Annotated in this window: 49 protein-coding genes and 3 tRNA genes (1 of these 52 running past the window's edge); 23 read left to right on the top strand and 29 right to left on the bottom strand. The window is 64.8% G+C overall.

Annotated features, from left to right (window positions below; translation table 11 throughout):
• The 5 genes in view from tssE to M8A51_RS09715 are tightly spaced (at most 59 nt apart) and all read right to left on the bottom strand, a layout consistent with a single transcriptional unit that may run on beyond the window.
• Positions 1-480, bottom strand: the 5' portion of a protein-coding gene (gene tssE / locus M8A51_RS09735) for a type VI secretion system baseplate subunit TssE (RefSeq protein ID WP_251778024.1). 9 nt of this gene lie to the left of the window's left edge; 480 of the gene's 489 nt are visible here — the first part of the coding sequence; its start codon is at positions 478-480; its stop codon lies off the left edge, out of view.
• A gap of 59 nt (positions 481-539) precedes the next feature.
• Positions 540-1,079, bottom strand: a complete 540-nt coding sequence (locus M8A51_RS09730) for an Hcp family type VI secretion system effector (protein ID WP_251778023.1) — start codon at positions 1,077-1,079, stop codon at positions 540-542.
• Between the two features lie 39 nt (positions 1,080-1,118).
• Positions 1,119-2,612, bottom strand: coding sequence for a type VI secretion system contractile sheath large subunit (gene tssC, locus M8A51_RS09725; protein WP_251778022.1), 1,494 nt, complete (start codon positions 2,610-2,612; stop codon positions 1,119-1,121).
• A 3-nt stretch (positions 2,613-2,615) separates the two neighbouring features.
• Positions 2,616-3,131 carry a type VI secretion system contractile sheath small subunit gene (tssB, locus tag M8A51_RS09720; RefSeq protein WP_251778021.1) on the bottom strand — a complete coding sequence of 172 codons (516 nt, stop codon included), beginning with the start codon at positions 3,129-3,131 and terminating at the stop codon, positions 2,616-2,618.
• Positions 3,132-3,152: 21 nt separating this feature from the next.
• Complete coding sequence (locus M8A51_RS09715; protein ID WP_251778020.1) at positions 3,153-3,809, bottom strand: outer membrane protein assembly factor BamD; 657 nt, start codon at positions 3,807-3,809, stop codon at positions 3,153-3,155.
• 333 nt (positions 3,810-4,142) lie between these two features.
• Here M8A51_RS09715 and tssJ point away from each other — a divergent pair, with 333 nt between their 5' ends.
• The 3 genes from tssJ to icmH are packed head-to-tail and all read left to right on the top strand — an operon-like array spanning position 4,143 to position 6,889.
• Positions 4,143-4,733: a type VI secretion system lipoprotein TssJ gene (tssJ, locus tag M8A51_RS09710; protein WP_251778019.1), complete on the top strand. Its 591-nt coding sequence runs from the start codon at positions 4,143-4,145 to the stop codon at positions 4,731-4,733.
• Between the two features lie 27 nt (positions 4,734-4,760).
• On the top strand, positions 4,761-6,110 hold the full coding sequence (gene tssK / locus M8A51_RS09705; protein ID WP_251778018.1) for a type VI secretion system baseplate subunit TssK: 1,350 nt from the start codon (positions 4,761-4,763) through the stop codon (positions 6,108-6,110).
• Entirely contained in the window at positions 6,107-6,889 is a 783-nt protein-coding gene (icmH, locus tag M8A51_RS09700) for a type IVB secretion system protein IcmH/DotU (RefSeq protein WP_251778017.1), read from the top strand. Before tssK ends, icmH begins: the two co-directional genes overlap by 4 nt.
• A gap of 85 nt (positions 6,890-6,974) precedes the next feature.
• Here the strand turns inward: icmH and M8A51_RS09695 are convergent, their stop codons facing one another.
• The gene (locus M8A51_RS09695) at positions 6,975-7,658 is read right to left on the bottom strand and encodes a hypothetical protein (protein WP_251778016.1); all 684 of its coding nucleotides are present in this window, start codon (positions 7,656-7,658) and stop codon (positions 6,975-6,977) included.
• Positions 7,659-7,958: 300 nt separating this feature from the next.
• Here M8A51_RS09695 and M8A51_RS09690 point away from each other — a divergent pair, with 300 nt between their 5' ends.
• From M8A51_RS09690 to M8A51_RS09665, 6 genes are read left to right on the top strand one after another with little or no spacing between them, the layout of a single operon-like run.
• The gene (locus tag M8A51_RS09690; RefSeq protein WP_251778433.1) at positions 7,959-8,816 is read left to right on the top strand and encodes a M15 family metallopeptidase; all 858 of its coding nucleotides are present in this window, start codon (positions 7,959-7,961) and stop codon (positions 8,814-8,816) included.
• A 58-nt stretch (positions 8,817-8,874) separates the two neighbouring features.
• Positions 8,875-9,144 (top strand): PAAR domain-containing protein, encoded by a 270-nt coding sequence (locus M8A51_RS09685; RefSeq protein WP_251778015.1) that lies wholly within the window; start codon positions 8,875-8,877, stop codon positions 9,142-9,144.
• Between the two features lie 23 nt (positions 9,145-9,167).
• Complete coding sequence (locus M8A51_RS09680) at positions 9,168-10,613, top strand: hypothetical protein (protein ID WP_251778014.1); 1,446 nt, start codon at positions 9,168-9,170, stop codon at positions 10,611-10,613.
• 37 nt (positions 10,614-10,650) lie between these two features.
• A complete protein-coding gene (gene tssM, locus M8A51_RS09675) occupies positions 10,651-14,472 on the top strand; it encodes a type VI secretion system membrane subunit TssM (protein WP_251778013.1) in 3,822 nt (1,273 codons plus the stop codon).
• On the top strand, positions 14,469-15,455 hold the full coding sequence (gene tagF / locus M8A51_RS09670; RefSeq protein ID WP_251778012.1) for a type VI secretion system-associated protein TagF: 987 nt from the start codon (positions 14,469-14,471) through the stop codon (positions 15,453-15,455). The genes tssM and tagF overlap by 4 nt, the downstream gene beginning before the upstream one ends.
• Before the next feature lie 7 nt (positions 15,456-15,462).
• Entirely contained in the window at positions 15,463-16,263 is an 801-nt protein-coding gene (locus M8A51_RS09665; protein WP_251778011.1) for an OmpA family protein, read from the top strand.
• A 52-nt stretch (positions 16,264-16,315) separates the two neighbouring features.
• On the opposite strand, the gene tssA is transcribed toward M8A51_RS09665, so the two are convergent.
• The 3 genes from tssA to M8A51_RS09650 form a co-directional block, all read right to left on the bottom strand.
• A complete protein-coding gene (gene tssA, locus M8A51_RS09660; protein ID WP_251778010.1) occupies positions 16,316-17,398 on the bottom strand; it encodes a type VI secretion system protein TssA in 1,083 nt (360 codons plus the stop codon).
• A gap of 157 nt (positions 17,399-17,555) precedes the next feature.
• A tRNA-Cys gene (locus tag M8A51_RS09655) sits at positions 17,556-17,629 on the bottom strand.
• 554 nt (positions 17,630-18,183) lie between these two features.
• Entirely contained in the window at positions 18,184-19,125 is a 942-nt protein-coding gene (locus M8A51_RS09650) for a LysR family transcriptional regulator (protein WP_251778009.1), read from the bottom strand.
• 138 nt (positions 19,126-19,263) lie between these two features.
• Between M8A51_RS09650 and M8A51_RS09645 the strand changes: the two genes are divergently transcribed.
• Positions 19,264-20,136 (top strand): MBL fold metallo-hydrolase, encoded by an 873-nt coding sequence (locus M8A51_RS09645; RefSeq protein WP_251778431.1) that lies wholly within the window; start codon positions 19,264-19,266, stop codon positions 20,134-20,136.
• A gap of 97 nt (positions 20,137-20,233) precedes the next feature.
• Complete coding sequence (locus M8A51_RS26505) at positions 20,234-20,635, top strand: DsbA family protein (protein ID WP_368408537.1); 402 nt, start codon at positions 20,234-20,236, stop codon at positions 20,633-20,635.
• Between the two features lie 723 nt (positions 20,636-21,358).
• Here M8A51_RS26505 and M8A51_RS09635 read toward each other — a convergent pair.
• The 8 genes from M8A51_RS09635 to M8A51_RS09600 all read right to left on the bottom strand — a co-directional run bounded on the left by M8A51_RS09635 (position 21,359) and on the right by M8A51_RS09600 (position 31,995).
• Positions 21,359-21,434 (bottom strand) — tRNA-Gly (locus M8A51_RS09635).
• 118 nt (positions 21,435-21,552) lie between these two features.
• Positions 21,553-23,979, bottom strand: a complete 2,427-nt coding sequence (gene lon, locus M8A51_RS09630; protein WP_251778008.1) for an endopeptidase La — start codon at positions 23,977-23,979, stop codon at positions 21,553-21,555.
• An 88-nt stretch (positions 23,980-24,067) separates the two neighbouring features.
• Entirely contained in the window at positions 24,068-25,342 is a 1,275-nt protein-coding gene (clpX, locus tag M8A51_RS09625; protein WP_251778007.1) for an ATP-dependent Clp protease ATP-binding subunit ClpX, read from the bottom strand.
• A 159-nt stretch (positions 25,343-25,501) separates the two neighbouring features.
• A complete protein-coding gene (gene clpP / locus M8A51_RS09620) occupies positions 25,502-26,110 on the bottom strand; it encodes an ATP-dependent Clp endopeptidase proteolytic subunit ClpP (protein ID WP_280926064.1) in 609 nt (202 codons plus the stop codon).
• Between the two features lie 124 nt (positions 26,111-26,234).
• A complete protein-coding gene (tig, locus tag M8A51_RS09615; protein WP_251778006.1) occupies positions 26,235-27,542 on the bottom strand; it encodes a trigger factor in 1,308 nt (435 codons plus the stop codon).
• 22 nt (positions 27,543-27,564) lie between these two features.
• Positions 27,565-27,651 (bottom strand) — tRNA-Leu (locus tag M8A51_RS09610).
• Positions 27,652-27,708: 57 nt separating this feature from the next.
• Positions 27,709-30,855: an efflux RND transporter permease subunit gene (locus M8A51_RS09605; RefSeq protein WP_368408536.1), complete on the bottom strand. Its 3,147-nt coding sequence runs from the start codon at positions 30,853-30,855 to the stop codon at positions 27,709-27,711.
• A 15-nt stretch (positions 30,856-30,870) separates the two neighbouring features.
• Complete coding sequence (locus tag M8A51_RS09600) at positions 30,871-31,995, bottom strand: efflux RND transporter periplasmic adaptor subunit (protein WP_251778005.1); 1,125 nt, start codon at positions 31,993-31,995, stop codon at positions 30,871-30,873.
• A gap of 161 nt (positions 31,996-32,156) precedes the next feature.
• Between M8A51_RS09600 and hpnC the strand changes: the two genes are divergently transcribed.
• Genes hpnC through hpnE form a run of 3 tightly spaced genes read left to right on the top strand, consistent with a single transcriptional unit; the run spans position 32,157 to position 35,120 of the window.
• On the top strand, positions 32,157-33,011 hold the full coding sequence (hpnC, locus tag M8A51_RS09595; RefSeq protein WP_251778004.1) for a squalene synthase HpnC: 855 nt from the start codon (positions 32,157-32,159) through the stop codon (positions 33,009-33,011).
• Positions 33,008-33,844, top strand: coding sequence for a presqualene diphosphate synthase HpnD (gene hpnD, locus M8A51_RS09590; protein WP_251778003.1), 837 nt, complete (start codon positions 33,008-33,010; stop codon positions 33,842-33,844). Before hpnC ends, hpnD begins: the two co-directional genes overlap by 4 nt.
• A gap of 4 nt (positions 33,845-33,848) precedes the next feature.
• Positions 33,849-35,120, top strand: a complete 1,272-nt coding sequence (hpnE, locus tag M8A51_RS09585; protein WP_251778002.1) for a hydroxysqualene dehydroxylase HpnE — start codon at positions 33,849-33,851, stop codon at positions 35,118-35,120.
• A 3-nt stretch (positions 35,121-35,123) separates the two neighbouring features.
• Here hpnE and M8A51_RS09580 read toward each other — a convergent pair whose 3' ends face one another.
• The 3 genes from M8A51_RS09580 to M8A51_RS09570 are packed head-to-tail and all read right to left on the bottom strand — an operon-like array spanning position 35,124 to position 38,388.
• Positions 35,124-36,218: a TIGR03790 family protein gene (locus tag M8A51_RS09580; protein ID WP_251778001.1), complete on the bottom strand. Its 1,095-nt coding sequence runs from the start codon at positions 36,216-36,218 to the stop codon at positions 35,124-35,126.
• Positions 36,219-36,246: 28 nt separating this feature from the next.
• A complete protein-coding gene (locus M8A51_RS09575; protein WP_251778000.1) occupies positions 36,247-37,662 on the bottom strand; it encodes a lactate utilization protein B in 1,416 nt (471 codons plus the stop codon).
• A gap of 3 nt (positions 37,663-37,665) precedes the next feature.
• Entirely contained in the window at positions 37,666-38,388 is a 723-nt protein-coding gene (locus tag M8A51_RS09570; protein WP_251777999.1) for a (Fe-S)-binding protein, read from the bottom strand.
• An 88-nt stretch (positions 38,389-38,476) separates the two neighbouring features.
• Here M8A51_RS09570 and M8A51_RS09565 point away from each other — a divergent pair, with 88 nt between their 5' ends.
• The gene (locus tag M8A51_RS09565; RefSeq protein ID WP_251777998.1) at positions 38,477-39,244 is read left to right on the top strand and encodes an IclR family transcriptional regulator; all 768 of its coding nucleotides are present in this window, start codon (positions 38,477-38,479) and stop codon (positions 39,242-39,244) included.
• A gap of 65 nt (positions 39,245-39,309) precedes the next feature.
• Here M8A51_RS09565 and pbpG read toward each other — a convergent pair whose 3' ends face one another.
• The 6 genes from pbpG to M8A51_RS09535 form a co-directional block, all read right to left on the bottom strand.
• Positions 39,310-40,365, bottom strand: a complete 1,056-nt coding sequence (gene pbpG / locus M8A51_RS09560) for a D-alanyl-D-alanine endopeptidase (RefSeq protein WP_251777997.1) — start codon at positions 40,363-40,365, stop codon at positions 39,310-39,312.
• 176 nt (positions 40,366-40,541) lie between these two features.
• A complete protein-coding gene (locus M8A51_RS09555; protein ID WP_251777996.1) occupies positions 40,542-42,083 on the bottom strand; it encodes a 2-isopropylmalate synthase in 1,542 nt (513 codons plus the stop codon).
• A gap of 224 nt (positions 42,084-42,307) precedes the next feature.
• Positions 42,308-43,132 carry a CDP-diacylglycerol--serine O-phosphatidyltransferase gene (pssA, locus tag M8A51_RS09550; protein WP_251777995.1) on the bottom strand — a complete coding sequence of 275 codons (825 nt, stop codon included), beginning with the start codon at positions 43,130-43,132 and terminating at the stop codon, positions 42,308-42,310.
• 254 nt (positions 43,133-43,386) lie between these two features.
• Positions 43,387-44,403, bottom strand: a complete 1,017-nt coding sequence (ilvC, locus tag M8A51_RS09545) for a ketol-acid reductoisomerase (RefSeq protein WP_251777994.1) — start codon at positions 44,401-44,403, stop codon at positions 43,387-43,389.
• A 125-nt stretch (positions 44,404-44,528) separates the two neighbouring features.
• Positions 44,529-45,020 (bottom strand): acetolactate synthase small subunit, encoded by a 492-nt coding sequence (gene ilvN / locus M8A51_RS09540; protein ID WP_251777993.1) that lies wholly within the window; start codon positions 45,018-45,020, stop codon positions 44,529-44,531.
• A gap of 157 nt (positions 45,021-45,177) precedes the next feature.
• Positions 45,178-46,971: an acetolactate synthase 3 catalytic subunit gene (locus M8A51_RS09535; RefSeq protein ID WP_251777992.1), complete on the bottom strand. Its 1,794-nt coding sequence runs from the start codon at positions 46,969-46,971 to the stop codon at positions 45,178-45,180.
• Between the two features lie 259 nt (positions 46,972-47,230).
• Here M8A51_RS09535 and M8A51_RS09530 point away from each other — a divergent pair, with 259 nt between their 5' ends.
• From M8A51_RS09530 to M8A51_RS09505, 6 genes are read left to right on the top strand one after another with little or no spacing between them, the layout of a single operon-like run.
• Positions 47,231-47,797 (top strand): RNA polymerase sigma factor, encoded by a 567-nt coding sequence (locus tag M8A51_RS09530; RefSeq protein ID WP_251777991.1) that lies wholly within the window; start codon positions 47,231-47,233, stop codon positions 47,795-47,797.
• Positions 47,794-48,231 (top strand): DUF3619 family protein, encoded by a 438-nt coding sequence (locus M8A51_RS09525; RefSeq protein WP_251777990.1) that lies wholly within the window; start codon positions 47,794-47,796, stop codon positions 48,229-48,231. Before M8A51_RS09530 ends, M8A51_RS09525 begins: the two co-directional genes overlap by 4 nt.
• Before the next feature lie 32 nt (positions 48,232-48,263).
• Complete coding sequence (locus M8A51_RS09520; protein WP_251777989.1) at positions 48,264-48,974, top strand: DUF3106 domain-containing protein; 711 nt, start codon at positions 48,264-48,266, stop codon at positions 48,972-48,974.
• A gap of 20 nt (positions 48,975-48,994) precedes the next feature.
• Positions 48,995-49,525, top strand: a complete 531-nt coding sequence (locus M8A51_RS09515; protein ID WP_251777988.1) for an RDD family protein — start codon at positions 48,995-48,997, stop codon at positions 49,523-49,525.
• 36 nt (positions 49,526-49,561) lie between these two features.
• Positions 49,562-49,942, top strand: coding sequence for a diacylglycerol kinase (locus M8A51_RS09510; protein WP_251777987.1), 381 nt, complete (start codon positions 49,562-49,564; stop codon positions 49,940-49,942).
• Positions 49,943-49,960: 18 nt separating this feature from the next.
• Positions 49,961-50,545 carry an LOG family protein gene (locus M8A51_RS09505; RefSeq protein WP_251777986.1) on the top strand — a complete coding sequence of 195 codons (585 nt, stop codon included), beginning with the start codon at positions 49,961-49,963 and terminating at the stop codon, positions 50,543-50,545.
• A 64-nt stretch (positions 50,546-50,609) separates the two neighbouring features.
• Here M8A51_RS09505 and M8A51_RS09500 read toward each other — a convergent pair whose 3' ends face one another.
• Both M8A51_RS09500 and M8A51_RS09495 read right to left on the bottom strand, forming a co-directional pair.
• Positions 50,610-50,948: a P-II family nitrogen regulator gene (locus M8A51_RS09500; RefSeq protein WP_251777985.1), complete on the bottom strand. Its 339-nt coding sequence runs from the start codon at positions 50,946-50,948 to the stop codon at positions 50,610-50,612.
• Positions 50,949-50,985: 37 nt separating this feature from the next.
• A complete protein-coding gene (locus M8A51_RS09495) occupies positions 50,986-52,683 on the bottom strand; it encodes an NAD+ synthase (RefSeq protein WP_251777984.1) in 1,698 nt (565 codons plus the stop codon).
• On the opposite strand from M8A51_RS09495, the gene M8A51_RS09490 reads away from it, so the two are divergent.
• Both M8A51_RS09490 and M8A51_RS09485 read left to right on the top strand, forming a co-directional pair.
• A complete protein-coding gene (locus M8A51_RS09490) occupies positions 52,677-53,897 on the top strand; it encodes a GNAT family N-acetyltransferase (RefSeq protein WP_251777983.1) in 1,221 nt (406 codons plus the stop codon). The two genes, M8A51_RS09495 and M8A51_RS09490, sit on opposite strands and share 7 nt — an antisense overlap.
• 2 nt (positions 53,898-53,899) lie before the next feature.
• Positions 53,900-54,712, top strand: coding sequence for a glycosyltransferase family A protein (locus tag M8A51_RS09485; RefSeq protein WP_251777982.1), 813 nt, complete (start codon positions 53,900-53,902; stop codon positions 54,710-54,712).
• On the opposite strand, the gene M8A51_RS09480 is transcribed toward M8A51_RS09485, so the two are convergent.
• On the bottom strand, positions 54,702-57,437 hold the full coding sequence (locus tag M8A51_RS09480) for a M16 family metallopeptidase (RefSeq protein WP_251777981.1): 2,736 nt from the start codon (positions 57,435-57,437) through the stop codon (positions 54,702-54,704). The genes M8A51_RS09485 and M8A51_RS09480 overlap by 11 nt on opposite strands.
• Positions 57,438-57,671: the final 234 nt, after the last annotated feature.

Raw genomic sequence — 57,671 nt, 5'->3', positions numbered from 1 at the left:
GGCGGCCGCACGTCGCGCGCGGTGCACCGAGTACTGCTGGGTGGTGGGCTGCAGCAGCGCGTCGAAGTTGACCGGCTCGCGCGCAAGGTCCGTGACCAGCAGCGCCTGGATCGAGAAGTGCAGCTTGTGTCCCCCCTCGTCCGGAAGTTCCAGGCTCACTTTCGGTTCTCGCAGCCGCGGCTCGTGCGCACGGATCGCGTCCTCGATCGAACGGCAGATGAGCGCTCGGTCCCGCGGACTCGCCAGCGTGAGTCCGGCAAAGTCGATCATGCCGAACGACAGGATCGAAGTGCGGCACTGCACGTAGTTCTGAAGCAGCCCGTCGGGCAAGCCACAACGGCTGTTGAGCAGCGCTTCAACGTCGCGCGCCACGCTGTCCTTCAGTTGCTCGAGCGACATCTGCACGATCGCGTACTCGGACGCAACATGCGGTTCATCGTCGAGCAGCTTTTCGAACAGGCTGGGGTTGTAGCGGGACATGGAACTGCAAGGCCAAAAAAAAGGCGGACGAATCCGCCTTTGTTGCCGTGAACGGGCGATCAGCTGAAGTTGGGAACGTTCTTGGCGAGGTCCCAGGCACCGGTGATGTTCACCTTGCCCGACTTGTCGCCGGAGATGTTCAACTCGTCGTACGTCCAGCGCACGGCCGAGTACTTCAGCGTGAAGGTCTCGGCGGGGATGCCTTCGCCGGAGACGGTCGGCGCCACGGAGGCGATGATCACGTTCTTCAGCTCGACCTTCAGGTACTGGTGACGGTTCTGCGAGTTCGAAGGGCTGCCGACGTTGTTCTTGCCGCCATGAGCGCGGTAGAAATAAATGATGACGTCGTTGACCACCGTGCCGGCCGAGCATGCCTGGAGCAGCTTGGGCGTGGAGCCGTCGATGTCCTTCGTGAAGACCATTTCGCCGTGCTCGCAACGCTCGGCGGTGTGCCCGCCGGAGGTGGACGAACTCGAGGACTTCGGCTGGCGAACCACGTGGCTCCACGAGTACACCTCGACCGTGTCCTTGTGCTTGGTGTCACGCGAGTCGCCCTTCAGGTCGCTGCCCTTGAACTCGACGTATATGTCCTTTGCCATACGAAAAAACCTCCGCTGTGATTACTTGGTGGTAGAGAGTTAACCCTTGCCGCCCTGAGGCAGTTCAGCCACAAGGCGCAAGGAGACCGAGAGTTCGTCCAACTGAAAATGCGGACGAACGAACGAGACCGCCCGGTACACGCCCGGACGACCAGGTACTTCAGACACTTGAACCGAGGCCTCGCGAAGCGGGAACTGCGCCTTGGTTTCCTGTGAGGCAGCGTCGTCCGAGGTCACGTATTGGGAGATCCAGCGGTTCAGGAACTCCTCGACGTTGGCTGCGGAAGCAAAGCTGCCGATCTTGTCGCGCATCATCGCCTTCATGTAGTGCGCGATGCGGCACACGGCGAACATGTACTGCAACTGGGCCGACAGCGACGCGTTGGCGTTGGCCGCATCGGAGTCGTACTTCTTCGGCTTCTGTGTCGACTGTGTGCCGAAGAAGGCCGCGTAATCGGTGTTCTTGCAATGCACCAGCGGGATGAAGCCGAGGTCGCTCAACTCTTTCTCACGCCGGTCGGTGATCGAGATCTCGGTGGGGCACTTCAACGCGATCTCGCCATCGTCGGTCTTGAAGGTGTGCGTCGGCAAATCCTCGACCAGGCCGCCGCCCTCGACGCCGCGGATCGCGGCACACCAGCCGTAACTCTCAAAGGCTGCCGTCAGACGTGCGCCGATCGCATAAGCGGTGTTCACCCACAGGTAGCGCTGGTGGTTGCTGCCGTCGACATCCTCGACGAAGTTGAAGCCTTCGACAGTGGTGCCATCCTTCGGGTTGTACGGCAACCGGCCCAGGAAGCGGGGCAACGTGAGCCCGACGTAGCGGGAATCCTCTGCCTCGCGGAAGGACTTCCACTTCGCGTACTCGACGGTGTCGAACACTTTCGACAAGTCACGCGGCTTGCCCAGTTCCGTGAACGACTCAAGACCAAACAGTTCCGGTGCCGCGGCCGCGATGAACGGCGCATGCGCCGCGGCCGCCACGTGGGACATTTGCTCCACGAAGTACATGTCCTCGGGCTGACGCGTGATGTCGAAGTCGCCGATCAGGGCCCCGAAGGGGGAGCCCCCGAAGGTGCCGAACTCTTCCTCGTAGACCTTCTTGAACAGCGAGCTCTGGTCGAAGTCGATCGCGGTGTTGAAGTCCTTGACGAGGTCCTTCTTGGTGGCGTTGAGCACCTTGATCTTCATCATCGAGCCGGTCGATGTGTGCTTGCTCAGATAGTGCAGGCCTCGCCACGAGCCCTCGAGCTTCTGAAATTCGGCGGCGTGCATCACCTCGCTGAGTTGCGCCGAGATCAATTCGTCGATCTCCGCGACACGGGCGTCGATGGTGGCAGAGAGATTCTCGGAAACGACCACGGTGCCCTGCAACACCTCACGGACGAGTTCCGCGATGATGTCCTTTGCGCGTGCATGCTCGGTGGCCGACTTGGCCACCTTGCTTTGACCGACGATCTGATCGAGCAGGCTGCTGTCTTGCTCGAGAACCTGGTGGCCCGCGTCCGACGCGGCGGCGACTTGCGCACTCATGGGTTACTCCTTGTCCTGCTGCGTTTCCTGGCCCAACTGTTGCAAGCGTTCGGTGTTCGACAACACCTCGCCCAGCAGGTCTTCCAGCTTCTCGTTGCCGGCCAGCTTGTTGCGCAGGTCGGCGAGCTTGGTGCGGGCTTCGAGCAGCTTGCGCAGCGGCTCGACCTGCTCGACCACGGCCTCGGGACGAAAGTCTTCAAGCTTGTTGAACTCGAGGTTGACCGCGAACTCACCGCCTTCGGGGCTCAGCTTGTTCTTCACGCGGTAGGAGGCGCGCGGCGCCATGCCGGCCATCACCTCGTCGAAGTTGTCGAGATCGACATTGACAAACTTGCGGTCCTTCAAGCGCGGCTGCGGCTTGTCCGCATCCGGCTGGCCGGTGAAGTCGCCCAGCACCCCCACCACGAACGGGATTTCCTTCTGCTCGATCGCGTCACCGATCTCGACGTCGTAGGTCAGTTGCACACGCGGCGGACGAACCTTCTCGAGCCGCTTCTGGACGCTGTCTTTCTTGGCCATGGTGTCCTTCAGATCAGAGAGTTATTGCAAGGCTTCGAAGGGATTGCGCCCCCCGGTGCTGACGGAAGACGGCTCTGCCGTCGCGGACGCGGGTCGCGTCGCGCGACGCGTCCTGGTGGAAGTGGGTGCAGCGGTGCCACTGGAAGCCGGCGCAGTCGCGCCGGCGGCCGACCGCTCGCCCGAAGCGGCGGCGGGTGCGCGAGAAGATGCGGTCGATGCAGCGGGCGGAGGAACGAGTATCGGCTCACCCAGCGCATCGCGGATCGTGCGCGCCAAGCCTTCGGCCTCACCGCGCGTCGAGCCCGAGACCGAATTGGCCTGCCTCAGATGAGCGAGTGCCGCAGCCGAGACGCGCAATCCGCTGACCGCGAGAATGCTGCGCGCGGTGATGTCGGACGTGTCCCGCTGCAGGACTTCCTGTGCGGCCATGATGGCCGCGCCATAGTTCATGGCATCGAAATGAACCTGTGCCGAGCGCAGCCACGGCTGCTTGCTACCGGGGTGGGCGCGGGCAGCCTCATCGAGCAGCGTGAGCGCTTGCGAGATGTCGCCGCGCTCTTGTGCAGCCGTCGCCTGTTCAAGCGCCTGCTGCAGGTCGACGACCCGGGCTTGATCAAGCTTGGGAGCGCTGGTGCACGCGGCCATGAATACCGTCGCCATGATCGCGACGACGGCCACACGTTGAATTGTTCGATCGCCTGTCAAGGAGACCCCTCACCTGTTGCTTCTACCCATGACCGCCAACGATGCGGGCAAGGTCATGTACTTCGAATGGCGCGGATTAGAACGCATATTTCCGAGGCAGCGCACCCCCCTCAATAGGTGTGTTACACGCGTTTACCGATGGGTACTTCGGGACACACTCGGCCATTCATTGGAGGGGGTCAGCACTGGGCCGCACGCCACTACACTACGGCGCCGTTGACGTCTGAGAACAAAGATTTGGCACAGGGAAGGGTCGCGCTTATGCAGGCAGAGAAGAGGCCACTCGATCACATGGTGATCCGAGCCGTGGCAGTCACATGTCTGCTCACGCTCGCGGGCTGCGAAACCGCGGGCAACGCGGTCGAAGCCGTCGGTGCGGTCAAGGACAAGGCGCTCGAAGTGGTCGGTCTCAAGAAGCCCGAGGTTCCCGAGCTGCCCGAAAGTGCGCTGCCTGCACGCAAGGTGACGCTGCGCATCCAGGCGAGCGAGTCGCTGAACGTCGACGCATCCGGTCGGTCGCTAGCACTGGTCACGCGCGTCTACAAGCTGAAGAGTGCCCAGGCCTTCCTCAACACGCCTTATGAAGCCTTCGGCAATGTCGCCCGCGAGAAGGATCACCTCGGCGAAGACATCGTCGAGGTACGAGACCTCCAACTCGTGCCCGGGCAGCGCTACGAAGTGCAGGACAAGGTGGCACGCGAAGCGGGCTTCATCGGCATCGTTGCCTTGTTCCGCGCGCCAGCACCGCAACGCTGGAAGTACGCGTTCGCCGCAGAGACCGCGCAGAAGACCGGTATCACGCTCGGCGCGCATGCCTGCAGCCTGAGCGTTTCGATGGGCGAGCCGGTCAATGCCTCGTCGCACGTCGCGTCCATGAGCCCGGGCCTGTGCCCCTGAAACGACGATACCGTAGCGAGAACAGCTTTGATCCATTCACCGAAACTTCTGTGGGGCGAAGGCCTCTTCCTTCGACCGCAGCACTTCCAGCGGCAGGACGCGTATCACGAATGGCGCCTGTCGCAGACCGCGCGCATGCTGCATCCGTATGCCTGGGGCGTGCGTCACCTGAAGCTCGACACCGATGCACTGCAGGCTGGTGTGCTGCGCGTGCTCGAGCTGCAGGCGGTGTTTCCTGACGGCGAGCTTTATAGCGCCCCGGGCGAAGACGACCTGCCGCCGCCGGTGTCGCTCGAATCGCTGCCCGGCGCCAGTACCGAGACGGTCTTCCACCTCGCGATTGCGCCGCTGCGCAGCGTCGGAAGCAACTTCGCGACCGAGCAGGAGAACACCGACTCCGGCGTGCGTTATTTCCAGCGCAACGAAAAGGCCCCCGACTGGTACACCGACGCGGTCGAGGCCGAGGTGGCGGTCTTGCGCAAATGCCCGCGGCTCGTCGCCGAGCACGAGCCCCGGGACCACCTCGTGAGCCTGCCGGCCCTGCGCCTGCGTCGCACGTCGACGGGCAGTTTCGAAGTGGACGGCCGCTTCATGCCGCCCTGCGTGACACTGCAGTCGTCACCTGCGCTGAACCTGATGCTGCGGCGACTGCTGGACGTACTGCAGGCGAAGGTCGACGCACTCTATGGTTTCCACCGCGAGCCGTCGAAGAACATCATCGAGTTCCGCTCGGGCGACGTGGCATCGTTCTGGTTGCTGCATACCGCGAGTTCCAGCTTTGCATCGCTGTCGCACTTGCTGCGGCATCCCGGGCTGCATCCCGAGCGGCTGTTCCAGAACCTGCTCGAACTCGCCGGCGCACTGATGACCTTCTCGAAAGGCTACACGCTCGCCGACCTGCCGACTTACGAGCACGGCAACCCGGGCCCGGCGTTCGCTCGTCTCGACCACATCATCCGGGAGCTGCTCGAGACCGTGATCTCGACGCGCTACTTCTCGATCGCGCTCAGCGAAACCAAGCCCTCCTTCCACCTTGGACGGCTGGACTCGGAGCAACTGACGCCATCGACCCACCTCTACCTCGGCGTGGGCGCTGCAATGCCCCCTGCAGAACTCGTCGAGTCGGTACCGATGCGCTTCAAGCTCGGCGCCCCCGACGACGTCGACAAGCTGGTGCTGTCGGCCATGCCTGGCGTGCGACTGGTGCACGCACCGCAAGTGCCGGCGGCGATCCCCGTGCGACCGGGCAGCTATTACTTCACGCTCGAGCCACGCGGCGCGCTGTATGAGCGCATGCTGCAGGCACAGGCCGTGTCGATCTACGTTCCGCAGGGTTGGTCCGAACTCAAGCTCGAGCTGATTGCGGTGAATTCATGAACCCGAACGCCACGATCCCTCCCTCACTCTTCGGCAACGCGACGTCACCTGCCGCGCGCGCCAGCGCGCCGGTGGAAGCACACAGCCTGCTCGACCTGATGTACGACGGCTTCTACATGCTGTTCCTGCTCAAGAACAAGCATGCGCCGGTCGACCCGGATGCCTTCCGCGAGCAGGTCAAGGAGTTCTTGCGCGAATTCGAGCGAGGTGCTGACCGGCTGCGCGCCCCGGCCGAAGACGTCTACCTTGCGAAGTACGCGTTCTGTGCGCTCGTCGACGAGGCGGTGCTGATGTCGCAATTCAAGATACGCGACGCCTGGGAACGCCAACCGTTGCAGTTGCAGTTCTTCGGCGAGCAGCTCGCCGGCGAAAACTTCTTCAAACGGCTTGAGGAGTTGCGTCGCCAGGGGGCCTCACGCGTCCAGGCCCTCGAGGTCTTCCATATGTGCCTGCTGCTGGGGTTCCAGGGCAAGTACCTGCTCGAAGGCACCGAGAAGCTCAACTACCTCACGGCACGCCTGGGCGACGAGATTGCCCACCTGAAGGGCCAGCGAGCATCGTTCGCACCGCATTGGGCGCCACCCGATCAGGTCGCACACACGCTGAAGAACGAAGTGCCGTTGTGGGTCATCGGCTCGGTGTTTGCGCTGTTGGGGCTGGTCGCTTTTCTAGGCCTGCGCTGGTCGCTCGACCGGTCGACGCACGCCGATTTGTCGGCCTACCAGCAACTGATCAAGCTGCCGCCACGGGCTGCGCACCTGACCATCACGCTGCCCTGACGAGTCACGCGATGCCGACTCTCGTCTTCTGCTCCGCACGCCGGACGACTTCGTCAGCACGGCACGCCCGGCTGCGTGCGTCGCGTCAGCGACGGAATTCGGCGCTCTGCTGCTGGGCAGAAGGACAGGCCGAGTCCTGGCCCCACTGGCCCGAGCAAATGCGTGCCCGGCACAGCTGCGACTCGAGCCAGCCCAATGTCATGCAGCGCCGCACCAACTCACTGGTCGGAAGGGCAGGCTGCTGCTGCAACACGACGTCGCGCGCGCCCGCTTTCGGCGTGCCGGCATCAGCGACCCTGACCCGAGCGGCGGCGGCGTCCTTGCCGGCGACGTGCGAGACCAACGCCTCGATCAGGTCGACGTCCGGGTCCTTCTGCGCGGAAGCGGCCTTCGCGAGCTTCGTATCGCCGCGCTTCGTCGGCGACACTGCCCGCTTCGAAGGTTTGGACGCACGATCGGGCTGGCGCGGCGATGCCTTGACCGGGGACGCAGGCTTCGATGCGATAGTTGCACCGGTCGCCGCAACGTCTGTCAATGCTGCTGCGGGTGCCGCCTCAGCGACCACCTCGATCACGGCGCTTTGCGGCTCGACGGCCTTCACCTTGGAGGCAGCGGCTGCACCCGCTTCGGCCACCGGGACGATCGGTGGTGGCGTCGGCGTCACGGCAACCGCGCGCGGCACCGCGGGCGCTATCGCCCACGAACCGAAATCTTGCTCGTCAATGTACGCAAGGCCGGCCACTGCCAGTGAAACCGCGGCGATGGCCACGGCTATCGTCGCCCATGGCCGGCGCGACTTTGAGGCTTCATGCCGCTTGCGCAAGCCGCGAGGTGGTGCATCGATGCTTGAAAGGATGCTGACGGGCCCGCAGTCGGGTTCACGTGATTCGTCTGCCCCGTTGCGCTCGCTCGAAAGCAGCGTGGGGCGGCGCTTGGCGCTCGTTGTGTCGTGGTTCAAGCCACTCTCTCCCTCGAAATCTTCCCGCCACGGCGACCCCCCGGCAGGTCCGGGCGATTCTATCGATGCCGGCCGTGGGCACGCAGACCCGAAAAGCTTCGTTACACCATGATGCTGCCGGTCGTCCTGTTTTCCTACTTCCTGCTGGCCTGCGCGGTGCTGAGCCTGGTGTTCCTGCCAGAGCCGCGTGCGTGGGTGCTGTCGCGCCTGGCGGGGCTCGTATGGGGATTGCGGCAATCGCTGGGTCAGACCCGCTCGCGCTGGTCGCGTCGGTATGGTGCTGCAGCGCGCGACATCACCGATGCGCGCACGGCGGGCTGGGCGTGGATCACCGAGCGGTGGCCGCTGTGGAGCGCCGCGCTCGCCCTCGTGCTGCTACCCCCGCTGGCCGTCTATCTGCTGCGGGACCTGCATGTACTCGATGGCTACGCCGAGACGCCCCTGGACACCGGCTCGCTGGTCGCGAAGCTGCTGCAAGGCGAACAACTCGTGCCGCCGCCTCCGCTGCCGCCTGAGGTGTTCACGACCGCCGAAGTGGAACTGCTGCGGCCGATGCTCGCCGACGCCGACCGCAAATGGGAACTGCTCGACCCCGAGTTTCGTCAGCGCCTGCTGCTGGTCTTCAAGATCATGAAGGAGCAGCACGGCTATGAACTGGCACTGCTCGAAGGTTATCGCAGCCCCGAGCGCCAGGCCATGCTGCAGACGATGGGGCCGCATGTGACCAATGCCGGCGCCTTCCAGAGCTATCACCAGTACGGGCTCGCAGCCGACACCGCCTTCTATCGCGAAGGCCGCATCGTCATCAGCGAGAAAGATCCTTGGGCCATGCGTGGCTACGAACTCTATGGCCAGGTGGCCGAATCGGTCGGTCTCACATGGGGCGGCCGATGGAGGATGCGCGATTTCGGCCACATCGAACTGCGGCGCGCCGGTGTCGCAACGCGACACCGGCAACAACCGGAATGATGATGAGATCGATAGACTTCGCGCATTCGAAGAATCATTGAACAGGGAGAAAACGGAGATGGGACGACCATTCATAGTCCTCGGTGATTCGACCAGCCATGGCGGCACGGTGATCGAGGCTTCTGGCATGACCGACACGCACGGCAAGCGCATCGCGCGCGTGGGCGACAAGGTCACTTGCCCCAAGAAGGGTCACGGCCGCATCACGGTGATCGCCACCGGCGACGCGACCATGCTGATCGACGGCCAGCCGGCGGCCCGCCATGGCGACAAGACGGCCTGCGGCGCGACGCTGATCGCGAGCCAGAGCGCCAGCACCGACGTCTGAAGCCACGGACCCGGCACCGTCGCATGGCGAAATTCCTGAAACTCACGGCCTTGCTGGCCGCGATCACGGCCCTCGTGTGGGGTGTGACCATCTGGCGCTGGCAGAGCACTCGCCATCTCATCGGCACGGACGACGTGGTGCTCTACCTCGTCGCGCTCCCCGTGCTCGCCTTTGTACTCGTGCTCTTCGTTGGGTGGGCCCTTGCCAGACGCAAGGCGGCCGCTCACGAAACAGCGGCCACCGCTCCGGCTGCGCCTGCCGCGCAAGCGCAGCCCCCGGAGCATGCTCTGGTGCTCGACACCCAGCTCGTGCTGTCGATCGGCCGCGACGCGCCGTCCGTGCTCTCCGTGCTCGCCGAAGGCACGACGCAGCCGGACCTCGACGACGAGCTGCGCGACGACGAGGGTTACCCGTTGCCGACCGCTCGCGTCAAGGATCTCGACACCCGCGAAACCGAGGAGGCGCTGGCCTTGCTGCTGCCCGCGGTGGCCGCGAAGCAGCCTCGGTGGCAGGGGCTGCAGCCATCCGACTCGCTGTTGCGTTCGCTGACGCTGCTGGCAACACCGCTGGCGGCAACGATCGAAAACTGCGTGCAGCAATGGCAAGCGCTGAGCGACGCAGCGCCCGCCTCGTCCACCGGGTCGACGAACCCTGTCGCGCCCCCTGGGCTCGCGCTCGTCTGGGGTTTGCCGCTCACTTGGTCCGAGCACGAGCAGGCCCTTGCACGGACCTGGCTCGCGCATTGGCTCAAGGCGACACCGCTGCCTCAAGACGGATGGCACCTCATCGTCGAGCCGTTGGCCAGCGCCGAGGCCCTGCTCCTGAAGGCCGACCAGCAGCTAGCCGCGTGGCAGCAGAAGCAACGCCCGGGCCTGTTGATGACGCTCGCATGCGACTCGTTGGTCGACGAAGCCCGCGTGCGACCTCTGTTGCAACGGCAGTTGCTCTGCACATCGCGCAATCCCAAGGGTTGCGTCCCCGGGGAAGCCGCCGCGACAGCCCTGTTCGCCACACACGACTGGCCTGGACTCGACCTGACGCGTCCTTCGCTGACGCGGCTGCATCGCCTTGCAATGACGCGTCGCGACAAGTCAGCCGATGCGGCGGGTCGCCTCGATGCGAGCATGCTGCACCGCGCGGCACACGACGCACTGGCGCACGCCGGCCTGCCCGCAGCCGACTACGCAGGCTTCGTGACCGACATCGATCTGCGCGCCACGCGGTCCACCGAAATGGCCGATGTGGCCACGCAGTTGCTCCCCGGCGTGGATGCCGCCGCTCAGTCTTACCGCCTCGGGCTGGCCTGCGGCGACGTTGGCCTGGCCGCAGGCCTGTGCTGTGTGGCCCTGGCCGCCGCGCACGCACAGTCCGAGAAAAAACCGGTGCTGATGATGAGCGCCATGCATGCGCTCGACCGGGCTGCGGTCGCCGTCACCCCCTTGCCCACATCCGAAGCGGCCACGGCCTGATCGCCACCGTCAACGTTAGCCTTATCCCGTCCGAACCATGCGAAGACTTCGAGACTACCTGCTCGACCCCAGAGTCCTGGGACTGATCGGCCTCACCGCGCTGGCAGCCTTTTTGCTGCTCGGCGCCAGCACGCTGCAACTCGCCTTGTTCTGGGTCGCGATCGTCCTTGGCGCCGGCGGGCTGGTGTGGCTGGTGGTCTGGGGGGTGCGCCGCCGACGTGCGAAGCGCGCCGCCGAAGGGCTCGAACAAGCATTGCAGGAGCAGGCCGACCGCGCCGTAAAGAATGCCCCCAAGGCGCAGCGCGGGGAAACCGAAGCGCTGCGCGAGCGCATGCTCGAAGCTGTCAAGACGATCAAGACCTCACGCCTGGGCGAGACGTCCGGCACCGCTGCGCTGTACGAGCTACCGTGGTACATCGTCATCGGCAACCCCGCCGCCGGTAAAAGCTCGGCGATTGCCAAGTCGGGCCTGCAGTTCCCGTTCGCCGACAACAGCGGCGCGATCATCCAGGGCATCGGCGGCACTCGCAACTGCGACTGGTTTTTCACGACCGAAGGTATCCTGCTCGACACTGCCGGGCGCTACTCGGTGCACGAGGAGGACCGCAATGAATGGCGCGGCTTCCTGTCGCTGCTGAAGAAGCATCGCTCCAAGGCGCCGATCAACGGCATCCTGATCGCCGCCAGCCTTGCGGAGCTGTCCGGCAACAAGCCCGAGTTCTCGATCCAGCTCGCGAAACAGCTGCGACAGCGCGTCCAGGAACTGACCGAGCAGCTCGAGGTGTTCGCACCGGTCTATGTGGTGTTCACGAAGGCCGACCTGATCTCGGGCTTCGTCGAATTCTTCGAAGACCGCGATCGCGCCGAACGCGACCGTGTCTGGGGCGCCACCCTGCCCTACGCCGCCGACGGCAAGATCGATGCGGTCGGAGCGTTCGAACAGCATTTCGACAAGCTGTACGAAGGCCTGAAAGCGTCGTCGATCGCTCGCATGTCGCTGCATCGTGGCGAGCAGCTGCCTCCCGGCGTGTTGACCTTCCCGCTCGAGTTCTCGTCGCTCAAGCCGGTGCTGCGCACCTTCCTGACGACGCTGTTCGAGGAAAACCCCTACCAGTTCCGTCCGATCTTCCGGGGCTTCTATTTCACCAGCGCGGTGCAGCAAGGAGCCTCGACCAGCCGTTCGAGCGAGCGGGTCGCGCAACGCTTTGCACTGCAACTGCAGGCGGGCACCACGGCAGCGGTGTTTTCGCAGACTGGCTTTTTCCTGAAGGACTTGTTCTCCAAGGTCGTTTTCGCCGACAGGCAACTCGTCAGGCAGTATGCGAGCCGCACCAAGCTGCGCTGGCGCTACGCCGCCTTCTTTGGCGGTGTCGTCGCGCTCGGGCTGGTTCTGTCGGCCTGGACTTGGTCCTATGTCGGCAACCGGCAACTGGTCGAAAACGTCCAGGCCGACCTCGACAAGGTGGTCCGGCTGCAAGCCGACAAGACCGACCTGCAGTCACGGCTGGAAGCACTCGAAGTGCTGCGCGACCGCCTTGCGCAGCTGCAGGCGCACCGCGACAACCGGCCATGGTCGTTGAGCCTGGGCTTGTATCAGGGTCAGCGCATCGAGGAGCAACTGCGGCAGGAATACTTCGCGGGCGTCCGCGAAGTGCTGCTGCAGCCCGTTGCAACCAGCATCGAGAGCTATCTGACCGAGGTGAACGTCAATGCCGACCACCTGCAGCCCTTGCCGCCCGGCGCCGAACCGTCCGCGTCAGGAGCTTCGCCCCCCAAGCCGGTCAGCGTTCGTGCACAAACCGGTTTCACGCCGTACACCGCGGCGTCTGCGTCGAATGTGACCGATGCGTACAACGCGCTGAAGACCTACGTCATGCTGGCCGACCCCACCCGTGCAGAAGCCGGTCACCTCAGCGACCAGTTCACCCGCTTCTGGCGTGGGTGGCTCGAGATGAACCGGGGCTCGATGCCGCGCGAGCAGATGATCCGCAGCGCCGAAAGCCTGATCTCGTTCACGATCACGCAGCTCGGCGACCCGGACTTCCCGCAGGTGCAGAACAACCTGGCGCTGCTCGACCAGACGCGCGAGAACCTCCGCCGCGTGGTCAAAGGCATGCCGGCCCGGGAACGCGTGTACGCCGAGATCAAGGCGCGCGCGTCGACCCGCTATGCGCCGGTCACCGTCGCTCGCATCGTCGGCGACGTCGACAAGGACATCGTCGCAGGCAGCTATGCCGTCTCGGGCACGTTCACGCGCGCGGCATGGGACGACTATGTGCAAAGCGCCATCAAGGACGCCGCCCACAAGGAGCTGCAAAGCGACGACTGGGTGCTCAAGAGCCGGCTCAACGACGACCTCACGCTCGAAGGAAGCCCGGAGCAGATCCAGAAAGCGTTGATCGCGATGTACAAGACCGAATACGTGCGCGAGTGGCAGAAGTTCATGCAGGGCGTCACGGTGCAGCAGTTCGGCAGCTTCGATCAGGCCGTCTCCCGCATGAATCGTCTAGGCGACCCCGCTGCCTCGCCGATCGGGCGCCTGATGCAGACCTTGTACGACGAAACTTCGTGGGACAACCCGTCACTGCTCAACGAGCGGCTCGATCGCACCCAGAAAGGCTTCGTCGCCTGGTTCAAGCAGACGATCCTGCGTCAGGCGCCGCCACGCATGCAGCTTGATGTGAACTTGAACGCGGGCCAAGCCGAAGTCCCTGTCGGGCCGATCGGCAAGGAGTTCGCAGGCCTCACGCGGTTGATGATGGCGCGCGACAACACCCCCACGCTGATGCGCAACTACCTGGAGGCATTGGCCAAGGTGCGCAGCCGCTTCAACCAAATGAAGAACCAGGGCGACGCCGGACCAGCGAGCCGTCAGCTGATGCAGCAGACCCTGGAAGGCGGAACGTCCGAGCTTGCCGAAGCGCTTCGGCTGGTCGACGAGCAGATGCTGAACGGCATGACCGATACCGCCAAGGCCACGCTGAGACCGCTGCTGGTGCGACCGCTGATGCAGGCCTACGCCGTTGTCGTGCCGCCTACCGAAGGCGAACTCAACCGGGTCTGGCATGCGCAGGTGTACGAACCGTTCCAGCGCACGCTCGCGAACAAGTACCCGTTCTCCCGCGACGCCAAGACCGAGGCAACGCCGACCGACATCGCGAAGATCTTCGGGCCCGAGGGCGCGATTGCGAAGTTCTCGGAGCAGACGCTGGGGCCGCTGGTCACCCGCCGCGGCGATACCTTGACGTCGCGCACCTGGGCCGAGATGGGCGTGCGTCTGCGGCCCGAGTTTACGACGCAGTTCTCAAGCTGGGTTGCACCGCTGTCGGGTGCCAGCGCGGCCGCCGGCAGCGCCGCGGCGACGGAACCGCAGACCGTCTTCCAGCTGCTGCCGCAGGCCGCGCCCGGACTCACCGAATACACCGTGGAGATCGATGGCCAGGTCATGCGTTACCGCAACACCGCGGCGAGCTGGACGCATTTCGTCTGGCCCTCGACACAGGGCGCGCCCGGCGTGCGCGTCACCGGCGTCGCCTTCGACGGCAGCACCGTCGAGTTCGTCAACCACCCAGGTCGCTTCGGCCTGGAGAAAATGGTCAACAGCGCACAGCGGCGCAAACTGCCCAGCGGCCTGCATGAACTGAGATGGACCCAGGGCAACCTCGCCGTTGCGGTGCAGTTGAAGATCATCAGCACCCCGAGCTCCCCCGCACCTGCACCTGCGCCTGACAGCGCCGGCGCGTCGTCCGGCACTGCCCTGCGTGGTGCCGTCCTGCCCGGTCTCGTCGCCGGCGACCCCTCCTCCACCACGCCGGGCGGTACCCCGGCGGCAGCCCCCAACGCAGGAACAGCGCCATGAGCCCGCAAAGCGTTCCCGTGAATCTCGTCTACTTCGGCAAGGTGCCGTCGCGCGGTGACTTCATCCGCAGCGCCAACCATACCTCCCTCATCCACACACTCGATCACTGGTTGTCCCAGACGATCGAACTGATGGCAACTGACCCGCGCTGGAAGATCGTCTACGACGACGCGCCGCCGGTGCAGTTCGCCTTTCTCGGCTCGCGCAGCGCGGTCGGCTTGGCGGGGCACCTGATTCCCAGCCAGGACAGCTCCGGCCGGCGCTTCCCGTTCATCACGGCCGGCTCGTTCAACGTGCAGGAGCCACCCGAGTTCATGGCGCGCAGCCCGCTCGCGCTGACGCGGTTGTGGACACGCTTCGAGAATTCCACGCGTCTTGCGCACGCAGCATCCGACGTCTCCGAGGTCCAGGAGCAACTCGCACACACCAGCGTCGATCTCGAGATCGCCCCCCGAGCTTATGAGGCCAATTTCGTCGACTTCCTCGAGATGCAGAGTCTGGGCAGCGTCGAACAGATGCTCGAACAAGCCGGGCATCGGATCTCGCTGCGCCAGACCATGCTTGCGCTCGGCATGCTGCTGCAACCGGTACTTGCCCAAGGCGCGGCGCGGCTCGACAAGGGGCTGGTGCTGCCGCTGGTCAATGACCCGCTGTACCGCCCTTTCGTCGCCACGCTGTGGCTCGAACTTGTGGTGCGCTTCCTGAGGCGCGGCGATTTCGAACTGGCCGTCTTCGTGACCCGATTGCAGGGCATGCCATCGCTGGTGATCGGCTTCAACGGCGCTTCGCCGCGCACGCTGCGCGCCGTGCTCGACGTCCAGGCCTGCGGCAATGACAACGTCGAGTTCACGCAGAGTCAGTGGGTCGAGGACTACGTCGACGAAGACTACGGCATCAAGAAGCTGTCGAGCTACCTGCGCGAGCCGCAGTTGTCGCTGCGGCAGGCGGTGGACACCTACCACGAAGCATTTCTCGGGGAGTAAAGAGACGATGAAGGCACGACACTTCATGCAGTGGTTCGGCGGCATCGCAACGCTGCTGCCGGCCCTGGTGTGGCCGCAGCAGCACGCCGCCACCGTCACGCCGGGCTCCGCCGCGCCGAATCAGGTGGTCGCCACGGGCACCGTGCCCGATGAAGCGACGCGCGCCACCGTGCTGCAACGTCTGCGTGAGGTTTACGGCAGCGACCGCGTCGTCGACCAGATCTCGGTGGGCGCAGTCGTCGCACCACCGAACTGGGCCGGTTACGTGCAGAAGATGTTGGGGCCCGATCTCAAACAGGTCAGTCGCGGCGAGTTGTCGATTCAGGGCAACCAGATCGATCTGAAAGGCGAGGTCGCCAATGAAGCCGTGCGGCAACAGGTTGCGAGCACGATGGCCACCAGCCTGAACCCGACCTACACGATCCGCAACGGGCTGCGCGTTGCGGCGAGCGAGCAAAACCTGATCGACGATGCCTTGCGCAATCGCCTCATCGAATTCGAGCCGGGCAGCTCAGTGATCAAGCCCGAGGGGCTGCGCATACTCGACGAAATGTTGCCGACGCTCGCCAGGATGTCGGCACGCAAAGTCGAGGTGATCGGCCATACCGACGCCATTGGTGCGCGCGACGCGAACATCGCCCTGTCGTTTGCCCGTGCAGACGCCGTGAAGGACTATCTGCAAAGCAAGGGCATTGCCGCCTCTCGCATCAGCGTCTCCGGCGCCGGGCCGGATCGCCCGGTCGCAAGCAACCAGACGGCCGAAGGACGTGCCCGCAACAGGCGAATCGAGTTCCGCATCAGTCAGTGAGCCGGGCGGGTCGTGCGCGCCCGGTGGGGCCGACAACGCCGTGTGACCGCCGTCAAGCCGGCGTGTCGGGGTTCGCCGCATCCAGCCCTAGCAGTTCCTCGACGTGGGACAGCGCGCCAGGGTCCTTGAGCACCGTGCGCAGCCACTGGTGCAGCGGCATCTCGCCCCAGTGCGCCGCCTTGTCTGCCAGATAGGCCACAGGGCTATGCGGCTCGGTGCGACGGAAGTAGTCGGCAACCTCACGCAACTGAAGCAATGCCTGTGCGCGCGATCGGATCGGGCCGCCCGCCCCCGCCGTCGACGCGGCGAGCTGCGCGACCTCGCCTTCTGCCGTCGCGGCGCCTCCTGCCACAGCGAGCGAATAAGCCGGGGTCGGGGTCACGACGGCTCCTGCCTCTTTTGCCAAACGCTCGATATCGTGCACTGCAGAGGACAGTGCCTCGCGCGCTGCGGAGAAGCTTGGGCCTGCGTCACCCAGGCGGTTGTCGACGATCTGCTGCAGCCTGTCCAAGGCTGTCTCGCAGCGACGCGCCGCCGCCAATGTTTCCAGCAGCCAGGGCTTGGCAGTATCGCGCAGCGCTCGCATGTAGCGCTCGAGCGTGATGCGGTCGTCGGCGAGGCGCTCGGCCTCGTCGGGGTGCTTGTCGATCTGTGTCTGCAGCGCCCGCGCCGAGGCAAGGTCGACCAGCGTGAAACTACCCGCCGCTGCCTGCGTCACGGGAAGCAGTTGAGCGAGATAGCTCACGCGTTGCAACAGCCAGCCCAGATTGCCGATGCGCTGATCCCATTCGCCGTCTTCGTCAAGCGGGTGCATCTCAAGCCAGTAGCGCTCGCAAAGCTGCGCACCGAGCTCCAGCCCCTCGGCCAGGCCGGCATACCCGCGATTGCGCGCGGCTGCATCACACCACCACATCGCCAGGCGGAGGTCCTTGGTCTGCGTCTGCAGCAGCTTGGCAGCCAGGGCCTCGACGCCTTTCCAGTCCGCCACCTTCAGCGAGGTGACCCATGCGCCCTGATCCAGGCTCGGGTCGTCTTCGCGCCGCATCTCCTGAATCGCGTCGAATTCCGGAGAGAACGACATGTCGCGGCCGCACGGCAAGGGTTCGGAGATTGGGTCTAGCAGATTCGCATCCATGGGCAACAAGCTACTCAAAACGTGCGCAAGGATACCGAAGCGACCCCTGCTGCGCCGCTACAAAGTGATTCCCGGAGGCCCTCATCCAGGGGGCATGCGTTGCGTACAGCAGGCGCACCCTGACTGCAAAAGAAAGGAAATCGGGGAAGGAAAGAGATGGAGGCGGAGGCCGGAATCGAACCGGCGTGGACGGCTTTGCAGGCCGCTGCATAACCACTTTGCTACCCCGCCCTGGGGTGCTGCCGTCTGCGAAGACCACAGATGCGACAGAGGCCGTGATGGTACCAATGAAAAAGGGAAGCTGCTTGGATCAGAGATCTGAAGAAGCTTCCCTTCGGGACTTGGAGCGGGAGACCGGACCGGTACTCCTGCGCCAACTCCTTGTCAGCGTCCAACTTTATTCTGTTTGGGCACGGCCCATGCGCCGAATTATGTACTAACCGGACAATGGCCCGCAACCGGAGCAGCTTTTCAGTCTATACCGAGCCATGGAGTTCCAGCCATCTCTTTGTGCCTCAGCGTGGAGCGCGTGCCAGCTCCCGTGCTCGGCCACGACCCGGCATCCACCCGCTGGGTTGCCAACGCGATCCTTCCGTTCGTGTTTGGAATAGGGCGCTCGTCGCGGCGCTGCGCGACGAGCGCGTGCTGATTCTCGGCAGCGGCAACGTGGTGCACGACCTGCGCAAAACGATGCGTGGCCACGCACCGACCTTGCGCGGCATGGGGCAGCGGGCCATGCGCTGCGTCCAGTGCTCCTGACCGCATGGGAGGGCTCGGCGCTGCACTCAGCCCGTGGAAGACGCAGAAGGGGACGCTCGTCGACCGGTCGCACCCCGATCCCAGGGCGCCGCGCTCCCGCCAAACCGCTGCGCCAGGAAGTCGATCAGCAGCCGCAGCGCCAGGGGCAGATGCTGCCGCGAAAGAAAGATCGCATGGATGCCCAGCGGATCCGGCTCCAGGCTGGGCAGCACACGCTTCAGGCGCCCTTCGCGCAGGTCGGCACCCACCAGATAGGTCGGCAGGATGGCGATGCCCGCGCCCGCCAGCGCCGCGCGCCGCAGCACCGCGGTGTCGTTGGACGTAAAGGCCTCGGTGCCCGCCAGCTCTGCCGGCCCCGCACCGACGCGAAACTGCGCCGTGGTGACCAGCGCATGATTCAGGCAGCGATGCCCGCGCAAGTCCTCCTCCCTGCGCGGCGTGCCATGCGCCTGCAGGTACTCGCGCGAGGCGCACAGCGCCGAACGGCACGTGGCCAGGCGTCGCGAGATCAGTGTGGGCTCCAACGTGTTGGTGATACGCACGGCAAGGTCGATTCGCTCGGCGGCAAGATCGACACTGTGCTCGGCAGTCAGAAGCGAGGCACTGACCTTGGGGTGCAGTCGCTGGAACTCCACCAGCGCTGCCGCGAGCTGGGCCTCGGCGAACGAAGGTGAACTGGCCACTCGCAGCCGGCCGCTGGCTTCGCGACCCGCCGCCTGGGCCCGGCTCTCCACGTCCTCTGCCGACTCCAGCAGATGCCGGCACGACGACAGCGCCGACTCTCCGGCATCGGTCAGGCTGATGCGGCGCGTCGTGCGGTGCAGCAGCCGAGCATGGAGCCAGGTTTCCATGGCCGCCAGGTAGCGGCTGACCATGGCCGTGGACATGTCCAGGGTGTCGGCGGCTCGGGTCAGGCTGCCTTGTTCGACGACGGTGATGAACACGCGGGTAGCGGTGAGGCGATCCATGAGTGAGCCGATTCGATTCCGACGATATTCGCAACAAGCATTCTACTTAAGTTATGTTTATCTATCCGATTGACGGAAATAGAGTGTGAACACCCATCCACTCCACTGCAAGAGGCCGCCGTGTCGAACCCGATCAAGTTGTTCCGCCAGTTGGTCCCGGCTTTGACGCTGGGCGTGGTCGCCGCCGGCGGCGCAACGGCCCAAACCGCCGCGCCGCTCACGGTAACCGTCTACAACGCCAACGCCCAGAGCTTCCACGTGAACGCCGTGGTGGTCAGCGGCAAGACCGAGGCCCTGGTCATCGATACCGGCTTCACACGGGCGGATGCACTGCGCGTGGCGGCCAACGTGCTGGACAGCGGCAAGACGTTGAAGTCCATCTTCATCAGCAACGCGGACCCGGACTTCTACTTCGGCGCCGAAACGCTCAAGACCATCTTCCCGCAGGTGCAGGTGCTCACCACGCCTGCCGTGCGCGAGAAGATCCAGGCCAAGCTAGCTGCGAAGATGGCCGTCTGGGGCCCGAAGATGGGTCAGAACGCGCCCAAGCAGCCGATCGTGCCGGACGTGCTGGACGGCGCCACGCTCACGGTGGACGGCGAAACCCTTGAGGTGCGCGGCACCATGGGCGAACTGGCCGCGCGGCCCTATGTCTGGATTCCCTCGATCAAGGCCATCGTCGGCAACATCGCGATATTCGGCAATCTGCACGTGTGGACGGCCGATACGCAAAAGGCGAGCGAACGCCAGGCCTGGCTGGCCCAGCTCGACGAGATGCTGATCCTGCAACCCGCGCTCGTGGTGCCGGGTCACATGGCCGTCGGCACCCCGCAGGACGCAAGCACCATTGCCTACACACGCGACTACCTGAAGCACTTCGAAGCCGAGCTGCGCCAGGCCGCGAACAGCGCCGCCTTGATCGCGGCGATGCGCAGGGCCTACCCGCAAGCCGGCCTGGGCGTGGCACTGGACATCGGCGCCAAGGTCAACAAAGGCGAGATCAAATGGTGAGGATCGCCGAGCGTTGGAGCGTCGTGGCAGGGCCGTTCCCGCCAACGCGCCCGACCAGCGGCCGATGGACTGATCGGGATGTGCCATGAGCCGGGCAATGCTGCACTACATCTATGACCCGTTCTGCGGCTGGTGTTCGGGCGCCGCACCGCTCGTGAAGGCGGCCCGCGAGGTGCTTCCGGTGCGAGCGCACGGCGGGGGCATGATGGCGGGCGCGCAGCGCCAGCGCGTCAGCGCCGGGCTGCGTAGCTACGTGCTGCCGCACGACCGTCGGATCGCCCTGCTCACCGGCCAGCCGTTCGGCAAGGCCTATGCGGAAGGCCTGCTGCACGACACGACGGCCGTGTTCGACTCCGAGCCGCCCACCGTGGCCGTGCTGGCCGCCGAAGAGGTGTCGGGGCACGGCCTCGACCTGCTGGCGCGGCTGCAGGAGGCTCACTATGTCGAAGGGCAGCGGATCGCGGACGATGCCGTGCTGGAACAACAGGCGATCGCCTAGGGTCTGGAAGGCGGCGCGTTCGTACGAGCGTTGCGACGCATCAAGGCGGCGGAGGTGGCGATCCACATCGCCGCCACGCGCACCTTGATGGCGAGAACGGGCGCGACCGGAGTCCCCGGTTTTGTGCTCGAAACGCAAGGCACCTGGAGCCGCGTCGATGCACAACGCTTCCTCGGCCGGCCACAGGCCTTTGCCCAATGGCTGCGCGAGCGCGCGCCTTCGACGGCGGCAGCCCGGCCAGCGCAAGCCCAAGGATAGGGACAGGCTGTCTACCTGACCAGGGGCAGTCCAAACGTCGGAACACGGCTTCAAAGGTCCTCTCAGCAGCGCGATGCGCCGCAACCCAATCTCTCTTCCGCTGCTCACGGGGATCAATGCCTTGAGCGACCAGGGCGCAGGGGCTCACAAACAACAATAGGCCGTCGGTGTCGGGCAGCGTGTAGTTCCGGACCGTCGTGCGAGCTTGGCGGAGCGACGTACCGGTGAGTGGCATCGAACATCTCCGGGTCTCGTGAGTTGAGAGGAGGAGATGTACCGATGAGGCGAAGCGCGCGCGGCTCTCAATGTGGTCCAGCGGGCGCCCCCGATTGATGTACCAATAAATATACTACCGAGCGGTGGCTGAGCCTGGCTGCGGGTAGAACTCGCCAGACGAAAAAAGGGACCAAAAGTCCCTTTATTCAACAACTTACGGACTTCTGTGGAACTCCGTAGATCGGTATTTGGAGCGGGAGACGAGTCTCGAACTCGCGACCTCAACCTTGGCAAGGTTGCGCTCTACCAACTGAGCTACTCCCGCATGGTTCCAGCTTCGCTTCGGTTTGACGTTTTGGTGAACGTCTTGCGTTGCGCTGAAGCTCACATTCTATGCCATTTTTTTGCCACCGCGCAAGGGGTGCGCGGCGGCTTTTTTACTTTCAGTGCTTCAGCACCTCGGTGGACACCTCGGCCGCGGGCGCTCCGTCTTTCGCTGCCGCCTCGACCTTTGCCGGCTCCTCGTCGGGCAGCGGGGCCGGTTTGGCCTCGAGTGCGACGTCCAGCACCTTGTCGATCCACTTCACCGGAACGATCTCGAGATGGCTCTTCACGTTCTCGGGAATGTCCTGCAGATCCTTGACGTTCTCTTCCGGAATCAGCACCGTCTTGATGCCGCCGCGGTGCGCCGCCAGCAGTTTTTCCTTCAGGCCACCGATCGCGGTCACCTCCCCACGCAGGGTGATCTCACCGGTCATCGCCACGTCGGCTCGCACCGGAATGCCGGTCAGCGCCGAGACGAAGGCCGTCGTCATCGCAATACCGGCACTCGGGCCGTCCTTCGGCGTCGCGCCATCGGGCACGTGGATGTGAATGTCGCGCTTCTCGAACAGCTCGTCCTTGATGCCCAGGCGGCGCGAGCGGCTGCGGACCACGGAGCGCGCGGCCTCGACCGACTCCTTCATCACGTCGCCCAACTGGCCCGTACGGATGATGTTGCCTTTGCCGGGCATTACCGCCGACTCGATCGTCAGCAGATCGCCCCCGACTTCGGTCCACGCAAGCCCGACCACCTGCCCGACCTGATTGTCCTTTTCCGCTTGGCCGTACTGGTAGCGCCGCACGCCAAGGAACTCGTTCAGGTTCTCTTCGTTGACGACGACCTTGCCTTCGTAGGTCTTGAGCGTCAGGCCCTTGACCACCTTGCGGCAGATCTTGGAGATCTCGCGCTCGAGCGACCGCACGCCGGCTTCGCGTGTGTAGTAGCGAATGATCCCGCGAATCGCGGCTTCGGTGACCTCGAGCTCCTCGTCTTTGACGCCGTTGTTCTTCATCTGCTTCGGCAGCAGATAACGCTGGGCGATATTGACCTTCTCGTCCTCGGTGTAGCCCGACAAGCGGATGACTTCCATCCGGTCCAGCAGGGCCGGCGGGATATTCAGCGAGTTCGACGTCGCCACGAACATCACGTCCGAGAGATCAAAGTCGACTTCGATGTAGTGGTCGCTGAAGGTGTGGTTCTGCTCGGGGTCCAGCACTTCCAGCAGCGCACTCGACGGATCGCCGCGGAAGTCCATGCCCAGCTTGTCGATCTCGTCGAGCAGGAACAGCGGGTTGCGCGTGCCGACCTTGGTCAGGCTCTGCAACACCTTGCCGGGCATCGAGCCGATATAGGTGCGGCGGTGGCCGCGGATCTCGGCCTCGTCGCGCACGCCACCCAGCGCCATGCGCACGAACTTGCGGCCCGTGGCGCGCGCCACCGACTGGCCGAGCGAAGTCTTGCCAACGCCCGGAGGTCCCACCAGGCACAGGATGGGCGCCTTGACCTTGTCGACACGCTGCTGCACCGCGAGGTATTCGAGGATGCGATCCTTGACTTTCTCGAGACCGTAGTGGTCCTCGTTCAGCACTTCCTCGGCGTGTTCGAGGTCGTGCTTGATCTTGGTCTTCTTGGCCCAGGGCAGGTTGACGAGGGTGTCGATGTAGTTGCGCACCACCGTCGCTTCGGCGGACATCGGCGACATCAGTTTGAGCTTCTTCAGCTCGCTCTCGGCCTTCTTGCGCGCTTCCTTGGGCATGCGGGCAGCTTCGATCTTCTTCTCGAGCTCCTCGAGATCGGCGCCTTCCTCACCCTCGCCCAGTTCTTTCTGGATGGCTTTGACCTGCTCATTCAGGTAGTACTCGCGCTGGCTCTTCTCCATCTGGCGCTTGACGCGGCCACGGATGCGCTTTTCGACCTGGAGGATGTCGACCTCGTGCTCGAGCTGCTCAAGCAGGCGCTCCAAGCGCTCGGACACCGAAAACAGGTCGAGCACGGCCTGCTTGTTCTCGAGCTTGAGCGGCAGGTGAGCGGCGATGGTGTCGGCCAGGCGGCCGGCGTCGTCGATGCCCGCGATGGACGTCAGGATTTCCGGCGGAATCTTCTTGTTCAGCTTGACGTACTGATCAAACTGCTGCGTCACGGCGCGGCGCAGAGCCTCGATCTCGGGCGATGTGTCGACGCCCGGCGGCACCGGCTTGACCTCGGCGACGAAGTGCTCGCCGTTGTCGTCGATGCGCACGGTATTTGCGCGCTGCAAACCCTCGACCAGCACCTTCACGGTGCCGTCAGGCAGTTTCAGCATCTGCAGGATGCTGGAGACGCAGCCGACCTCGAACATGTCATCGGCCTTGGGCTCGTCCTTGCCGGCGGCTTTCTGAGCGACCAGCATGATCTGCCGGCCGGCTTCCATCGCCGATTCCAGCGCCTTGATGGACTTGGGACGCCCCACGAAGAGCGGGATCACCATGTGAGGGAACACCACCACGTCGCGCAGTGGCAGCAGCGGCAGCTCAATGGGATCGGGGGGCAAAACAGGATGTCCAGACATCGCAACCTCTCTTTCTCAAGCCCGATGTGAGGCTTGAGCGTTTCTTTACAAGATCAGCCGACGTGGACTGCAACGCTCACGCTGCCGTTCACGCGCTCGCCTTGGCCTGCTCGCGGTACACGAGCAGCGGCTTGGTGTTTTCCTCGATGGTGTGCTCGTCCACCACCACCTTCTGCACGCCGTCCATCGCGGGCAGATCGAACATCGTATCGATCAGCGCCTGCTCCATGATCGAACGCAATCCGCGTGCCCCGGTCTTGCGGGCCAGCGCCTTGCGCGAAATCGAGGCCAATGCCGACGGACGGATCTCCAACTCGACGCCGTCCATCGAGAACAGCTTCTGGTACTGCTTCACCAGCGCGTTCTTCGGCTCGGTGAGGATCTGGATCAGGGCGTCTTCGGTCAGTTCGCCCAGCGTCGCGACCACCGGCAGGCGGCCAACCAGCTCGGGGATCAGGCCGAACTTGATCAAGTCTTCCGGCTCGACCTCGCGGAACACCTCGCTGACCTTGCGTTCGGTCTTGCTCTTGACCATGGCACCAAAACCGATGCCGGACTTCTCGGAGCGGTTCTGGATCACCTTCTCCAGTCCGTCGAAAGCGCCGCCGCAGATGAACAGGATGTTCGTCGTGTCGATCTGCAGGAAGTCCTGATTGGGATGCTTGCGCCCGCCCTGCGGCGGTACCGACGCCATCGTGCCCTCCACCAGCTTCAGCAGCGCCTGCTGCACGCCCTCGCCGGAGACGTCACGCGTGATCGAGGGGTTGTCGGCCTTGCGCGAGATCTTGTCGATCTCGTCAATGTAGACGATGCCCCGCTGCGCCTTTTCGACGTCGTAATTGCAGTTCTGCAGCAGCTTCTGGATGATGTTCTCGACATCTTCGCCGACGTAGCCCGCTTCGGTGAGCGTGGTCGCGTCGGCAATCACGAACGGCACGTTCAGAAGCCGCGCCAGCGTCTGCGCCAGCAACGTCTTGCCGGAGCCGGTCGGGCCGATCAGCAGGATGTTGCTCTTGGCGAGCTCGACCTCATCCTTCTTGCCGGCGCCACCCATGTGCTTGAGCCGCTTGTAGTGGTTGTAGACGGCGACCGACAGGGTGCGCTTGGCAGGGTCCTGACCGATGACGTACTGGTCCAGGATGCTCTTGATCTCGGACGGCACCGGCAGATCACCCCGGGAGGTCTTGGAGTCGGCCCCTTCAGACGGTACCTCGTCTCGGATGATGTCGTTGCACAGGTCGATGCATTCATCGCAGATGAACACTGACGGGCCGGCAATGAGCTTCTTCACCTCGTGCTGGCTCTTGCCGCAAAAGGAGCAGTACAGGACTTTCTCGCTGGAAGAGCCTTTTTTCTCGGGCATGGGCGTCTTGAGGGCTGGGTTCTGAGGGGGATGATAAGTCAAATGAAAACGGGGCCTTCGGTGGGAAAAAGGCCCCGTTGCGCGCCCTGTTTTCCCTTACCAAATACCGCACGGTCTTTCACGTGGCGAGGCAGGGAATACCCGCTGTCGAGAAGGGGTTCAGCTTCGTTTCTCGAGCACCTGATCGATCAGACCATAAGTTTTCGCGTCGTCGGGTGCCATGAAAAAGTCGCGCTCGGTGTCGTTCTGGATCTTGTCCAACGGCTGGCCGGTGCGTTCCGACAGGATCTTGTTCAGGTTTTCACGCAGCTTCAGAATTTCGCGCGCCTGGATCTCGATGTCGGTCGCCTGGCCCTGTGCGCCCCCCAGCGGCTGGTGGATCATGATGCGGGAATTCGGCAGCGCGTAGCGCTTGCCCTTGGCGCCAGCGGCCAGCAGGAACGCGCCCATGCTAGCGGCCATGCCCATGCACAGTGTCGACACGTCCGGCTTGATGAACTGCATCGTGTCGAAAATCGACATGCCGGCACTCACCGAGCCACCCGGCGAGTTGATGTAGAGCGAGATGTCCTTGTCGGGGTTCTCGCTTTCCAGGAACAGCAACTGCGCGACGACGAGGTTGGCAGTCTGGTCGTTGACCGGCCCTACCAGGAACACCACACGCTCGCGCAGCAGGCGGCTGTAGATGTCGTAGGCGCGCTCGCCGCGGCCCGACTGTTCGATGACGATGGGCACCATGCCCAGGTTCTGCGTGTCCAGTGCGCTCATGGAATCCTTCCGATCGGTCTTCACGAATCTGGGGATGGATTATGGGGCGACAAGAGCGGCCCCGTAGAAACGACAAAAGGCGCCGGGGTGCCGGCGCCTTTGTCAGAGAACCAAGCGCGCTGGATCAGGCACCCATCAGTTCGTCGAACGGCAGCACCTTGTCGGTGACCTTGGCTTTGGCGAGCACGAAGTCGGTGACGTTGTTCTCCAACACCACCGCTTCGACTTCGGCCAGGCGCTGGTTGTCGCTGAGGTACCAGCGCACCACTTCCTGGGGCTTCTCATAGCTCTGTGCCAGCTCTTCGATGTGGGCCTTGATCTGCTCGGGCTTGGCCTGCAGCTCGTTGGTCTTCACCAGCTCGGCCACCACTAGGCCCAGGCGCACACGCTTTTCGGCCTGCGGCTGGAACACCTCGGCCGGGATCGGCGCGTTTTCGGCATCCTTGACGCCCCGGTTCTTGAGGTCGGCGCGGGCGCCGGCGACCATGCGGTCCACCTCGTTTTGCACCAGCGACTTCGGCAGGTCGAGTTCGGCTGCCTTGATCAGCGCGTCCATCACGGCGTTCTTGTTGCGTGCCAGCACACGGAACTTGACCTCACGCTCGAGGTTCTTCTTGATGTCGGCACGGAGCGCTTGCACGGTGCCGTCGGCGATGCCCAGCGACTTCGCGAAAGCCTCGTCGATCTCGGGCAGGTTCTGCAGTTCGACCTTCTTCAGCGTCACGAGGAAATCGGCTTCCTTGCCGGCCACGTCCTTGCCGTGATAGTCCTCGGGGAACTTCAGCGGGAAGGTTTTCGACTCGCCGGCCTTCATGCCGCGCACCGCCTTCTCGAACTCTTCGAGCATGCGGCCTTCGCCCAGGATGAACTGGAAGTCCTCGGCCTTGCCGCCGGCGAAGGCTTCGCCGTCGATCTTGCCTTCGAAGTCGATCGTCACGCGATCACCGTCGGTCGCGGCTTCAGCGGCCGGACGCTGGCCGAAGGTGCGGCGCTGCTTGCGCAGGATGTCCAGCGTCTTGTCGATCGCGGCGTCGGTCACCTCGGTGCTGGCGCGCTCGACTTCAGCCGTCGACAGGTCGGCAATCCTGACTTCCGGATAGACCTCGAAGGTGGCGTCGAAGGCCAGTTGCCCCTCGGGCGCCTCTTCCTTCTCGGTGATGCGTGGAGCGCCGGCGACGCGCAGCTGCGCTTCGGAAGCGGCTTGTGCAAAGGCTTCGCCGACCTTGTCGTTCATCACCTCGTACTGCACCGAGTAGCCGTACCGCTGCGCCACGATGCTCATGGGCACCTTGCCGGGACGGAAACCATCGGCCTTCACGGTGCGGGCCAGACGCTTCAGGCGGGACTCCACCTCGTTGTTGATGAGATCCGCCGACAGCGTCAGCGTGATCTTGCGTTCCAGTTTGTCGAGGGTTTCAACAGTCACGGCCATGGTGATCTCTCTCGTTTGAATGTGGTGCGCGGGGGGGGACTCGAACCCCCACACCATCGCTGGCGTCAGGACCTAAACCTGGTGCGTCTACCAATTTCGCCACCCGCGCAAATCAAAAGAGGGAAGCCTGCGCTCCCCTCCTGGGTAATTCGGCGAACCGGGTATTTTAGCCGGCTGTCGGGGCTGTGCTCTCGTCCTCGGGGCGTTTCACCCGGAACCAGGCGGCATACATGGCCGGCAAGGCCAGCAACGTGAGTGCGGTGGCCACGATCAGCCCCCCCATGATGGCCACCGCCATCGGCCCCCAGAACACACTGCGCGACAGCGGAATCATCGCAAGCACCGCTGCCGCGGCCGTCAGCACGATGGGCCGGAAGCGCCGCACCGCCGACTCGACGATCGCGGTCCAGGTCGGCACCCCGCGAGAACGGTCCTGCTCGATCTGGTCGATCAGGATCACCGAATTGCGCATGATCATGCCCATCAGTGCGATCACCCCGAGCATCGCGACGAAGCCGAACGGCCGCCCCAGCAGCAGCAGCGCCGCGGCCACCCCCACAATTCCCATCGGTCCGGTCAGGAACACCAGCACCGAGCGCGAGAAGCTCTGCAGCTGCAGCATCAGCAAGGTGAAGGTCAGGAACAGCATCAAGGGCACGTTGGCGAAGATGGACCCCTGCCCTTTGCTGCTTTCCTCGGCAGTGCCGGCCAGCTCGATGTGGTAACCCGGCGGCATGCGCGACTGCAGTTCCTGCATCTTGGGCCACAGTGCGGAGCTGACCGTGGGGCCCTGAACGCCTTCGGCGACGTCGCCTTGCACGGTGACAGCGAAGTCGCGGTTCTCACGCCACAGCACTCCGGGCTCCCAGGCGTAGCCGACCTTCGCAATCTGCGTCAACGGGATCGCCCGGCCGCTCGCCGTGGGCAGGTAGGCGTTGGCGATATCGGTGATCGCGTCGCGCTCGTCTTCCGGCTGTCGCAGCACGATGTCGATCAGCCGGTCGTCCTCGCGGTACTGGCCGATGGTGGTGCCGGTCAGGATGGTGCGCGAAGCTTGCGCGATGCTCTGGCTGGTGACACCGAGCGCGCGCGCCTTGTCCTGGTCGACCTCCAGCCGCAGCACCTTGACCGACTCGTTCCAGTTGTCGTTGACCTGACGGATGTCGGGGTGTGTACGCAGCAGCGCCTTGGCCTCGTCGCCCCACTTGCGCAGTTCTTGCACGTCGGAACCCATCACGCGGAACTGCACCGGGTAGGGTACAGGCGGGCCGTTGGGCAACAGCTTGACGCGAGTGCGCACCTCGGGGAATTCATTCGCCAGAATGTCCGGCAGGCGCTTGCGCAAGGCCTCACGCTGATCCAGGTCCTTCGGCAGCACGATGGCCTGGCTGACGTTGGTCTGCGGGAAGATCTGGTCCAGCGGCAGGTAGAAACGCGGCACACCGCTGCCGACCCAGGTCGTCACGCTCTCGACGCCGGCCTCCTTCATCACCCGCGCCTCGAAGCGCTTGGCGACCTCCTCGGTGGCCCTGAAGTTCGTTCCTTCGGGCATCCACAGGTCGACCAGGATCTCGGGCCGGCTCGAATCGGGGAAGAACTGCTGCTGCACCTTGCCCATGCCGACCACGCCGAGCGCGAGCATGCCGAGGGTCACGCCGATGGTGATCCAGCGGTGCTGCACGCACCAGTTCACCGCCGACCGGAAACGGCTGTAGAACGGCGTGTCGAACAGCTCGTGCGCCTCGCCCTCGACCTGGGGTTTGACCTTCAGCAGACGGGCGCCGATGTAGGGCACGAAATACACCGAGACGACCCACGAGATCAGCAGCGCCGCCGTGGTCACCGCGAAGATCGCGAAGGTGTATTCGCCGACGGTCGACTGCGCGAGCCCGATCGGCAGGAAGCCGACCGCGGTGATCAGCGTGCCCGTCAGCATCGGCATCGCAGTCACGTCGTAGGCGAAGGTCGCGGCGCGCATCTTGTCGTAGCCCTCTTCGAGCTTGCGCACCATCATCTCCACCGCGATGATGGCGTCGTCGACCAGCAGGCCGAGCGCGATGATCAGCGCACCGAGCGATATCTTGTGCAGCCCGACACCCCAGTAGAGCATTGTCACGAAGGTGATCGCGAGCACCAGCGGTATGGTGATCGCCACCACCAGGCCCGGCCAGACGTCGATGCGCAACGGGCGAGTATGCAAGCCCAGGCTGATGAAACTCACCGCGAGCACGACGACCACCGCTTCGAACAGCACCTTCACGAACTCGCCGACCGAACGCGACACTGCCTGCGGCTGATCCTGCACTCGGCTCATCTCAATGCCGACCGGCAACTCTTTCTGGATATCGGCCACCGCAGCACGCAGTCGCTCGCCGAGCGCGATGATGTCGCCGCCCTTGGCCATGGAGATGCCCAGCGCGATGACCTCCTGCCCCTGGTGACGCACCTTCACCTGCGGCGGGTCGACATAGCCGCGTCGGATCTCGGCGATGTCGCCGAGGCGGATGGTGTTCGCCGCACCGGTCGCAGAGTTGGTGGCCCGGATCGGCAACGCACGCAGGTCGGCTTCAGAATTGAACTGCCCCCCAATGCGCACCTGCAGGCTGTCGCCATCGGCCAACAGCACGCCGCTGCCTTCAACGGCATTCTGAGCGCCGATCTGCGCGATCACCTGGTTGAAATCGATGCCCATCTGCGCAAGGCGTCGCTGAGACACCTCGACGAAGATTTTTTCATCCTGGACGCCGAAGAATTCGACCTTTGCGACATCGGGCACCTTCAACAGCCGCTGGCGCACGCGGTCGGCGTGCTGACGCAATTCCTCGTAACTGAAGCCGTCGGCCGACAGCGCGTAGATGGAGCCATAGACGTCGCCGAACTCGTCGTTGAAGAAGGGGCCGACGACGCCCTGCGGCAGGCTGCCGCGCATGTCGCCAATCTTCTTGCGCACCTGGTACCAGACATTGGCCACCTCCTTCGGCGGCGAGGAGTCCTTGATCTGGAAGATGATCAGCGCTTCGCCGGGCTTGGAGTAGCTGCGGATCTTGTCGGCGTACGGCACTTCCTGCAGCGTCTTTTCGATCTTGTCGGTCACCTGCTCCGACATCTGCAGCGCAGTGGCACCGGGCCAGAACGCCCGTACCACCATCGCCCGGAAGGTGAACGGCGGGTCCTCATCCTGACCCAGCTGGAAGTAAGCCGCGGCGCCCAGCACCAGCAGCACCACCATCAGGTAGCGCGTCAGCGCCGGATGCTCAAGGGCCCAGCGGGAAATGTTGAAACGTGAGGTCGGGATGTTGTCGTTGCTGTTCACGAACGGCCCCGGGAATCAGTTCTGCTGCGCAGCGGCGGTGTCGGACGATGCCACGGCGGCGTCGCGGTACAAGCGGACCTTCTGCCCTGACGTCAGCACGTGCACGCCGGCCGTGACCACCACGTGGCCGGGCTGAAGCCCATCGGCCACCAGCACCTGATTGCCTTCGGCGCCGGCAACCTTCACCGGCTGCGGCTTCACCGTCATCGAGCCGGTATCAACCAGCCACACCGAACTTTTGCCCTGGTGCTCGACCAGCGCCGACAACGGCAGCTTGGACACGCCCGCAGCTTGCGGCAGATTCACCTGCACGGTGGCTGTCTGTCCGAGCTTGACGTCGGGTCGCCCGATGTCGGCCTTGACGAGATAGGTGCGGGTGACCGGGTCGGCAGCGACGGCCAGCTCACGCACCTTGGCGGGCAGCGGCTCGGCCTGATTGCTCCACAGCTTCACTTGCAGTTCCGCCCCCTGCTGGGCCAGCGCCTTGATGAGCCCGATCTTGTCCTCGGGCACCGAGAACACCACGTCCCGCGGGCCGTCATGGGCGAGCCGCAGCACCGGTGTGCCGGCACCGACGACCATGCCGGGTTCGGCCTCCACCGCGGTGATCACGCCCGCTGCATCGGCCGTGAGCGCCGCGTACGCGGCCTGGTTGCCTTGCGTTCCCGCCTGCGCAAGTGCCTGCTGGTATTGCGCCTGCGCCGACTTCAGCGCCGTCTCGCGGCGCTCGAGTTCGGCGGAGCTGATGAAATCCTGGTCGCGCAGTTCCTTGAAGCGCTTGAAATCTGCGCTCGCCTGATCCAGATTCGCCTTGGCAGCCGACAGCGCAGCCAGCGCAGCCTCCTGGCCCAGACGCAGGTCCTGCGGGTCGAGCTGGGCCAGCACCTCCCCCTTGTGCACGCTGTCGCCCAAGTCCACCGCGCGACGCACCATCTTGCCGGGCACGCGGAATCCAAGGCGCGACTCTGTCCGCGCACGGACCTCTGCCGCGTATTCGAGCGATGCAGAAGCGGTCGCGTCCGAGACCGTCAGGGTGCGTACCGCACGCACCGGTTCTGCGGCCGGCTGGGGTTTGGAGCAGGCCGCCAACGCGAGTGTGAGCGCGACGGGGGCAAGCAGGGTCAAGGAGAAGCGGCGCATGGAGGCATCCTTGGGGAGTGACAGAACCATTAACTGACTGACCGGTCAGTAATGTATGAGGGTTTTTGCGGGATGTCAAACCGCTGAGCATCGGTACTTGCCGTCGACCGATCACCGCCGCTTACAAGTGCCGCCAGGGCCGAGCGAGGACAATCGCCGCCGTGACCGTATCTGCCTACGAGCGCTTTCCCGTCGCCTCCGCCCTCTGCCCGCCCCGGTTGCGGCCCGCCGTCGCCGCGATCTACCGGTATGCCAAAACCGCCGACGACTTGGCCGACGAAGGTCCTCGTGCACCCCTGGAGCGCCTGACCGACTTGCAGGCTTACCGGGCCGATCTGCATGCCATCTATGAAGAGCGCTCGCCGTCGCCTCGCTGGCCCCAGGTGTTCGGCCCGCTGGCGCAGGCGTGCCGAGAGTTCGGGCTACCGCAGGCGCCCCTCGACGACCTGCTGAGCGGCTTCGAGCAGGACGTCGCGAAGAACCGCTACGTCAGCCAGGAAGAACTGCTGGAGTACTGCCGGCGCGCGGCCAACCCGGTGGGACGCCTGCTGCTGCAGGTCTACGGCATCCACGACGAACAAGCACAACACGAGTCGGACGCCATCTGCACCGGGCTGCAGCTTGCCAACTTCTGGCGCGACCTCAGCGTCGACACCCGTCGGGGCCGGCTTTATGTGCCGCTGGACGTGTGCCGCCGCCATCGCGTGCCGGTCGCCTCACTGATCGCGCAGCAGGAAACGCCGGCCACGCACGCGCTCGTGCGTGAGCTGGTCGAGTGGACGCGCGAGCTGCTGATCCAAGGTCTGCCGCTGTCGGCGCGGCTGCCCGGGCGGCTCGGGTGGGAGCTGAAGCTGGTCGTCCTGGGCGGCTTGCGGATTCTTGAGAAAATCGCCCGCCTGGACTACGCCACACTGCATGAGCGGCCGGCGTTGCGCGCTTGGGACGGCCCTTTGCTGCTGTGGCGCGCGCTGCGCCGGCGCATGCCCGCTCCGACGAACAACACCTCTCCCCGATGAACCCAGAAAAATACGTGCAGGACAAGGCGGCCGCCAGCGGGTCCAGCTTCTACTATGCGTTCCTCTTTCTGCCGCCTCCGCGGCGCGCAGCGATCACCGCTTTCTACGCTTTTTGCCGTGAGGTCGATGACGTCGTCGACGAGGTCAGCGACCCGAACGTCGCACAAGCCAAGCTGCTGTGGTGGCGCAAAGAGGTCGCGCAGGCCTACGCCGGACAGCCGAGCCACCCCGCCATGCACGCACTCGTTCCGCATGCCGCCGCTTACGGCATCGAAGCCGGGCACCTGCAGGCCGTCATCGACGGCTGCCAGATGGACCTCGAACAGACGCGCTACCTCGACTTCGCCGGGCTGCAGAAGTATTGCCACTTGGTCGCCGGCGTGGTCGGCGAGGTGGCTTCTGCCATCTTCGGCCGCACCGAGCCGGCCACCGTCGAATACGCGCACAAGCTCGGCCTCGCGCTGCAGCTGACCAACATCATCCGCGACGTCGGCGACGATGCGCGCCGCGGTCGCATCTATCTGCCGATCAACGAGTTGCAGCGTTTCGACGTGAAGGCGCATGAAGTACTCAACCGCGGCTACAGCGAGCGCTTCAAAGCGTTGATGAAGTTCCAGGCCGAGCGCGCACATGCCTTCTACGACGAGGCCTTCGCCCTGCTCCCCGAAGCCGACCGGCGCGCTCAGAAGCCGGGGCTGATGATGGCCCACATCTACCGCACGCTGCTGCGCGAAATCGAGCGCGAAAACTTCCAGGTGTTGCATCAACGCATCTCGCTGACGCCGCTGCGCAAACTGTGGATTGCGTGGCGCACGCACTGGCAGGGGCGGTAGGCCAGTGGCGAAACGACTGGCCGTCATCGGTGGCGGGTGGGCCGGTTGCGCGGCCGCCGTGCAGGCGGTCGACGAAGGCCATGACGTTGTCCTGTTCGAAATGGCGGAGCAGTTGGGCGGCCGCGCGCGCCGCGTCGACGTGGAAGGCTTTCCGCTCGACAACGGTCAGCACATCCTGATCGGTGCATGTACCGAGGCCCTGCGGTTGATGCGGCTGGTCGGCGTCAGGACGACGCTGGACATGCTGCGCACGCCGTTGCAGCTGATCTTCGCCGACGGCAGCGGCTTTTTCGTCGAGCCGGGCGCACCGCGATCGTCGCTCACGCGCGGCGTGCTGCGCCATGCCGACTGGAGTTTCAGCGAGAAGCTCTCGCTGCTGCGCGCGGGCGCGGCATGGATGGCCACGGGCTTTCGCTGCCCACCGGAGTGGACCGTCGATCGGCTGTGCGGGTCGCTTGCTCCCCGCGTGCGCGCGGAGCTGCTCGACCCCTTGTGCGTCGCGACGCTCAACACGTTGCCCGGTGAAGCCAGTGCCGCCGTCTTTTTGCGCGTGCTGAAGGACGGCGTGTTCAGCGCGGCCGGCGCCTCCGACCTCCTGCTGCCGCGCACCAACCTGAGCACGTTGTTTCCCGAGGCCGCGGCCGACTGGCTCCTGCAGGCAGGGGCCACGGTGCGGCTGTCGTGCCGCGTGGACCGCGTTGAATCGGAAGGCGTTGCGTGGCGCGTTGACGGCGAACGCTACGACGCCGTCGTGCTGGCCGCCTGCGCCCCCGAGGCAGCCCGGCTGGCGCAACGCGTTGCGCCGGACTGGGCGGCGTGTGCCGCAGCCCTGCGATTCGAGCCTGTCATCACGGTCTACATGCGCGGCGACGGCGCCCGCCTGCCAGTGCCGATGCTGGCGCTACATGCAGGTGCCGAAGCGCCTGCACGGTTCGTCTTCGATCACGGTCAACTCGATGGACCGCTCGGCCTGCTTGCCTTCGTCGTCAGCGCTGCAAGCCCATGGGCCGAGCGCGGGCTCGATGCGACGGCCCAGGCCGTCCTGCAACAGGCCGAACGCGAACTCGGCCGCCTCTACCGCCCGCCGCTACGTCTCGTACGCACGATGCTTGAGGCACGCGCCGCGCTGCGCTGCACGCCGCAGTTGCAGCGGCCTGGCGCTTCGATAGCCCAAGGCCTGTGGGCTGCGGGTGACTATATCGAGGGCCCCTACCCCGCCACGCTGGAAGGCGCAGTTCGGTCCGGCGTGCATGCCGCCCGTCTCGTGCTCGCGTGACGCTCAGCGAGCGAACGGCGCTGCCAGGGGCTCGCCAATGAACAGCCCCTGCTGCGGCCACGCGACGCTCTTCCAGTAGGCCTCGATGGCGGTGCTGCCCTGCAGGTAGTGCAGCAGCAGCACCTGCGGGTGGGGAAATTTCTGCAGGTGATTGCAGGGTTCGCTCACGGTGCCGTAGCTGGCAGTGGCACCCGCCGCGATCCAGGCCAGCACGCTCATCTGCCCCTGCCCGCCCTCGAGCCAGCCGCCGAAGGACGTCAGATGGTCGGCCAGCGCGCCGGGGACGAATTCGATGTCGTCGAGCCCCGACACTCGCGAAGCACCGGTCAGATACAGCAGCACGCGGTCGTCCGGCGAAGGTGGCTGGTGCACCCCGGAGCGTATTTGCACCCCCAAGCGTGGCAGTGTGCCGCTGGGCGGGAACAGTCGCTGCCGCACTGACCTCACCCGGTCGTCGGTCACTTCGAAATGCGCGATCACCGGTGGCGCACCGCGCAGCCCGAGCCGGCCGTCCGCCGCGACACCCCGCTCGATCAAGGTTTTCGCGGCCTCGACATTCGACGCCGCCAGCAACATCGAGGGCCGCAGCGCGTGGTCGGTGGCCGGGCGCGCGGACGCCGAGTTGAAGTAGGTCGACGGCTGCGACGGCGCGCACGTGCGGCGGCACAAGCCAGCGTCGAAGCCGAGCGCCAGCGCCCCTGTGATGGAATGGCACGCGACGGCATACGGCTGGCGCCATGCGAGCGCGAGCGCCTGGATCGGGCCGTCGCCGGGCGTTCCGAAGTGTTCACGCACCTGGGCCGCGAGTTGCTCGAATTCGGTGGCGGTCAGCGCCGGTTTCACCGGCAACTCCACCCGCAGGATCTGCTCCGGCTTCAACTGCCGCGCCTGCGCGTAGAAGGCACCGACCTCGACGGAATACGGGTCAGCGGTGTTGATCACCAACCCGAGTTCCGCCGGCGCCAGCCTTCCCCGCACACGCGGCGCCTTGATCCAGGTTGCGGCAGCCGTGGGGGCCGAAGCTCCGCTCGCCGTCGAAACCGGGCGCTCCTGTGCCGCCGAGACCACCGGCAACAACGCCACGCTCAGAGCCAGCATGCGGGCAAGCCGCCTCCGCCTGCCCGCATCAGCGCCGGCGCTCAGCGTAGAGCTCCTTGAAGGTCATGCCAGCCGGGGACGGCATGTCGCGCGTCGCGGTCCAGGCCGAGCCGAACGGCAGCCTGCGGATGCGGCCGCCTTCGCTCAGCCATCTGAGAAGACGCACGCCCACCCGACTCATCGCCCGGTACAGCCGGGGCCGCTGCGCGGCGTAGCCCCAAGCTCGCAACGCGAAGCGCTCGCGCCACGGCCTCAGGCCGCGCTCGAACTGGCGCTCGCGCAGCTTGCGCAACAGGTCCGGCAGCGGGATCTTCATCGGACACACGACGTGGCACTGCCCGCACATCGTGGCGGCCTGAGGCAGGTCCAGCGTCTTCTCGAGCCCGACGTAGCTCGACGTCAGCACCGAGCCCATCGGGCCGGGGTAGACCCAGCCGTAGCTGTGCCCGCCGATCTTCTGGTAGACCGGGCAGTGGTTCATGCAGGCCCCGCAACGGATGCAGCGCAGCATTTCCTCGAAATCGCCTCCCAGCAGACCGGTGCGTCCGCCATCGACGAGGATGAAGTACATGTGCTCGGGCCCATCACGGTCATCGGCTCCGCGCGGCCCCGTCAGCAACGAGAAGTAGTTGCTGATGACTTGGCCTGTGGCCGAGCGCGGCAGCAATCGCATCACCGTCGCCAGGTCTTCCAGCGTCGGCAGCACCTTTTCGACGCCGGTGATCGCGACATGCACGCGCGGCACCGCCGTGCACATGCCTTCGTTGCCCTCATTCGTGACGAGGGCGACCGATCCGGTTTCAGCGATGAGGAAGTTGCCTCCTGTGATGCCCATTTCGCTGGCGAGGAAGCGCGATCGCAGCACTTCGCGCGCTTCGCGTGTCATCTCGGGGATTTCGGGCACCCGCCCCGACTCGCGCGGCAGCTGATGCGTCTTCACGAAGAGCTGATAGATCTCTTCCTTGTCCTTGTGCACCACCGGGGCGATGATATGACTCGGCGGTTCGCTGTCGTTGATCTGCAGGATGTACTCGCCGAGGTCGGTCTCGGTCACCTGCACACCGGCGGCTTCCAGCGCCTTGTTGAGCGCCATCTCCTCGGTCACCATGCTCTTGGTCTTGGTGGCACGCCGCACCTCGTGCTGGCGTGCAATCTGCACGACCAGCGCAGCCGCCTCGGCCGGCGTTTCAGCCCACAGCACGGAGGCACCGCGCCGTGTCGCCTCACGTTCGAAGCGCTCCAGCCACACATCGAGCTTCGCAAGCGCCGCCTTGCGCCGGCGCACCGCCTCGTCACGAATGATCTCGAACTCCTGCAGTTCGCGCACTGCCTCGGCCCGCGCCGTAACGAACTTCGTCGACAGCTTCTTAAGGTTCTTCTGCAGGCGCTGGTCGGCCAGCCGCTGGCCGGCGCGCGCCTGGAAATGCATCGATTGGACCTGCACGCTTCAGCACTCCCCTGCCAGGATCTCGGCGATGTGGATCACGCGGGTGCTCTCGTTGCCCCGGCGCCGCAGCCGGCCTTCGATGTTCAGCATGCAGCCCAGATCGCCGAGGACGACCGCCTGCGTGCCGCTGGCAACGATGTGCTCGCACTTCTCATCGACAATCGCCGACGAAATGTTGCCGTACTTCACCGAGAAGGTCCCGCCGAAACCGCAGCACTGCTCGCAGTGCTCCATTTCCTTCAGCGTCGCGCCGGTCAGCTTCAGCAGCGCACGCGGCTGCTGCTTGACCCCCAATTCCCGCAAGCCCGCGCAGGAGTCGTGATACGTCACGGCGCCCTCGAAGCGCCCCGGCACGCTCGCGACGCACGCCACCTCTGTCAGGAACTGCGCCAATTCGTAGACCTTGGGCTGCAGCTGCGCGTAGCGGTAGCTGAGTTCCGGATCGTCGGCGAACAGGTCAGCGTAGTGCGTGCGCACCATCCCGCCGCACGAGCCTGACGGCATCACGACATAGTCGTGGCGCTCGAACTCGTCGAGCAGCTTGCGCGCCAGTGCCTGCGCCGTCTCGCGGTCGCCCGAGTTGTACGCCGGCTGGCCGCAGCAGGTCTGCGCCATCGGCACCTCGACCTCGAAGCCCGCCGCCTCGATCAGCCGCACAGCGGCCAGCCCGATTCCGGGACGCATGAGATCCACCAGGCAGGTGATGAAAAAACCGACTTTCATGCCGGTCGATTATGGGTGCGCGCCTCGTGCTTGGCACCCGAGGTTTTCGCGATGCAAAAAACGCCCAAACTGAGAGAAAATCTCTCACATGAAAAAGACCGAGGGCAGTTCCCCTACCATCCAGGTCCTGGAGCGGATGTTTTCACTGCTGGATGTGCTTGCCGCACACCAGGATCCCGTCTCGTTGAAGCAGATCAGCGAGCAAACGGGCCTGCACCCGTCGACCGCACACCGCATCCTGAACGACCTTGCACTCGGCCGCTTCGTCGACCGGCCCGAGGCCGGCAGCTATCGGCTCGGCATGCGGCTGCTGGAACTGGGCAACCTGGTGAAAGCGCGGCTGGACGTGCGCGATGCCGCGCTGGCGCCGATGCGCGAATTGCACAAGCTGACGCACCAACCGGTCAACCTGTCGGTACGCCAGGGCGATGAAATCGTCTACATCGAGCGCACTTACAGCGAGCGCTCCGGCATGCAGGTGGTGCGCGCTGTCGGTGGGCGCGCGCCCTTGCACCTGACCTCCGTCGGCAAGCTCTTCCTGGCCAACGACGACCCGCAGCGGGTGCGCGCCTATGCGACCCGGACCGGTCTCGCCGGGCACACGCGCAACAGCATCACCGACCTGGCGGCGCTGGAGCGCGAGTTGTCGAAGGTCAAGCAGTACGGCACCGCGCGCGACAACGAAGAACTGGAGCTGGGCGTGCGCTGCATGGCCGCCGGCATCCATGACGACCAGGGCAAGTTGGTGGCCGGGCTGTCGATCTCGGCGCCTGCCGACCGCCTGGAGGAAAGCTGGATGGAGCGCCTGACGGCGACGGCAGCGCAAATCTCCGCGTCACTTGGCCACCGGCGCTGAAGCGCCGGAAAACGAACAAGCCCGGCGGCGGCCGGGCTTGCGCTGATCGATCTTCTGGAGCTGGGTCACGAGGTGACGCGGGGCAACACTTCGGTATCCGGCATCTCCGGCTCTTCGGACAACGACAGCTCTTCGAGCCACTTGCGCACCCGCTCGGCATCGCCGATGCGGGAATAGCGGCCTGTCGAGTCCAGGAACACCATGATCAGCTTGCGTCCCGCCAACTGGGCCTGCATGACCAGGCAACGCCCTGCTTCAGAGATGTAGCCCGTCTTCTGCAGGCCGATCTCCCAGGTCGGATTGAACACCAGCCCGTTGGTATTGCGGTACTGCAGGTGGCGCTTGCCGACCGCCACCTCGTACTCCGGGGAGGTCGAGAGTTCACGGATCAAGGGGTAATGGTGCGCAGTTTTCACCAGGGTTGCCAGATCCCGGGCGCTCGATTGATTGCGGCTCGACAGGCCCGTCGGCTCGACGTAGCGCGTATCTTGCATGCCCAACTCGGCCGCCTTGTGGTTCATCGCGGTAACGAAAGCCGCCAAGCCGCCGGGAAAGTGCCGACCGAGTGCATTGGCAGCCCGGTTCTCGGACGACATCAACGCCAGGTGCAGCATCTCACCACGAGTGAGCTCCGTGCCGAGCGCCAGCCGTGAGCTGCTGCCCTTCTCGGTGTCGATATCTTCCGCCGTGATCGTGAGGACTTCGTCGAGCGGCTGTTGCGCCTCGATGACGACCAGCGCGGTCATCAGCTTGGTCAGAGACGCGATCGGCAGCACCGCCTGGGAATTCTTGCTGAGCAGGACCTCATTGGTCTCCTGGTCGAGCACCAGCGCAACGCTGGATTTCAGATCGAGGGGGTCTGCCGTCTCATGCAGACCATAGACCTGCCCATACGACAACCGCGCGGGAACGACGACCGAGGCACGGCGCACATTCGCGCCCCCCCGGGCCGCCGAGCGCACACGCTGCTTGGCGCGGCTCGACGCCTTCACCCGAACCGCCCGGTTGACCGAGGTCGACCGCTTGCCGGCCGGCTTTTTGGCCACGCTGGTCGCGGTGGCCCGTTTCGATTCGGACTTCTTGGCCGCCGCTGCGGCCGAGGCCGAGCCGGTGGCCAACATGCATGCGACCATCAGTGAAGCCCACCAACGAAACCCGAACAACTTGCCCAACGCCGACACGGCAACCTCCAACAGCTTGGCGAACCGAGTGTAGGCGAAGGGAAAAAGCCGCGCAAGATCAAAAACTTACACGTTCTTTCTCAAGTCTCGGGTGAACGTCAAAAATTCACACCGGGTCAACCCTGAGCCGCCACGCGTTCGGACTTGCTGTGCAACTTGTTCAGCGCCGCCAGATAGGCCTTGGCCGACGCCACCACGATGTCCGGATCCGCACCGACACCGTTGACGACCCGCCCGCCATGCTGCAGCCGGACCGTCACTTCACCCTGCGATTCTGTGCTGCCAGAGGTGATTGCATTGACCGAATAGAGGAGCATTTCGGCGCCACTTTGCACCTTGGTCTCGATCGCCTTGAGGCTCGCATCAACCGGGCCGTTGCCGTCGCTTTCGGCGTGAAACTCCTGCTCGCCGACGGCAAACGCCACTTTGGCATGTGGCCGCTCCCCCATTTCGGAGCGTTGCGACAGTGCCAACAGCCGATAGTGCTCGTGTTCGCTGGTCACGCTCTCGTCGCTCACCAACGCGATGATGTCCTCGTCGAAGATCTCGCTCTTGCGGTCTGCCAGTTCCTTGAACTTGGCGAACGCAGCGTTGATCTCGCTTTCGGAATCGAGTTCGATCCCCAACTCCTGCAGACGCTGCTTGAATGCATTGCGGCCCGACAGCTTGCCCAGCACGATCTTGTTGGCCGCCCAGCCGACGTCCTCGGCACGCATGATCTCGTAGGTGTCTCGCGCCTTCAGCACGCCGTCCTGGTGAATGCCCGAAGCATGCGCGAAGGCGTTCGCACCGACCACGGCCTTGTTCGGCTGCACGACGAAGCCCGTTGTCTGCGACACGAGCCGCGAGGCCGGCACAATTTGCGAGGTATCAATCCCGAGTTCCAGCCCGAAGTAGTCGCGCCGCGTGCGCATCGCCATCACCACCTCTTCGAGCGCGCAGTTGCCCGCGCGCTCGCCCAGGCCGTTGATCGTGCATTCGATCTGGCGTGCACCGCCGATCTTCACGCCGGCCAGCGAGTTCGCGACGGCCATGCCGAGATCGTTGTGGCAGTGCACCGACCACACCGCCTTGTCGGCGTTGGGAATGCGCTCGCGCAGCGTCTTGATGAAGTTGCCATAGAGCTCGGGAATCGCATAGCCGACGGTGTCAGGGATGTTGATCGTCGTTGCGCCCTCGGCAATCACGGCCTCGAGCACCCGGCACAGAAAGTCGACTTCCGAACGGTAGCCGTCCTCAGGCGAGAACTCGACGTCGCCCGTCAGGTTCTTCGCGAAGCGCACCGCCAGCTTGGCCTGCTCGAACACCTGATCAGGCGTCATGCGCAGCTTCTTCTCCATGTGCAACGGGCTGGTCGCGATGAAGGTATGGATGCGTGCCGAGCGGGCGCCCTTCAGCGCCTCGGCCGCGCGGGCGATGTCGCGATCGTTGGCGCGAGCCAGCGAACACACCGTCGACTCCTTCACCACGTCCGCAATCGCCTTGACCGCCTCGAAGTCGCCGTTGGAAGAGGCAGCGAACCCCGCCTCGATCACGTCGACACGCATCCGCTCGAGCTGGCGGGCGATCCGCAGCTTCTCGTCCTTCGTCATCGAGGCGCCGGGCGACTGCTCGCCGTCACGCAAGGTCGTGTCGAAAATGATCAGCTTGTCGGCCATGATGAACTCCGTATGTGGATGCCGGGATTGCGAGAACCAATGCAAAACGGCCCGCCAGCTGTGCGCTTGCGGGCCGTTGATGCTTGAAAACCTAGACGTGTCTCATCAGCGCGCCCGAAGCACTCCTAGAAGTCCTAGCGAGATGGCGGCCATGTGTATCGACATGGCGGCCAATATACCACGCACGCAACCGGTACAACGACGCGCGGCAACTCCCCGGCGGCTCACTGATGCAGGCCCTTCTCGTCGGGCTCTTCGGTCGACGTCGCGATCACGCTGACGGGCGTGCCCTTCGACTTGCGGATCGCATAGACCACATAACCCGACACCCCATAGACAACAAACAGCCCGAACAGCACCCGCGGCGGGTCGTAGGCCACGACGGCGAAGCCGAGCGCGATCGCGACGATCACAATGAACGGCACGGTCCGCTTGAAGCTCACGTCCTTGAAGCTGTAGAACGGCACGTTGGTCACCATCGTCAGCCCGGCATAGACGGTGAAGCCGAAGGCCGTCCAGGCCAGCCACGCGATGTGCTCGACCCCCTTGTAGCCCATGTCGTCCATCACCCAGACCAGCCCGATCACCATCGCGGCAGCAGCCGGGCTGGGCAGACCCTGGAAGAAGCGCTTGTCGACGACGCCGATGTTGGTGTTGAAGCGCGCCAGCCGCAGCGCGGCCCCCGCGCAGTAGACAAAGGCCGCGAGCCAGCCCAGCTTGCCGAGGCCTTGCAGCGCCCACTCGTAGATTATGAGCGAGGGCGCAGCGCCGAAGGACACCATGTCCGACAAACTGTCCATCTGCTCGCCGAAGGTGCTCTGCGTGTTGGTCATGCGCGCGACCCGGCCATCGAGGCTGTCGAGTACGGCCGCGCTGAAGATGCCGACAGCCGCCAGGTCGAAACGCCCGTTCATTGCCATCACAACCGCGTAGAAGCCGGCGAACAGCGCCGCCAGCGTGAACAGGTTCGGAAGGATGTAGATGCCCTTGCGGCGGGGCCGTATCACCTCGGCGGAGGGGCTCGGCTGAGGATCCTGCATATCGTTCATGTCGGTCTTCCGGCGTGGAAGGAAGAGAACGCGCGGCGCCCGCGTGAGGCCCGCGCCCGTTCAGCCGCCGTCACAGCGCGTCGGCTGCGTCGGCGCTCGTTCGAGGTCTCGCCTCCGAGTAGCTAGCAAAGGGTGCGCCCGCACCGGAGCACCAGGGTCGCCATACTGGAAAGGTCATGGGCGCGAGAATACAACAGCCCCGCAACAAAAAAGCCGCGGACGGGGCCGCGGCTTTTCGTCGCACCGTGTGGCGATCAGTTCTTCGACTGGTCGACCAGGCGGTTTTTCTTGATCCACGGCATCATCGCGCGCAGTTGCTCGCCGACCACCTCGATCTGGTGCTCGGAAGTCAAGCGACGGCGGGACAACAGCGTCGGAGCGCCGGCCTTGTTCTCGAGGATGAAGCTCTTCGCGTATTCGCCGGTCTGGATGTCCTTCAGGCACTGACGCATGGCGTTCTTGGTCTCCTCGGTCACGACGCGCGGGCCGGTGACGTATTCGCCGTATTCGGCGTTGTTGGAGATCGAGTAGTTCATGTTCGCGATGCCGCCTTCGTAGATCAGGTCGACGATCAGCTTCAGCTCGTGCAGGCACTCGAAATACGCCATCTCGGGCGCATAACCGGCTTCCACGAGAGTCTCGAAGCCCGCCTTGATCAGCTCGACGGTGCCGCCGCACAGTACCGCCTGCTCGCCGAACAGGTCGGTCTCGGTCTCTTCGCGGAAGTTGGTCTCGATGATGCCGGCCTTGCCGCCGCCGTTGGCCGCGGCATAGCTCAACGCCAGGTCGCGCGCCTTGCCGGTCTTGTCGGCATGCACCGCGATCAGGTGCGGCACGCCGCCCCCTTGGCTATAAGTCGAGCGGACCGTGTGGCCCGGTGCCTTCGGCGCGACCATCCACACGTCGAGGTCGGCACGCGGAATAACCTGGCCGTAGTGCACGTTGAAGCCGTGCGCAAAGGCCAGCGACGCGCCCTGCTTGATGTTCGGCTCGACTTCGTTCTTGTAGACGCCGGCGATCTGCTCGTCGGGTAACAGGATCATCACGACGTCGGCAGCCTTCACCGCCTCGGCGATCTCTGCCACCTTCAACCCGGCCTTCTCGGCCTTGGCCCAGGATGCGCCGCCGCGGCGCAGGCCGACAGTGACCTTCACGCCGCTGTCGTTCAGGTTCTGTGCATGGGCGTGGCCCTGCGAGCCGTAGCCGATGATCGTGACGTTCTTGCCCTTGATCAGGCTCAGATCGGCATCCTTGTCGTAATAGACCTTCATGAATTTCTCCAACTTGTATTCGTGAACAGGTGACCGAGCGACCGCGTGAACGAGTGCCAACCGCGTCGAATGCCCCACCTCACATGTTCACCGCATCACCTGTCCACTCGTTCACGGTAAGGGGTTCAGACGCGCAGGATGCGCTCGCCGCGGCCAATGCCGCTGGTGCCGGTGCGCACGGTCTCGAGGATCGAGGTGCGATCGATCGCCTCGATGAAGGCGTCGAGCTTGCTCGCGTCGCCGGTGAGTTCGATCGTGTAGGTCTTCTCGGTCACGTCGACGATGCGCCCGCGGAAGATATCGGCCATGCGTTTCATCTCCTCGCGCTCCTTGCCGACCGCGCGCACCTTGATGAGCATGAGTTCGCGCTCGGTGTAGCTGCCCTCGGTCAGGTCGACGACCTTCACCACCTCGATCAGCCGGTTCAAGTGCTTGGTGATCTGCTCGATCACGTCGTCCGAGCCGGTCGTGACGATCGTCATGCGCGATAGCGACGGGTCTTCGGTCGGTGCGACCGTGAGGCTCTCGATGTTGTAGCCGCGGGCCGAAAACAGGCCCACCACGCGGGAGAGAGCGCCCGGCTCGTTCTCCAGCAGCACTGCGATGATGTGTTTCATGTGTCGTTGTTCGCGCTCTTCAGGCCGGCGGCGGTAACCGCAGGCCCTTGGCCACGCCTTTCGATCGATGGAAAGATTCGTCCGAGCCTTGTGGACTGTCCACCCGGCGCCTGGCGCCCCGCGGTAACGGGTGCACCCTTGCCGGGCTTGCCAGCCTTCAGAGGTCCTCGGATCCCAGCAGCATCTCCGTGATGCCCTTGCCCGCCTGGACCATCGGCCAGACGTTCTCGGTCGGATCGGTACGCACGTCGAGGAAGACCGTGCGGTCCTTCAGCTTCATCGCCTCGCGCAACGCGGGCTCCACGTCCTGCGGCCTCTCGACCAGCAGCCCGACGTGGCCATACGCCTCGGCGAGCTTCACGAAGTCGGGCAGCGCATCCATGTAGCTGTGCGAGTAGCGGCCGCCATAGTCGAGCTGCTGCCACTGGCGCACCATGCCGAGATAGCCGTTGTTCAGCGACACGACCTTCACCGGCGTCTGGTATTGCTGGCAGGTCGACAGCTCCTGGATGCACATCTGGATCGAACCCTCGCCGGTGATACAGAACACGTCGGCATCGGGCTTGGCGAGCTTGATGCCCATCGCATACGGCAGGCCGACGCCCATCGTGCCCAGGCCGCCCGAGTTGATCCAGCGACGCGGCTCCTCGAAGCGGTAGAACTGCGCAGCCCACATCTGATGCTGGCCGACATCGGACGTGATGTACGTCTCGCGATCCTTTGTCAGCTCCCACAACGTCTCGACCACGTACTGGGGCTTGATGACCTCGGTGGAACGCTTGTACTTCAGGCACTCACGCTTGCGCCATTCGTTGATCTGCCCCCACCACGCCGACAAAGCCTGCGCCTCGGGCCGCGACTGCTGCTCCTTGATCTGAGCGATCAACTCTTGCAGCACGTCCTTCACGTCGCCGACGATAGGGATGTCGACCTTCACGCGCTTGGAGATCGACGACGGGTCGATGTCGACGTGAATGATCTTGCGCTCGACCGACGAGAAATGCTTCGGATTGCCGATCACGCGGTCATCGAAGCGCGCCCCCACGGCCAGCAGAACGTCGCAGTTCTGCATGGTCATGTTGGCTTCGTAGGTACCATGCATGCCCAGCATGCCGAGGAACTTCGGATCGCTCGACGGATAGGCGCCCAGCCCCATCAGCGTGTTGGTGCAGGGGTAACCCAGCAGGTCGACGAGTTCGCGCAACTCGGCCGACGCATTGCCGAGAATCACGCCGCCGCCGGTGTAGATGTACGGCCGGCGCGCGCTCATCAGCAATTGCACCGCCTTGCGGATCTGCCCGCCATGGCCCTTGCGCACCGGGTTGTACGAGCGCATCTCGACCGTGTCGGGGTACTCGAAGGCCGTGGTCTTCAGCGACACGTCCTTCGGGATGTCCACCACCACCGGGCCGGGGCGACCGGTGCGTGCGATGTGAAAGGCTTTCTTCAGCGTTCTGGCCAAGTCACGCACGTCCTTTACGAGGAAGTTGTGCTTGACGATCGGGCGTGTGATGCCGACGGTGTCGCACTCCTGGAAGGCGTCGAGGCCGATGGCAGGGGTCGGCACCTGCCCGGTCACGATCACCATCGGGATCGAGTCCATGTAGGCGGTCGCGATGCCGGTGATCGCGTTCGTCACGCCCGGGCCCGAGGTGACCAGCGCCACGCCGACTTCACCGGTGGCTCGCGCATAGCCGTCAGCCGCGTGGACCGCGGCCTGCTCGTGCCGCACGAGCACGTGCTCGATCGTCTTCTGCTTGTAGAGCGCGTCGTAGATGTAGAGGACCGCACCTCCGGGGTAGCCCCAGATGTACTTGACGTTCTCCTCCTGGAGGCAGCGCACCAGGATGTCGGAGCCGTTCAGCTCTTCTTGATGAGATGTATTTTGCGGGGAGGCTTTGCCATCCGTCGAGGCGGCGGCACGCTTGAGTTCCGCGGCAGACATGTCCATTTCGAACCTTTCTGAATTTCTCTAACGAAAAACGATCGGTGCTCCTTTCCGCGCCCTCGTGAGGCGGGTGTGGAGCCTGCGCGGTCATGAACGAGGAGGCCCAGGTCGGGCGTCCGAGTCGAGACCCGTATGTTGTGCAAAGCAGCATTATGGCATTGCGGCGCACTTTTACGCGCTCTGGCCGCCGGGTTTCCGCGTAGTTACGGTGCAATGCGATAATTTTTCGGTTGCCCTTCCGGTGCGCCCGCACCCTCTGCCTTTGGCCAGCGAACGAGAACTGTCTGATTTCCTCAAGAGCGTCGACAAGCGGGCCTTCAAGCGGGTGCTCTACGCCGTGCGCGACGCCGACGCTGCACTGGATATCGTGCAGGATGCCATGATTCGGCTGGCCGAAAAGTACGGCGACCGCCCGACGGCAGAATTGCCCCTGCTGTTCCAACGTATCCTTTCCAACGCCACCACCGACTGGTTTCGCCGTCAGAAGGTGCGTGACGCCGTGGTTCAAAGCTTTTCGAGCTTCGAGTCGAGCGATCCGGACGGAGACTTCGATCTGCTTGAAACGCTGGAATCGCTCGATGCGTCGGCTGGCACGGAAAGCGCTTCCGACTCGGTGTCGCGCCTACAGCTCCTGCGCACCATCGAGATCGAGGTGGAGAAGTTGCCTCCGCGTCAACGCGAGGCGTTTTTGATGCGTTACTGGGAAGAGCTCGACGTCGCCGAGACTGCTGCTGTCATGGGCTGCTCGGAAGGCAGCGTCAAGACGCACTGCTCCAGAGCGGTGCATGCCTTGGCGCGCGCCCTGAGAGCCAAGGGAATCGCACCATGAAATCACTGTCGCCCCAGCAAACCGCCGAACTCGAAGCGCTCGAAGCTCGCTTTGCGCTGCGCCTGGGTTCGGCTCTGTCCGAATCCGCCGCGCAGTTGCCGGCCGATGTCTCCGAGCGCCTGCGCTTCGCTCGCGAGCAGGCGCTCGGCCGTCGCAAACATGCAAAACCGGAGGTTGCCTCCGAGGTGGTCGCCATGGGGGCGGCCACTGCGCTCGTCGGGGGACAGGCGCCCAGGCGCCTGTTGTGGCTCATCGCCTCCGCGCTACCGTGGCTGCTGCTCTTCGCCGGCCTGTTCTTCATTCACGAGGGGCATCTGGCACGTCAGGTGAAGGATGCGGCAGACATCGACGCCGCGCTACTCGCCGACGACCTGCCGCCCGCCGCCTACGCCGATCCCGGGTTCGCGGCCTTCCTGAAATCCCCGCACCGATGACGCGACGATCCCGGTGCCGACCCACGGCGGCCGTGCTGCTGAGCACGGCGCTGCTGGCGGCGCTCGCGTGCGTGCCGGCGACTGCCCAGCCGAAGCGAGCCACCGCCGAGCCGACAGTGACCGAAGGACAGTCCTGGAGGGAGCTGACTCCCGCGCAGCGCCTGGCCCTGGGTCCGCTGGAACGCGAGTGGCCGCGCATCGATGCGGCGCGCAAGCGCAAATGGCTGGAGATCGCTGCGCGATTCCCCTCCATGAATGCTCAGGAACGGGCTCGACTCCAGGACCGCATGACCGAGTGGGCACGGCTGTCGCCCCAGGAACGCCTCACCGCCCGCATGAATTATCGCGAAGCGAAGGACGTGTCGCCGCAGGAGCGTCTCAGCAGCTGGGAGGCCTATCAGGCGCTCAGCGAGGACGAACGCAGGCAACTGGCGCGCAAGGCTGCGCGCGAGCGGGCTGCCAACGCCAAGAAGCCTGCGGGAAAAGCCGCTTCAAAGGGCGGCGCGCAGCAGGCAAAATCCGCCTCACCACCGAAGCCGGTGGCACCCGCAGTGCTGCAAGCCCGGCCGGGCGCTACCACCACCTCCATCACCAAGCGCCCGGCTCCGCCGTGGCACCAGCAGCCAGGCATGCCCAAGATCGCCGCCACACCCCAGTTCGTCGACTCTCACACCCTGCTGCCTAAAGTAGGTCCGCAGGCCGTCGCCCCGTTGCCTGCCGCTTCCGCTCCGCGCCGCAAATGACGGTGCCCGGTCCTGCCGGAATGATGCCCGCCACGGCACGGCAAGTCGCGCCGCCGCTGCGTCGGCGGCTGGCCTGCTTTCTCTACGAAAGTGTGCTGCTGTTCGGCGTCACCTTCACGGCCGCACTTGTCTATTCCGTGGCCGTCAACCAGCAGCATGCGCTGCGGGGCCGCCTGGGGCTTGCCGCTGTGCTGTTCGTCGTGGCCGGCATTTACTTCGTATGGCTGTGGACGCACTCGGGCCAGACGCTCGCCATGCAGACATGGCGCATCCGCGTGCTCACCGACAGCGGGCAGCCGCTGGGCGTGAGCCGCGCCGTTGCCCGCTTCGCATGCAGTTGGGTGTGGTTCGTCCCGCCGCTGTTGGCCGCCTGGCAACTCGGGTACACGCGCAGCGGCGGCCTCGTTTTCGTGGCCATCGCGGGGTGGATACTCTTCTACGCCGTACTCTCCTTCCTGCACCCGCGACGGCAGTATTGGCACGATGCGCTATGTGGCACGCAACTCGTCTCATGGGAGCCCGCGTTCGCGACATCTGGGACCCCGACATGACAAGGCATTGACATCGTGCAGACCCAGAATCCCGGCATGGACAACCCGTACAAGGGCCGCACGGGCCTGGCACGCGTTCTGTATGCCACCCGCTATTCGTGCGAGGGACTGAAGACCGCCTACCAAGGCGAGAGCGCGTTTCGCCAGGAAGCCTGGCTCGCTGCCTTGATGCTGCCCGCCGCCTGGTGGGTGGGCCGGTCATGGGTGGAAGTGGCTTTGCTCGCCGGCTCGGTCATGCTGGTACTGGTCGTCGAACTGCTCAATTCCGCCGTCGAAACCGCCATCGATCGCGTCTCGTTCGAACTTCATCATCTGTCCAAGCGGGCCAAGGACCTGGGCAGCGCAGCTGTCTTCCTTTCGGTCCTCAGCTGTTCAGGCGTCTGGCTGGCGGCGCTTTACCAGCGCTTCGTCGCCTGAAGGAAGACGGACATTCACATGGCTGTTTTTTCTGTCTGTGTTTACTGCGGCTCGCGACTCGGTGCCTCGCCGGCCTACGAGCAGATCGCATGGGAAGCAGGCACCCTGATCGGCCGCATGGGCTGGCAGCTCGTCTACGGTGGCGGCCGCGCCGGCTTGATGGGTTGCATCGCCGATGCCACGCTGGCCGCCGGCGGGACGGCCATCGGCGTGATTCCCCAAGCCCTGCTCGATCGGGAGCTCGGCCACCGCGGCCTGACGGAGCTGCACATCGTGCAGACGATGCACGAGCGCAAGAAGATGATGGCCGAGCGGGCTGACGCCTTTCTGGCGCTACCCGGCGGCATCGGCACCTTCGAGGAGCTTTTCGAGGTGTGGACATGGCGCCAGCTCGGCTACCACGACAAGCCGCTCGGACTGCTCAACACCGGCGGCTACTACGACGGGCTGCTTGCCTTCATGCAACACACGATGCAGGAAGGCTTCGTTTCATCGTCGCAGGTCGAACTGCTGCAAGTCGACGACACCGCCGATGCGCTGCTCGCCCGGCTGGCCGCCGCCGCAGCAGCAGCAACGGGTCCGGACGACTACGAGCGCATCTGAGCCAGATGCAGAGAAGCCCGCTGTCGCGGGCTTCCTGCGGGTGTGCGCCCCCCCCCCCCCCCGCTCAGACTGCAGCTTCGTCCGTCTCGCCGGTGCGGATGCGCACCACCTGCTCGACGGCCGTCACGAAGATCTTGCCGTCCCCGATCTTGCCTGTCTTGGCCGCCTTCACCACTGCCTCGATGCAGCGCTCGACGTCGTCGTCCTTGACGACCACCTCGACCTTCACCTTGGGCAGAAAGTCGACGACGTACTCGGCACCACGGTAGAGTTCGGTGTGTCCCTTCTGACGGCCGAAGCCCTTCACCTCGGTCACCGTGAGGCCCGTCACGCCGACCTCGGCCAGCGCTTCGCGCACTTCCTCGAGCTTGAAGGGTTTGATGATGGCGGTGATCTGTTTCATGTCGGCTCCGTGGTTCTGAACAGGTTTCACCGGTAGTTTAAGCGCGGAACTTCGACGTGATCGGATAACGCCAGTCGCGCCCGAACGCGCGGTGGGTGATACGAATGCCGACCGGTGCCTGCCGGCGCTTGTACTCGTTGATCTTCAGCAGCCGGGTGACCCGCTCGACGTCTGCCGATTCGTAGCCCGCACCGACAATGTCCTCGATGCTCTGGTCCTCTTCCATGTAGCGCTGCATGATGGCGTCCAGTACCTCGTACGGTGGCAGGCTGTCTTGGTCCGTCTGGTCGAGCCGCAGTTCGGCGGATGGGGGCCTCGTGATGATGCGCTCGGGAATCACGGGCCCCTTCGAGCCGTCCGCTCGTGGCGCCGGCTGCCGGTTCTTCCATTCGGCCAGTCGGTACACCAGTGTCTTGGCCACGTCCTTGATGACGGCAAAACCGCCAGCCATGTCGCCATAAAGGGTGCAGTAGCCAGTCGCCATTTCGCTTTTGTTGCCTGTTGTCAGCACGATGGAACCGTATTTGTTCGATAGAGCCATCAACAGGGTGCCGCGGATGCGCGCCTGGATATTCTCTTCAGTCGTGTCCTCGGGCAGGCCCTCAAACTCGCCTGCCAAGCTGGAACGGAACGCGTCGAACATGGGGCCGATCGGGATTTCGTCATAGCGCACGCCCAACCGCGTTGCCATGTCGCGAGCATCGACCCAAGAAATGTCGGCCGTGTAGCGCGACGGCATCATCACCGTGCGCACCCTGTCGGCGCCGAGTGCGTCGACGGCCACCGCCAACACCAGCGCCGAGTCGATGCCGCCCGACAGGCCGATGATCGCTCCCGGAAATCCGTTCTTGCCGATATAGTCGCGCACTCCGGTGACCAGCGCAGCCCAGGCCTGCGATTCGAGTTCCGGTACCGCTGCCACAGGGCCCGACAGCCTGCCGCCACCGACCTCGACCACCAGCAGGTGTTCCTCGAACATCGGCGCACGCGCACCGATACTGCCATCGCAGTTGACAGCAAACGACGCGCCATCGAAGACCACCTCGTCCTGACCACCCACTTGGTGCGCATAGAGCACCGGCATGCCGGACTCCCGCGCACGGTCAGCCATGCGCTGCTCTCGCTCATGCACCTTGCCGAGGTGATACGGTGACGCATTGAGCACCAGCAACACGTCCGCGCCGGCTCGACGCGCGGCGAGGGCAGGTTCCACAAACCAAGCGTCCTCGCAGATGTTCAGACCGAAGCGCACACCGCCGACGTCGAACGCCACCGCTTCACACCCGGCGTCGCGGCCCGACGCGAAATACCGCCGCTCATCGAAAACCTGGTAGTTCGGCAGCTCCCGCTTAGCGTAGGTCGCGACCACGCGGCCCCCTTCGAGCACCGAGGCCGCGTTGAAGCGCCGCTGCACGGCGATCGACTTGGTCCTAACATCGCCCTGCTCGCCCCTCTGATGCGGATGACCCACCACGACATGCAGCCCCGGCAGATCGCCCAGCGCCGCCGCACAATCGCTGACCGCCTGTGCGCACGCCTGCATGAAGGCCGGACGCAGCAGCAAGTCCTCAGGCGGATAGCCGCAGATCGAGAGCTCGGGCGTCACGACGAGGCGCGCACCTTGGGCATAGGCGGCGCGCGCCATGTCAACAATCTTGCGCGTATTGCCGACAAGATCGCCGACCGTCGCATTGAACTGGGCGACCGCAGCCTTCACGGTAGTTTGGGATGACATCGAAGAAAGCAGAAGCGACAAACGCCGAAGAAAACCACAAGGGGGAGGCGCCGGACGATTATGTCATTCGCCTCCACCACGATGTGGCGAGTGTGGACGCGCCGGGCTGGGACGCGTTGCTGGCCGCGTCGCTTCGCCCCACGCCCTTCCTGTCGCATGCCTATCTCGATGCGCTGCACGCTTCAGGCAGCGCCACCGAGGACGCCGGTTGGGCCCCGCATTTCCTCACGCTGGAGAGGACCGGCAAGCTGGTGGCCGCCTGCCCCCTTTACCTGAAGGCCCACTCTTACGGCGAATACGTGTTCGACTGGGCTTGGGCCGATGCTTACGAGCGGCACGGCCTCGCGTACTACCCGAAGCTGCTCGCCGCGGTACCCTTCACGCCTGTTCCCGGCTCGCGTCTGTTGGCCCGTGATGCCCCCGCACGCCGCGCACTGCTGGCGGCGATCGAGAGCATCGCGCGGGACAACGACCTGTCCTCGGCCCACTTGTTGTTCGTCGACGAGGCAGATCTCGAGGCTGCGGGCACGCAGGGCTGGCTGATACGCAGCACTGTGCAGTTCCACTGGCGCAACCGTACGCCATTGCCGTATCGCGACTTCGACGAGTTCCTTGCGGGATTGCAACGCGACAAGCGCAAAAAGATTCTGCAGGACAGGCGCCACGTCGCCGATGCCGGCATCGAATTTTCCGCGTTGACAGGCGCGGACATCACCCAGCCCGACTGGGATTTCTTCTACGAGTGCTATGGCGCCACCTACCGCGCCCACCACTCGACGCCCTACCTGACGCGCCGCTTCTTCGCCCTGATGTCCGAGCGCATGCCCGAGCACTGGCTGCTGTTCATCGCAACGCGGGGTGGACGCCGTATCGCATCGTCGCTCGTCGCTCTGGATCCGCGGCACCGCCGTGCCTTCGGTCGCTACTGGGGCGCGCTGGAATGGGTGCCCTGCCTGCACTTTGAAGCCTGCTACTACCAACCGCTCGCTTGGTGCATCGAGCACGGTTACGAGGCCTTCGAAGGTGGTGCGCAGGGCGAGCACAAGATGGCACGGGGATTGATGCCGGTACAGACGTGGTCCGCACACTGGCTTAGCCACCCGGTGTTCTCCGACGCCGTCGCGCGCTTCCTCGAGCGCGAGGGCCAGGGCGTGCAAGCGTATGTCGACGAACTCGCCGAGCGCTCGCCGTTCAAGAGCGAACCGGGACGGTGAGCATGGCGGCCCCCTTCTTCGCGGTCGTCACGGCCTGCTTCGACGAGCCCCTTTCCGTACTTCAGCGCTGTCTCGACAGCGTGAGTGCCCAGCAAGTGGAGTGGCCTGTGCGCCAGTACCTCGTCTGCGACGACCCGGCGCGTGAACTGCCCACAGCCCGGGGGCTCGTCCGACTGAACCTGCCGCACCGCTATGACGACTGCGGCGACACGCCACGCCACATCGGTGCGCAGCTCGCGTTGCGAGGTGGTTGCACCGGACTGATGTTCCTCGATGCCGACAACCTGCTCGACAACACCCACCTTGCGCAGGCACACGCACTGCACCGCAGCAGCGGCGCTCCGGTGGTGGTGGCCCGGCGTCGCCTCCTGCGGCCAGATGGATCCCTTCTCCCGCTGGCCAGCCTCGAGGACCGGGAACTCCTCCATGTGGATACCAACTGCTTCGTGCTGTTCGGCGCGGCCCTGCACGAAGTCATTCGCTGGGCCACGGTGCCGCGCGAACTCGCATGCATCGGCGACCGCGTCTTCTGGGAACAACTGCGCGCCAAAGGCCTGCCACATGTCGCACTCGAGGCACCCACCGTCGGCTACACCTGCCGCTGGGCCGCTGCGTACGAGGCCCTTGGAGAACCACCGCCACCGGAAAGCAAACGCCTGGAGCCGCTGCTGGTGCGGCTGGCATGGTGGTGGACTGATCTCGACGCCGACCGCAGGCACTCACTGCAAGAGCATCTGCCTCCTAAGGTGATCGACTGGCTGGATGCGTACGCAGCTCAGTTGGGGAACCTGCAGCGCAACGCTCTCACTCCTTGAAATCGCCGCCCGCACCGATGACAAATCGCTCCGGCTGCAGGTACTTCCGCAAGGCAGCGTTGACGTCCGCCACAGTCAGCTGGGCCAGCGCCTCGTCGACGCGCTGCGAAACGAGAAAGTCCCGCCCGAGATAGAGATTCTCGACCAGCGCCGCCGCCAGGTTACGGTCCTGGGCGCGGGACAGCCGGCGGAAATTCAGCAGCCCCTGCCGTCCCTGCTCAAGCTCCTGCTGGGTGAAGCCGCGCTCCAGCGCCCGGTCGATCTCCTCGCGCATCGCGGTCTCGACACGCTTGAGGTTCTGTGGCGCGAAGATGGCGCTGGCGCTCCAGACGGAATAGGGCTCCCAGACATTCCACTCGACCATCGAGTAGACGCTGTAGGACAGGCCTTCCGCTTCGCGCACCCGGGCCCACAGACGCGAATTGCCGCCCTGACCGAGCAGGTAGTTGGCCATGGTCAGCGCCGGGTAGTCGGGGTGCATCTCCTTTACCGGCATGGCCAGGCCGATGCGCAAATAGGCATTCTGGCGGTCAGGGGTGCGCACCACGACGCGTTCGGGCGCCACCTCCACGAAAGGCCGAGTGACGCGCGCGTACGGTTCTTTCGCACGCCAGGAACCGAATCCGCTCTCGAGTGCAGCGCGGACGGCCCGGGCGTCGAGATCACCCACCGCGGAGAACTGTCCATGCGAGGCCGCATAGAAGCGGCGGTGGAAGGCCCGAATATCGTCTTGCGTCACGCGTTCCAGAGCGCGGCGCCGCTCGTCGAACGACGGCACGTGCCGCACATCGTGCTGCGGATAGGGGCTGAAACGCTGATCGAGCAGCAGGTCGACCTGGGCTTCCGGATCCTTCCGCTCCGACTCCAGCGCCGCCAGCGCCTGCTGTCGAATTTCCTCCAGTCCATCGGCCGGGAACGACGGCCTCTGCAGCAATTCGGACACGAGCTCAATCACCTGGGGCAGGTACTGGCGCTTCGTCGTGATCGAGACCGCAACCCCGGTCGCGCTGCCGGCGATCGATACTTCTGCTCGCAGTTCATCGAGCCGGTCCTGGACTTGCTGGCGCGACAACCGGGCCGTGCCTTTGTCGAGCAAGGCAGCAGTCAGTTGCCCCACTGTGGACAGGTTCTGCAAGCTCTGCTCCGTGCCGAAACGCAGGCGCAGCTCGGCGCGCACCATGGCGCCGCGCGTGCCTTTCGGCAGCACCGCGGCTTGCAGACCGCTATCGAGGGTGAAGCGCTCGGTGCGCCGTTCGATGTTCCCCGGCGTGGCATCGAATGCCTCGACCTCCACAGCGGCGGGATCGCCGACATATCCCTGCAGTAGCGCGCTCACATCCACTCGTGCCGGCGCTGGCGCGCGTTGCGGATCTTCGGTCGGGATATACGTTGCGAGGGTACGATTCGAGCGCAGCAGGCGCTCCTTGGCGACACGCTGCACGTCGGCGACATCGACCATACGGATCCGGTCCCGTGCCAAGAAGAACAATCGCCAGTCACCTGCGGCAATCGCCTCGGACAGGGCCACGCCGACGCGCTCGGGGTCGGAGAAGGTCATGTCCCAGTCCTTGAGCCATTTGGTGCGAGCGCGCTGCAGTTCCTCCTGCGTTACCGGCGTCTGCGCGAACGATTCGACAGTCGCGAGGAGCGCCTCCTGCGCCTGCTTCACCTCCTGACCTGCGCCCAGCTGAGCGCCATAGACGGCAAAGCCCGGATCGGCCAGCGCCTGAGTGAAGCCGAAGACACCGGCGGCAAGTTTGGCATCGACGAGTGCTCGGTGCAGCCGCCCCGACGGTGTGTCGGTCAGCAGCAGGTCGAGCATCTCCACCGCCGCGTAGTCAGGATGCGCCCCCGGGGGAACGTGGTACATCGCATAGACCATGGGCGCCCCCCCGACGCGACGTAGCGTCACGCTGCGTTCGCCATCTTGCGCGGGATCCAGGGAATACAGTGCCGGCAGTTTCCGTTCCGGCTTGGGCAGCTTGCCGAACGATTCGGCGACCCAGCGCAGCACCTGCGCCGGTTCAAACCGGCCCGCGACGATCAAGGTGGCATTGTCGGGCTGGTAGTAGCGCCGATAGAACGCTTGCAGGCGCTCGATGTCGACGTTCTCGACGTCACTGCGGGCACCGATCGTGCTTTTGCCGTAGTTGTGCCACTGGTACATGGCCGCCAAGCCCTTCTCCAACAGGATACGGCCCGCACTGTTCTCCCCTCGCTCCATCTCGTTGCGCACCACCGTCATCTCGGTATCGAGGTCTCGCTTGGAGATAAAGCTGTTTACCATCGCATCCGCCTGCCAGCCGAGATACCAGCGCAAATTCGCGTCGTCGGCCGAGAAGCTCGCAAAGTAGTTCGTTCGATCAAGCCAAGTCGAGCCGTTCGCCCGCAACCCGCGCTTGGTGAACTCTGCCCAAACATCGCGATGGCGAGGTGAGCCCTTGAAAATCAAGTGCTCAAGCAGGTGCGCCATACCGGTTTCGCCGTAGTTCTCGTGCCGCGAGCCCACCCGATAGGTAAGATTCACCGTGGTGGTCGGCTTTGAAGCATCCGGCGCGAGCAGCACCTGGAGACCGTTGGCAAGGCGGTATTCGTTGATACCTTCTACCGATACGATTTCCTTGATGCCTGACGGCAGATTCTTTTCTTTCGCCGTCTGCGCGCTCACGGGCAGTACGAACGCGAGCATCAAGGTCGAAACAAGGACGAACAGGCGACGGAGCATCAACACCCTCGAACGGTAGACATGGTGCCAGTAAGAGTCCTGCCAACAGCGAGCGTTCCACGCCAAGCAGAAATCAGCGAGTGTTGATTCTCTTTTGTCAGAACCTAAAAGCAAAAACCCCCTGCATTCACTGGGAATGAGGGGGTTTGCTGGTGTAATAGCCTGACGATGTCCTACTTTCACACGGGAATCCGCACTATCATCGGCGCTGAGGCGTTTCACTGTCCTGTTCGG

The organism is Caldimonas mangrovi, from assembly GCF_023721835.1.
In the GTDB taxonomy this organism is placed as follows: Bacteria; Pseudomonadota; Gammaproteobacteria; order Burkholderiales; family Burkholderiaceae_C; genus Caldimonas; species Caldimonas mangrovi.
This window is presented reverse-complemented; position numbering and strand designations above follow the sequence as displayed.

Excerpts from the sequence above, each read along its gene's own strand:
- ilvN (WP_251777993.1), bottom strand. The coding sequence starts at position 45,020 with ATGAAACACATCATCGCAGTGCTGCTGGAGAACGAGCCGGGCGCTCTC.
- M8A51_RS09495 (WP_251777984.1), bottom strand. The coding sequence starts at position 52,683 with ATGTCATCCCAAACTACCGTGAAGGCTGCGGTCGCCCAGTTCAATGCG.
- M8A51_RS09480 (WP_251777981.1), bottom strand. The coding sequence starts at position 57,437 with ATGCTCCGTCGCCTGTTCGTCCTTGTTTCGACCTTGATGCTCGCGTTC.
- M8A51_RS09485 (WP_251777982.1), top strand. The coding sequence starts at position 53,900 with ATGGCGGCCCCCTTCTTCGCGGTCGTCACGGCCTGCTTCGACGAGCCC.
- M8A51_RS09505 (WP_251777986.1), top strand. The coding sequence starts at position 49,961 with ATGGCTGTTTTTTCTGTCTGTGTTTACTGCGGCTCGCGACTCGGTGCC.
- pbpG (WP_251777997.1), bottom strand. The coding sequence starts at position 40,365 with ATGTTGGCCACCGGCTCGGCCTCGGCCGCAGCGGCGGCCAAGAAGTCC.
- icmH (WP_251778017.1), top strand. The coding sequence starts at position 6,107 with ATGAACCCGAACGCCACGATCCCTCCCTCACTCTTCGGCAACGCGACG.
- M8A51_RS09690 (WP_251778433.1), top strand. The coding sequence starts at position 7,959 with ATGCTGCCGGTCGTCCTGTTTTCCTACTTCCTGCTGGCCTGCGCGGTG.
- pssA (WP_251777995.1), bottom strand. The coding sequence starts at position 43,132 with ATGAACGATATGCAGGATCCTCAGCCGAGCCCCTCCGCCGAGGTGATA.
- M8A51_RS09650 (WP_251778009.1), bottom strand. The coding sequence starts at position 19,125 with ATGGATCGCCTCACCGCTACCCGCGTGTTCATCACCGTCGTCGAACAA.
- M8A51_RS09680 (WP_251778014.1), top strand. The coding sequence starts at position 9,168 with ATGGCGAAATTCCTGAAACTCACGGCCTTGCTGGCCGCGATCACGGCC.
- tagF (WP_251778012.1), top strand. The coding sequence starts at position 14,469 with ATGAGCCCGCAAAGCGTTCCCGTGAATCTCGTCTACTTCGGCAAGGTG.
- M8A51_RS09665 (WP_251778011.1), top strand. The coding sequence starts at position 15,463 with ATGAAGGCACGACACTTCATGCAGTGGTTCGGCGGCATCGCAACGCTG.
- M8A51_RS09685 (WP_251778015.1), top strand. The coding sequence starts at position 8,875 with ATGGGACGACCATTCATAGTCCTCGGTGATTCGACCAGCCATGGCGGC.
- M8A51_RS09490 (WP_251777983.1), top strand. The coding sequence starts at position 52,677 with ATGACATCGAAGAAAGCAGAAGCGACAAACGCCGAAGAAAACCACAAG.
- M8A51_RS09730 (WP_251778023.1), bottom strand. The coding sequence starts at position 1,079 with ATGGCAAAGGACATATACGTCGAGTTCAAGGGCAGCGACCTGAAGGGC.
- M8A51_RS09510 (WP_251777987.1), top strand. The coding sequence starts at position 49,562 with ATGGACAACCCGTACAAGGGCCGCACGGGCCTGGCACGCGTTCTGTAT.
- clpP (WP_280926064.1), bottom strand. The coding sequence starts at position 26,110 with ATGAGCGCACTGGACACGCAGAACCTGGGCATGGTGCCCATCGTCATC.
- tig (WP_251778006.1), bottom strand. The coding sequence starts at position 27,542 with ATGGCCGTGACTGTTGAAACCCTCGACAAACTGGAACGCAAGATCACG.
- M8A51_RS09515 (WP_251777988.1), top strand. The coding sequence starts at position 48,995 with ATGATGCCCGCCACGGCACGGCAAGTCGCGCCGCCGCTGCGTCGGCGG.
- M8A51_RS09570 (WP_251777999.1), bottom strand. The coding sequence starts at position 38,388 with ATGAAAGTCGGTTTTTTCATCACCTGCCTGGTGGATCTCATGCGTCCC.
- hpnD (WP_251778003.1), top strand. The coding sequence starts at position 33,008 with ATGAACCCAGAAAAATACGTGCAGGACAAGGCGGCCGCCAGCGGGTCC.
- tssB (WP_251778021.1), bottom strand. The coding sequence starts at position 3,131 with ATGGCCAAGAAAGACAGCGTCCAGAAGCGGCTCGAGAAGGTTCGTCCG.
- lon (WP_251778008.1), bottom strand. The coding sequence starts at position 23,979 with ATGTCTGGACATCCTGTTTTGCCCCCCGATCCCATTGAGCTGCCGCTG.
- M8A51_RS09580 (WP_251778001.1), bottom strand. The coding sequence starts at position 36,218 with ATGCTGGCTCTGAGCGTGGCGTTGTTGCCGGTGGTCTCGGCGGCACAG.
- M8A51_RS26505 (WP_368408537.1), top strand. The coding sequence starts at position 20,234 with ATGCTGCACTACATCTATGACCCGTTCTGCGGCTGGTGTTCGGGCGCC.
- M8A51_RS09535 (WP_251777992.1), bottom strand. The coding sequence starts at position 46,971 with ATGGACATGTCTGCCGCGGAACTCAAGCGTGCCGCCGCCTCGACGGAT.
- ilvC (WP_251777994.1), bottom strand. The coding sequence starts at position 44,403 with ATGAAGGTCTATTACGACAAGGATGCCGATCTGAGCCTGATCAAGGGC.
- tssA (WP_251778010.1), bottom strand. The coding sequence starts at position 17,398 with ATGGATGCGAATCTGCTAGACCCAATCTCCGAACCCTTGCCGTGCGGC.
- clpX (WP_251778007.1), bottom strand. The coding sequence starts at position 25,342 with ATGCCCGAGAAAAAAGGCTCTTCCAGCGAGAAAGTCCTGTACTGCTCC.
- M8A51_RS09600 (WP_251778005.1), bottom strand. The coding sequence starts at position 31,995 with ATGCGCCGCTTCTCCTTGACCCTGCTTGCCCCCGTCGCGCTCACACTC.
- tssC (WP_251778022.1), bottom strand. The coding sequence starts at position 2,612 with ATGAGTGCGCAAGTCGCCGCCGCGTCGGACGCGGGCCACCAGGTTCTC.
- M8A51_RS09525 (WP_251777990.1), top strand. The coding sequence starts at position 47,794 with ATGAAATCACTGTCGCCCCAGCAAACCGCCGAACTCGAAGCGCTCGAA.
- M8A51_RS09500 (WP_251777985.1), bottom strand. The coding sequence starts at position 50,948 with ATGAAACAGATCACCGCCATCATCAAACCCTTCAAGCTCGAGGAAGTG.
- M8A51_RS09565 (WP_251777998.1), top strand. The coding sequence starts at position 38,477 with ATGAAAAAGACCGAGGGCAGTTCCCCTACCATCCAGGTCCTGGAGCGG.
- M8A51_RS09555 (WP_251777996.1), bottom strand. The coding sequence starts at position 42,083 with ATGGCCGACAAGCTGATCATTTTCGACACGACCTTGCGTGACGGCGAG.
- tssM (WP_251778013.1), top strand. The coding sequence starts at position 10,651 with ATGCGAAGACTTCGAGACTACCTGCTCGACCCCAGAGTCCTGGGACTG.